This window comes from Kitasatospora phosalacinea, from assembly GCF_000717185.1.
Lineage (GTDB): Bacteria > Actinomycetota > Actinomycetes > Streptomycetales > Streptomycetaceae > Kitasatospora > Kitasatospora phosalacinea_A.
Map to the genome: position 1 here is coordinate 1 of NZ_JNYE01000046.1, position 53,422 is coordinate 53,422.

Genomic DNA, 53,422 nt, shown 5'->3' on the forward strand with positions numbered 1-53,422 from the left:
CCCCCCGCCCCGCGCCCCCTTCCACCTCTCCACCTGGGCCACCGCCCCCCGCCCCGAGGCCGCCCCCGGCATCTACCGGCAGCACCACACCCCGCACGACCCCAAGGCCGCCGAACAGGCCGGCACCCCGGCGGGGCCGCTGCTGCTGCGGGCGGCGCTGAACCTGGCGGTCGGACTCTTCGTCTACCTCGAAGGCGTCTCCCTGGTGCAGGGGCTGCTGACCACCTTCGGGCTCACCGTCCCCAACTCCTTCGTCATCTCCCTGCTGATCGCCGCCACCGTCAACGTCTCGCTGATCATCGTGGTGCTGATGGTCTTCGGCCGGATGGGCCGCTGGGGCGAGGTGTGGCGGCGCTGGATCGCCCCCGTCCTCTCGCACGCCGTCACCGAGGTCCCCCCCGCCCCCGAGGCGGCGCCCGTCGTCGACGTGTGGGCCGAGCTGCGGCCGGCCGGGGAGGCGGTGCGGCGGCTGGAGGGGGAGCCGGTCGGGGACGTGGACTACGTGCGGCTGCACCAGGCGTGGCGGACGGTGGGGAGCGACCCGGTGGCGTGGCGGGAGTTCGCCGCGCAGGTGGCGGCCCGGGGCGGGGCGGCGTGCGCGCACCCGTCCGAGCAGCGGGACCTGCCGGGCGGGCGGGCGGGGCGGCACGACCTGCTGGTGCGCCAGGTGCGGCTGGGGACGGCGCAGGACGTGCCGAAGAACCCGGTCACGCACCGGAACGCGGGCTTCGCGCTGGACCCGCGGGTGCTGGGCACCTCGCTGCTGGCGGTCGGCCCGGCGGGCACCGGCAAGACCGCCGCGCTGGCCCGCCCGGTCGCCGAGGCGCTGTGCCTGCAGGCGCTGGCGGGCGCGGCCTGCGCGGTGGTGGTCGGGGCGTCCGACGCGGACCTCGGGCCCGACGACTGGTACGACGTGGTGATCGCCCCGGGCGACCCGGAGGCCCCGTACGGCCTGGACCTGTACGGGGCGGCGCCGCACTCGGACGAGGCGGCGGCCCGGCTGGCGGACGCGCTGCTGCCGGACGAGCTGGCGCCGCGGGCGGAGAGCGCCCGGGCCGCGATGCAGCAGGTGGTCGGGCCGTACCGGGCGGCGTACGGGCGGTGCCCGGGGGTGCGGGCGCTGCGGGCGCTGCTGGTGGGGGACGCGGAGGGCTGGGCGGAGCTCGGCGAGCAGTTGCAGAAGTCGGGGCGGCGGTCGGAGTTCGAGGCCGACCTGCAGCAGCGCGAGCGGATGCACGGCCGGGCCGACGACCCGGGCGCGCTGCTCGCGGACCGGCTGGCGCTGCTGGACCGGCCCGCGCTGGCGGCCGGGTTCTCCGGCGGGCCGGACGCCAAGCCCGCGTTCGCGATGCGCGCGCTGGAGCACCCGCTGCGGGTGCGGGTGAAGCTGCCCGAGCGCAGCCACCCGGAGGCGGCCCGGATCCTGTCGCGGCTGCTGCTGGGCCAGTTCACCCAGGCCGCGGCCGACCGCCGGGACCGGGAGCTGTTCGCCGGGATGGTGCTGGACGACGCCACCGCCGCGGTCGACGCGCAGGCGGTCCGCGGCGTCCAGCGGCTGCGCGGCGCCAACGCGGGCGTGGTGCTGCTGCTGCGCACGCTGTCCGACCTGCCGGAGCCGCTGCGCGCGCCGCTGTTCGGCGCGGTCGGCAACCGGATGGCGTTCCCGGGCATCGCGCCCTGGGACGGCCGGCTGTTCTCCGAGGCGTGGGGCACCCACCTGGTGCGGGAGACCGCGGTGACGCACGTCCCGGACACCTCCGGGGGAGCGGTCCGCCGGGCCGGGCGGCTGGTGCGCAAGGCGCTGTCCGGCACCACCGCGCAGACCGAGTCGGTCACCACCCGGGACGTCGAGCGGCACCGCTGGTCGCCGTCCGACCTGGCGCACGCGCTGCCGTCCGGGCACGCGGTGGTCTCGCTGACCTCGGTGACGGGGGAGCAGGTGCCGCCGCTGCTGGTCGACCTGCGGCACTGAGCGGGAAGGGGGCGACGGGTCGCGGAGCGGTCATCGTTGGGTCACGGAAGCTACGGACCGGCGGATTTCGGCACTCCGGGTTGTCCGGAGCGTCCATAATGGGGAGGAGAACCCTCACTCGCCCGGCGGCAACGGCGCAGCCGGGTCGAACCACCGAAGGTGCCATGCCCCCCACTCTCGCCTCCGTCGTCCGCACCACCGCGCTCCACCTGACGGTCCTGGCCGGCGCGGACCACCTGGAGCGACCCGTCCGCTGGGTCCACACCAGCGAGCTGGACGACCCCGCCCCGTTCCTCGAGGGCGGCGAACTGCTCCTCACCACCGGCATCAAGCTGGGCAAGGGCGCCGCCGAACTGGAGGCGTACGTGCACCGGCTGGCCGACGCGGGCGTGGTCGGCCTCGGACTGGGGGTCGGGCTCTCGCACCGGGAGGTGCCGCAGGCCCTGGTGGAGGCCGCCGCCCAGCGCGGGCTGCCGCTGCTGCGGGTGCCGGAGGCGACGCCGTTCATCGCGATCTCCAAAACCGTCTCGGCCGCGCTGGCCGCCGAGCAGTACGAGGCCGTCACCACCAGCTTCGAGGCGCAGGAGGAGCTGACCCGGGCCGCGCTCGGCAAGGACGGCACCACCGCGGTGGTGCGCCGGCTGGCGGCCCGGCTGGGCGGCTGGGCGGCGCTGTACGACGGCTCGGGCGCGCTGTCCGCGGTCGCCCCCGACTGGGCGGCCCGCCGGGCCGGCCGGCTGGCCGCCGAGGTCGACCGGCTGCGCCGCCGCCCCGCCCCGTCCAGCGCCGCGCTGCAGGGCCGGGCCGGGACGATCGACACCGCCGACGAGGACTACGTGGTGGTCCAGTCGCTGGGCGCCGACCGGCGTCCGCGCGGCTTCCTGGCGGTCGGCACCGAGGACCGGATCACCCCGACCGAGCGGTACGTGCTGAACGCCGCGGTCGCGCTGCTCACCCTCACCCTGGAACGTTCGCGCGAGCTGCGGCAGGCCGAGGAGCGGATGGGCGCGGCGCTGCTGCGGATGGTGCTGGCCGGTGAGGTGGGCGCCGCCCGGCAGGTCGCCGCGGGGCTGTTCGGCGGCCTGCCCGAGGGCACCGTCCGGGTGCTGGTCGCGGCCGCCGGGCCGGGGGCGGAGGCCGCGGAGGCGCTCGGCGAGCTCGGCGACCGGGCGGAGAACGCGGGCGGCAAGGTCGGCGAGAAGCTGCTGGTGGCCCGGGAGGACGGCGCGCACGGGCCGCGCCTGATGGTGCTCGCGCTGGACAACGGCTCGGTGCACCGGGCCTGCCTGGGCGCCGTCGAGGAGCACGAGGGCCTGGCGCTGGGCGTCTCCGCGCCCGCCGCCCTGGAGGACGCCGGGACGGCCCACGCCCAGGCCGAGCGGGCCCTGGCGGTGGCCCAGCGCGGCGGTCGCCGCACCGTCGACCACGAGGAGGTCGGCGCGGGTTCGCTGCTGCCGCTGCTGGGCGAGGAGGCCGTCACGGCCTTCGCCGAGGGCCTGCTGCGCCCGCTGCGCGAGCACGACCGCACCGCCCGCGGCGACCTGGTCGCCTCGCTGCGGGCCTGGCTCTCCCGGCACGGCCAGTGGGACGCCGCGGCGGCCGACCTGGGCGTGCACCGGCACACGCTGCGCTACCGGATGCGGCGGGTGGAGGAGCTGCTCGGGCGCTCGCTGGACGACACGGACGCCCGGATGGAGCTGTGGCTGGCGCTCAGGTCCGGCGAGGAGTAGCCACGGCGTGTCCGAGGCGTACTAATCGGCCCCCCGTTTTCGTCCCGTCCGTCCAATCGGAAACCCCGGTGCCGCCCCCTACCGTGAGGACGACAAGTCTTCGAGGGAAGGGGCCGGTGCGACCGTGACCACCACTCATGAGTTCTGGCTGGCCGGGCGGCGGGCGAGCGGCGAGACGGCGTTCGAGGTGCGCCACCCGCACGACGGCAGCCTGGTGGCGACGGTCGGCGTGCCGACGGACGCGCAGGTGGAGGAGGCCGTGGCGGCCGCCGCCGCCGCGGTGCCGGTGTTCGGCGCGACCCCGGCGCACCAGCGGGCGGCCGCGCTGGACCACGTCGCCAAGCGGCTGGCGGAGCGCACCGAGGAGATCGCCCGGCTGATCACCGCGGAGAACGGCAAGCCGATCAAGTGGGCGCGCGGCGAGGTCGGCCGGGCCGTGTCGGTGTTCCGCTGGGCCGCCGAGGAGGCGCGCCGGACCAACGGCGAGACCATGCGGCTGGACACCGACCCGGGCGGCACCGGCCGGTACGCGATCGTGCGGCGCTTCCCGCGCGGCGCGGTGCTGGGCATCGCCCCGTTCAACTTCCCGCTGAACCTGGTGGCGCACAAGGTGGCCCCGGCGATCGCGGTGGGCGCGCCGATCATCCTGAAGCCCGCCCCGGCCACCCCGCTGTCCGCCCTGGTGCTGGGCGAGATCCTGGCCGAGACCGACCTGCCGGCCGGCTCCTGGAGCGTGCTGCCGGTGGAGAACGCCAAGATGCCCGCGCTGGTCCAGGACGGCCGCCTGCCGGTGGTCTCGTTCACCGGTTCGGACAAGGTCGGCTACCAGATCATGGACTCGGTGCCGCGCAAGCACGTCACCCTGGAGCTCGGCGGCAACGCCGCGGCGGTGGTGCTGGCCGACTGGAGCTCCGAGGCGGACCTGGACTGGGCGGCGAGCCGGATCGCGCTGTTCGCCAACTACCAGGGCGGCCAGTCCTGCATCTCGGTGCAGCGGGTGATCGCCGACGCGAGCGTCTACGACCGCCTGGTGGAGAAGGTCGTCGCCAAGGTGAAGGCGCAGGTCACCGGCGACCCGTACGACGAGGCCACCGACGTCGGCCCGCTGGTGGACGAGAACGCCGCCAAGCGCGTCGAGTCCTGGGTCGAGGACGCGGTCGCCAAGGGCGCCAAGGTGCTGACCGGCGGCAGCCGGGACGGCGCCGCGTACGCCCCGACCGTGCTGGCCGAGCTGCCCGCGGACGCGATCCTGGCCAAGGCCGAGGTGTTCGGCCCGGTGCTGTCGCTGCACCGGGTGGAGGGCACCGAGGAGGCGTTCGCCGCGGTCAACGACTCGGCGTTCGGCCTGCAGGCGGGCGTGTTCACGCACGACGTGCAGACCGCGTTCCGTGCCCACCGCGAGCTGGAGGTCGGCGGCGTGGTGATCGGCGACGCGCCGTCCTACCGGGCCGACCAGATGCCGTACGGCGGCGTGAAGGACTCCGGCGTGGGCCGCGAGGGCGTGCGCTACGCGATGGACGACTTCACCTTCGAGAAGGTGCTGGTCCTCACCGGTCTGGACCTCTGAGCGGCCCCGGCAGGACCCCGGACGCCCCGCCCGCCGCCGCCCCCGGCGGTCGGCGGGGCGTCCGCGCCGGGGGCCGGGGCGGGGACGGCGGCAGGACACAATGGTGGGCATGAACTCGCTCGCCCATCCGCAGTCGCGCTTCACTCCGGTCGTCCGGGACCCGCAGGGCCCCCGGGAGTTGGTCATCCTGGGCTCGACCGGCTCGATCGGCACCCAGGCCATCGACGTGGTGCTCCGAAACCCCGACCGGTTCCGGGTGGTCGCGCTGTCCGCGGCCGGCGGCCGGGTGGAGCTGCTCGCCGAGCAGGCCCTCGCGCTCGGCGTGCACACCGTCGCGGTGGCCGACCCGGCCGCCGAGCCGCCGCTGCGCGCGGCGCTCGCCGCGAAGGCCGCCGGCGCCCCGCTGCCGCAGGTCCTGGTCGGCCCGGACGCGGCGACCGAACTGGCCGCGCTGGAGTGCCACTCGGTGCTGAACGGCATCACCGGCTCGATCGGCCTGGCCCCGACGCTGGCCGCGCTGCGGGCGGGCCGGGTGCTGGTGCTGGCGAACAAGGAGTCGCTGATCGTCGGCGGCCCGCTGGTCAAGGCGGTCGCGGGGCCCGGCCAGATCGTGCCGGTGGACTCCGAGCACGCCGCGCTGTTCCAGGCGCTGTCCGGCGGCACCCGGGCCGAGGTCCGCAAGCTGGTGGTGACGGCCAGCGGCGGCCCGTTCCGCAACCGCACCCGCGAGCAGCTGGCGGGCGTGACCCCCGCCGAGGCGCTGGCCCACCCGACCTGGGCGATGGGCCCGGTGGTGACGATCAACTCGGCGACCCTGGTGAACAAGGGCCTGGAGGTGATCGAGGCCCACCTGCTGTACGACGTGCCCTTCGACCGGATCGAGGTGGTGGTCCATCCGCAGTCGGTCGTTCATTCGATGGTGGAGTTCACGGACGGCTCCACGCTGGCCCAGGCGAGCCCGCCGGACATGCGGATGCCGATCGCGCTGGGCCTCGGCTGGCCCGACCGGGTGCCCGACGCGGCGCCCGGCTGCGACTGGACCAAGGCCGCGACCTGGGAGTTCTTCCCGCTGGACGACGTGGCCTTCCCGGCCGTCGAGCTGGCCCGCGAGGTGGGTACGCTCGGCGGGACGGCCCCCGCGGTCTTCAACGCCGCGAACGAGGAATGTGTGGACGCTTTCCTGAAGGGCGCGCTGCCCTTCACCGGAATCGTGGACACTGTGGCGAAGGTGGTCGCCGAGCACGGCACCCCGGCGGCGGGAACTTCGCTCACGGTGGAGGACGTACTCCAGGCTGAGCACTGGGCCCGCGCCCGGGCCCGGGAGCTGGCGGCAGGTTAGGTACGACGGAGGCGGAGCGGTGGACAAGCTGATGTGGGTGCTGGGCGTCCTGATCTTCGTGGTCGGGCTGTTGTTCTCGATCGCCTGGCACGAGCTCGGCCACCTCTCCACCGCGAAGCTGTTCGGCATCCGCGTCCCGCAGTACATGGTCGGCTTCGGGAGGACCGTCTGGTCGACCAGGCGCGGCGAGACCGAGTACGGCCTCAAGGCGATCCCGTTCGGCGGCTACATCCGGATGATCGGCATGTTCCCGCCGGGCGCGGACGGCCGGATAACGAAGCGGTCCTCCTCGCCCTGGCGCAGCATGATCGAGGACGCCCGGGCGGCCTCGTACGAGGAACTGCAGCCCGGCGACGAGACCCGGCTGTTCTACACCCGCAAGCCGTGGAAGCGCGTCATCGTGATGTTCGCCGGGCCGGGCATGAACCTGGTCCTGGCGATCGGCCTGTTCCTCACCCTGTTCATGGGCATCGGCGTCACGCGGTCCACGCCGACCATCCAGTCGGTCAGCGAGTGCGTCGTCCCGGTCAGCGCCCAGACCGACACCTGCCAGCCCGGCGCCGAGAAGTCCCCCGCCAACGCGGCCGGGCTGCGGGCGGGCGACACCGTGCTGGCCTTCGACGGCGTGAAGATCCACGACTACGACCAGCTGCAGGCCCTGATCCGGGACTCCGCGGGCAAGCACGTGGACGTCGAGGTCCGGCACCGGGACGGCAGCACCCAGACGCTGGCCGCCGACATCAAGACCAACACCCTCGCCGCGCTGGACGGGGACGGCTACCCGATCAAGGGCCGGACCGTCACCGCGGGCTTCCTCGGCATCACCCCCGCCACCGGCGTCCACCACATGTCGGTCGGCGAGAGCGCCGACGAGATGGCGAAGATGGCGGAGCACGGCGTGGAGTCGCTGGCCCAGCTGCCCGGCAAGATCCCCGGCCTGTGGCACGCCGTCGTCGACGGCGCCCCGCGCGAGCAGGACTCCCCGGTCGGCATGGTCGGCGCGGCCCGGCTCGGCGGCGACGTGTTCGCGATGGACCTGCCCGCCACCCAGCAGCTGGCCTTCTTCGTCCAGATGCTCGCGTACATGAACTTCATGCTGTTCCTGTTCAACATGCTGCCGCTGCTGCCGCTGGACGGCGGCCACATCGCCGGGGCGCTGTGGGAGTCGGTGCGCCGCACCGCCGCCAAGGTGCTGCGCCGGCCCGACCCCGGGCCGTTCGACGTGGCCCGGCTGATGCCGCTGGCCTACGTGGTCGCCGGGATCTTCGTCTGCTTCACCGGCCTCGTGATGGCCGCCGACATCGTCAACCCGGTGCGCATCAACTAGCCGCGCGCCACCCGCGGCCGGGTGTGCCCCGCCACCCGGCCGTGGCGTACCGTTGGACGCCGGGCGCCCCCGCCACCGCGGGCGCGCCCCGACTCACCGAACCTCTCCAGAGGAAAAAACTGCGCACATGACCGCGATCTCGCTCGGTATCCCTTCCCTGCCGCTCAAGCCGCTGGCCCAGCGCCGCCACTCGCGTCAGATCATGGTCGGCAACGTGCCGGTCGGCGGTGACGCGCCGGTCTCGGTGCAGTCGATGACCACCACCCTCACCTCCGACGTCAACGCCACGCTGCAGCAGATCGCCCAGCTGACCGCCTCCGGCTGCCAGATCGTCCGGGTCGCCGTCCCCTCGCAGGACGACGCCGACGCGCTGCCGATCATCGCCCGGAAGTCGCAGATCCCGGTGATCGCCGACATCCACTTCCAGCCGAAGTACGTGTTCGCGGCGATCGACGCGGGCTGCGCCGCCGTCCGGGTCAACCCCGGCAACATCAAGGCCTTCGACGACAAGGTCGGCGAGATCGCCAAGGCCGCCAAGGACGCGGGCGTGCCGATCCGGATCGGCGTCAACGCCGGATCGCTCGACAAGCGGCTGCTGGAGAAGTACGGCCGCGCCACCCCCGAGGCGCTGGTCGAGTCCGCGCTGTGGGAGTGCTCGCTGTTCGAGGAGCACGACTTCCGCGACATCAAGATCTCGGTCAAGCACAACGACCCGGTCGTGATGATCAACGCCTACCGGCAGCTCGCCGCCGCCTGCGACTACCCGCTGCACCTCGGCGTCACCGAGGCCGGGCCCGCCTTCCAGGGCACCATCAAGTCCGCGGTGGCCTTCGGCGCGCTGCTCGCCGAGGGCATCGGCGACACCATCCGGGTCTCGCTCTCCGCCCCGCCGGCCGAGGAGATCAAGGTCGGCATCCAGATCCTGGAGTCGCTGAACCTGCGCCAGCGCGGCCTGGAGATCGTCTCCTGCCCGTCCTGCGGCCGCGCCCAGGTCGACGTCTACAAGCTCGCCGAGGAGGTCACCGCCGGCCTGGAGGGCATGGAGGTGCCGCTGCGGGTCGCCGTCATGGGCTGCGTCGTCAACGGCCCCGGCGAGGCCCGCGAGGCCGACCTCGGCGTCGCCTCCGGCAACGGCAAGGGCCAGATCTTCGTCAAGGGCGAGGTGATCAAGACCGTGCCCGAGTCGAAGATCGTCGAGACCCTGATCGAGGAGGCCATGAAGCTGGCCGAGCAGATGCAGGAGGAGGGCGTCGAATCCGGCGCCCCCGTGGTCGTGGCCGCCGAGTGACGGCCTGAACTCCCCCGGCGGGGCCGCCCAGCGGGCGGTCCCGCCCGTCCGAGAGGTGCCCCCGTGCTCGACCGAGGTGTGATGCTGCCCGGCCCCTTCCAGGCCGCCCGGGCGCTCGCCGCCACCCGCGTGCTGGAGGCCCCCGACCTCGACGACGCGCTGGAGATCCTGCGCCGCGACCCCGTCGCCAACGCCTTCGTCGCCACCCGGGTGGAGGCCGTCGGCCTCGACCCCTGGCGGCTCGGCGGCGAGATGTGGGGCTGGCACGACGCCGCCGGCCGGCTCGACGCGCTCTGCTACGCCGGGGCCAACCTCGTCCCGGTCGGCGCCGGGCCGGAGGCCGTCCGGGCCTTCTCCGAACGCGCCCGGCGGCAGGGCCGCCGCTGCTCCTCCATCGTCGGCCCCGCCGAGGCCACCGCGATGCTCTGGGCGCTGCTGGAGCGCTCCTGGGGCCCGGCCCGCGACGTCCGCGCCCACCAGCCGCTGATGGCCACCTCCACGCCCGTCACCGAGGTCGAGCCCGACCCGCTGGTGCGCCGGGTCGGCCGCGCCGAGATCGAGGCGCTGATGCCCGCCTGCGTGGCCATGTTCACCGAGGAGGTCGGCATCTCCCCGCTGGCCGGGGACGGCGGGCTGCTCTACCAGGCCCGGGTCGCCGAACTGGTCTCCACCGGACGCTCGTTCGCCCGCTTCGACGAGGACGGCAAGGTCGTCTTCAAGGCCGAGATCGGCGCCGTCACCGCCGGGGCCTGCCAGGTCCAGGGCGTCTGGGTCGCCCCCGAGCACCGCGGCAAGCGGCTCTCCGAGACCGGCATGGCCGCCGTGGTCAACACCGCCCTCGCCGAGGTCGCCCCCGTCGTCTCGCTGTACGTCAACGACTTCAACACCCGGGCCCGCGCCGCCTACCGCCGGGTCGGCTTCCGCGAGGTCGGCGCGTTCATGAGCGTGCTGTTCTGACCCGCCGTCAGGCCCGGGACGGGTCGCGCAGCGGCAGGTGGGCGCCCATCACCGCGTACGGGCGGGTCGTGTTCGGGAAGCGCACCGCCGGGGCCAGGTCCCGGTAGCCGAGCGAGCGGTACAGCCGCCGGGCCGGGGTCTCCGCGTCGATCGCCGACAGGATCGACCGGTCCAGGCCGGAGCGCCCGCACAGCGAACGGATCAGCCGGGTGCCCACGCCCAGGCCCTGGAACTCCGGCAGCACGTGCAGCTCCGTCACCGCGAACACGCCGTCCAGCCAGCCCTCGTGGCCGCGCGCCGCCAGGTACGGCTCGATCACCGTCGACCACCAGTGCTCCCGCTGGTTCGGCATCCCGTACCCGAACCCGACCAGCCGCCCCCGCGCCATCGCCCCCAGCGCCACCACCCCCGGCTGCAGCGCGTGCCGCCCCACGATCGGCAGCCGCACCGCGACCTCGTGCGGACCCAGCCCGAACGCGACCGCCTGGACCTCCAGCACGGCGGGCGCCCACGCCGCCAGGTCGATGGCCTCGATCGTCACCCCGGTGAGCTGCTCCATGAAGCGGGACGTTACTACCTGCCGCCGCGGGCGGCCGACCGCCCCGGCCTCACAGCCAGGACGCGAACTCCAGGCGGAGCTCGGCCGCCGCCGGGTCGCCCGCCGCGAACGCCCCCAGCGCGGCGTCCACCGCCCGCAGCAGCGTCCACGCCCGGACCCGGTCGGCGGGCAGCTCCACCGCCTCCGCGAGCTGCGCCAGCCGCCGCCGCGCCGCACCGCGCGGGCCCGGCGAGGCGGCCAGCGTGTCGATCCGGTCCAGCACCAGCCGGGCCAGGTCGTACGCCCGGTCGCCGACCAGCGGGCGCGGTGCCACCGCCAGCCACGGGGAGCGGTCCGCGGCCAGCACCCTGCCGTGCTGGAAGTCACCGTGCAGCAGCCAGTCGCCGCCGCTGCCGTCCGCGGCCAGCGCCAGCGCCTCCAGCGCCTCGTCCACCAGCGGCCCGGCGTCGTCCGCCGCGGGCAGCGCGCGCCGCTCGGCGATCCGGGCGGCGGCCCGGGCGGCGCGGTCGGCCAGCAGCTCGAACGGGTGCCCCGGCAGGACCGGCACCCACAGCCGGCGCAGCAGGCTGGTCGCCTCCAGCATCGCCTTCGCCTCGGCCAGCGAACGCAGCGGGATCTCGCCGTGCAGGCGCTCCAGCAGCAGCGCCCCGTCCGCCTCGTCCAGCAGCAGCACCGCGCCCCGCCCCGCCCACACCCGCAGCGCCGCCGCCTCGGCGGACGGCCGGGCGACCTTCAGCGCGACGGGCGCCAGGTCGTCCGCGCGGTGCGCGTACACCACCACGCTGCTCCGGCCGCCCGGCTCGACGGTCCGCTCCGGCACCAGCCGCCACTGCGCGAGCCGCTGCGCGAGCGCCTCCGGCAGCCCCGCCAGCCAGGCTGCGGCGTCGGGGGAGCCCTCCGACCGGACCGATGCGACGAGGCGTTCGGGGACGCTGAACTGCGCGGGTTGTGCCATGGCAGCGATTATCCGGTCCCGGGGGCGCGGCAGCGGGCGATCAGCGGCTCGGGAGGGGCGCGTACTCAGGGGCCCGGGGAACGGCGAGTCCGGGCTGCCGGCGGCCGGAGCCCGTCGGAGGTCCGTGCTGCTCCGGGCCGTGGGAACAGCACCCGAAGCAACGGCCCGCACCCGCAGCAGTCCCGTGCCCGCCGTTCCCCGGGCCCCTGACGGGGCGTCACTGCTCCGCGGAGAGGCCCGGGAGGGCGGGGAGGGCGGCGCCCCAGTGGGCGGCGCGCAGGGCGCACTCGCGCAGGGCGGCGGCGGCCTGGTCGCGGTAGGCGGGGGCGGCGGCGAGGTCGGCGTAGGCGGCGGTCAGCTGGGTCTCCAGGTGGGCGGCCAGCCGGGTGGCGGTCGCGGCGTCCTTGACCGGGAAGGGCAGCCGGTAGCCGGCGGCCGCGGCGGCGGGGGAGGAGCCCCCGGCGGCCAGCAGGCGCTGCCAGGCGTCGCGCCGGGCCTGGTGCGCGGCGTACGTGGTGCGGGCGTCCTCGCGCTGGGGCCCGGCGGGCAGGAAGGCGCCGACGACGCCGTAGCCGTAGACGGCGGCGTGCTCGGCGGCGAGGGCCGCCTGCAGGGCCTCGGTGTCGGCGGCGGGCACCGCGGGCGCGGAGGCGGAGGCGGAGGCGGACGGCGAGGGGGACGGGGCGGGGGCCGCGGGGGCGGTGGTGTCGCCGAGGGCCGCCGCGTGGGCCGCGCCGGAGGCGGCGACCGAGGCGAGGGTGCGGGCCAGTCCGGGGGAGGCCGCGGCGAGGTCGGCCAGCCGCAGGGCGGCGGTGCGCTGCTCGGCGGCGGCCAGGTCGGCGGCCGTCGGCGCGGCGGTCGCGGCGGTCGCGGAGGCAGCGGCGGAGGCGGACCGGGAGGCGGGGGCGGACGGGGAGGCGGAGGGCGCGGGCAGCGTCCGGGCGAACTCCTCGCGGTGCCGGACGACGTCCGCGCGCAGGTCGCCGAGCGGGCCGGGGTCGGTGCCCGCCGCGGCGAGGGCGGCGTCGTACCGGGCCAGCAGGGCGTCGGTGGCGGCGAGTTGGCGCAGTCGCAGCGGGCGGTCCGGGTCCTCGGCCTGCGGCTGCGGGGGCTTCGCCGGGTGGTCGTCGGTGCAGCCGGAGAGCAGGTGGAGGCCGGTGAGCGCCCCGAGGGCCAGGAAGGTCCGCCGTGTGGGCGCGGGCATCGGTGCTCCAGCGGGGTCGGTGAGGGCCGGGTGCCCCTCGTCGGGAGAATCTTTACCGGAGCCGCACACGCTCCGTACGGAGCATGGACGGTATCCGACCGTTGTGAGGTTCCTCGCAGGGGGTGCGGGCGGCCCGGGTCGGAATCGGCGGTTCGGGGGTTGACCCGATAGGCTGCGCGGTGAGTTAGCACCTTCGACAACAGCAGACGCGGCCGAGGAGTCACCCGGATGAGCACCACCCCCACTGACCGGCTGCGCGCCCTGTTGGAGCCACTGGCGGCCGAGGCCGGGCTCGACCTGGAAGAGGTCAAGGTGACCCAGGCCGGCAGCCGCCGCCAGGTGCAGGTCGACGTGGACGCCGACGGCGGTGTCGACCTCGACGCGATCGCCGAGTTCTCCCGCCTGGTCGGCCAGGCGCTGGACGACTCCGACCTGATGGGCGAGGCCCCGTACCTGCTGGAGGTCGGCTCCCCGGGCGCCGAGCGCCCGCTGAACGAGCCGCGGCACTGGCGCCGGGCGACCGGCCGGCTGGCGGCGGTCAAGCTGGTGGACGGCGCGGAGCTGACCGCGCGGGTGCTGGAGAGCGACGAGGACGGCGCGCTGGTCGAGGTGCAGCCGGTCAAGGGGCGCGGCCGCCCCAAGGAGCGCCGTCTGGAGTTCGCGGAGATCGCGCGGGCCCGGGTGCAGGTCGAGTTCAACCGCAAGGACGAGGAACTGCTCGACGCCGCCGCCGACATCGCGGACGTGGACGAAGAGGAAGAGGAGGCGTAGTCGTGGACATCGACATGAGTGCCCTGCGCGGGCTGGTCACCGAGAAGGGCGTGCCGTTCGACCTGCTGGTCGAGTCGATCGAGTCGGCCCTCCTCATCGCGTACCACCGCACCGAGGGCTCGCGCCGCCGGGCGCGGGTGGAGCTGAACCGCAAGACCGGCCACGTGACGGTCTGGGCGCTGGAGGACGCGTCCGAGCTGGACGAGGGCGTCGAGCCGAAGGAGTTCGACGACACCCCGTCGGGCTTCGGCCGGATCGCCGCGTCCACCGCCAAGCAGGTCATCCTGCAGCGGCTGCGGGACGCCGCGGACGACCAGACCTTCGGCGAGTACGCGGGCAAGGAGGGCGACATCGTCACCGGTGTCGTCCAGCAGGGCAACGACCCGAAGAGCGTGCTGGTCGACATCGGCAAGCTGGAGGCCATCCTGCCGCCGCAGGAGCAGGTCCCGGGCGAGGACTACCGGCACGGCACCCGGCTGAAGTGCTACGTGGTGGGCGTGCGGCGCGGTGTGCGCGGCCCGTCGGTGACGCTCTCGCGGACCCACCCGAACCTGGTGAAGCGGCTGTTCGCGCTGGAGGTCCCGGAGATCGCGGACGGCTCGGTGGAGATCGCCGCGATCGCCCGCGAGGCCGGCCACCGCACCAAGATCGCGGTCTGGTCGCGCCGCCAGGGCCTGAACGCCAAGGGCGCCTGCATCGGCCCGAACGGCATGCGGGTGCGCGGCGTGATGGCCGAGCTGCACGGCGAGAAGATCGACATCGTCGACTGGTCGGAGGACCCGGCCGAGATGGTCGCCGCCGCGCTGTCGCCCGCCCGGGTGACGAAGGTGGAGATCGTCGACCTGGCCCAGCGCTCCGCCCGGGTGATCGTGCCGGACTACCAGCTGTCGCTGGCGATCGGCAAGGAGGGGCAGAACGCCCGCCTGGCCGCCCGGCTGACCGGCTGGCGGATCGACATCCGTCCGGACACCGAGGCCCCCGCCGAGGAATCTTCGGCCCGGTAGCAACGTTGTCATGTGCCCCCGGGAATCTACTCGGCGGCGGTGAGTCCCTTCGGAGGGGTAGACTTGAACGTGTCTGGCCGGACGCATGTCCGGGCATGCCCTGAACGCACCTGCGTGGGCTGCCGCAAGCGCGCGGCCAAGCACGAGCTGCTGCGTGTCGTGGCGGGCGAGGGCGGATGCGTCCCCGATCCCCGCGGCACTCTGCCGGGCCGGGGCGCGTATCTTCACCCCGACCCGAGCTGCCTCGACCTCGCGGTCCGCCGCCGGGCGTTCCCCCGGGCCCTCAAGGCCCAGGGCGCGCTCGACCCCGGCGCCCTGCGGGAGCACCTCGGGGCGGGAGCAGGTCCGGCCGACCGGCAGTCGGCCCACTGACGGGCCCAGCGCCCGGCAACACGCACCAGCGCACGGCACGTGGTACGCCGCCGTGCGCCCCAGTCAGGTACCTCGCGAGATGGAAGTAGGTCGAGATTGCGATGAGCACTCGATGAGTACGCGATGAGTACGCCCATGAAGTAACGGCAGTCCGGCGGACGAATACCCCGGACGCATAGACAGGAGCGAAGTGGCTAAGGTCCGGGTTTACGAACTCGCCAAGGAGCTTGGTTTGGAGAGCAAGGCCGTCATGGCCAAGCTCACCGAGCTGGGCGAGTTCGTGCGTTCGGCGTCCTCGACGATCGAGGCGCCGGTCGTACGCAAGTTGACTGACGCTTTGGGAGCGACCCCGCCGTCCGGCGGCGCGTCCTCCGCGAAGCCGGGCCCGCGGAAGCCCGCGGCGCCCCAGCCGTCCGGCGGTGCCGGTTCGGCCGCACCCAAGCCGGGTGCCCCCACCCCCGGCCCGCGTCCCACCGGGACGCCGGGCCCCCGTCCGACTCCGGCTCCGGCCGCCCCCGCGCCCGCCGCGGGCCAGGCCGCCCCGAAGCCCGCCGGCGCCCCGACCCCGGGTCCGCGTCCGGCGGCGCCCGCCCCGGCCGCTCCGGCGCCCGCGGCGGAGTTCTCCTCCCCGGCCCCGGCCGGCGAGGCCCCGACGCGTCCGGCCGCCCCGCGGCCGGCCCCGGCCAACCCCGCGGCCCGTCCGGGCCCGCGTCCGGCCGGTCCGCGTCCGGGCAACAACCCCTTCACCTCGGGCGGCGCGTCGGGCATGGCCCGTCCGTCCGCCCCGCGTCCGGGCGGTGCGCCGTCCGGTGAGCGCGGCCCCCGTCCCGGTGGCGAGCGCGGTCCCCGTCCGGCCGGTGCGCCGGGTGGCGAGCGTGGTCCCCGTCCCGGTGGCGAGCGCGGTCCCCGTCCCGCCGGTGCGCCGGGTGGCGGTGCGCCGCGTCCGGGCGGTGCGCCGTCCGGCGAGCGCGGTCCCCGTCCCGGTGGCGCCCCGCGTCCCGGTGGCCCGGGTGCCGGTGCCCCCCGTCCCGACGGCATGCCGCGTCCGGCCGCTCCGCGTCCGGGCGGTGCGCCGAGCCCGTCCGGGATGCCCCGTCCGAACCCCGGCATGATGCCGCAGCGTCCGGGCCCGCGCCCGGGTCCGGGTGCCGGTGCGCGTCCGGGTGGCCCCGGTGCGCGTCCGGGTGCTCCGGGCGGTGCCCGTCCCGGCTTCCAGGGCCGTCCGGCCGGTCCGGGCTCGCGTCCGGCCGGTGGCGGCTTCGGCGGCCCCCGTCCGGGTGGCGGCGCCGGTGGCGGTGGCGGCTTCGGTGGCGGCGGTGCCCGTCCCGGCGGCTTCAGCGGTCGTCCCGGCGGCCCGGGTGCCCGTGGCGGCACGCAGGGCGCGTTCGGTCGCGGCCCCGGTGGCCGTCCGGCCCGCGGCCGGAAGTCGAAGCGCGCGAAGCGCCAGGAGTACGAGGCCATGCAGGCCCCGTCCGTCGGCGGTGTGATGCTGCCGCGCGGCAACGGCTCGACCGTTCGCCTGTCGCGCGGTGCGTCGCTGACGGACTTCGCGGAGAAGATCAACGCCAACCCGGCGGCGCTCGTCTCGGTGATGTTCAACCTCGGTGAGATGGTCACCGCCACCCAGTCGGTCTCCGACGCCACGCTGCAGCTGCTGGCCGACGAGATGGGCTTCGTGCTGGAGATCGTCAGCCGGGACGACGAGGACCGCGAGCTGCTGGAGTCGTTCGACATCGACTTCGGTGTCGACGAGGGCGACGAGGAGCAGCTGGCCCCGCGTCCGCCGGTGGTCACCGTCATGGGTCACGTCGACCACGGCAAGACCCGCCTGCTCGACGCGATCCGCAAGACCAACGTGGTCGCGGGCGAGGCCGGCGGCATCACCCAGCACATCGGTGCGTACCAGGTGGTCACCGAGGTGAACGGCGAGCAGCGCCCGATCACCTTCCTCGACACCCCGGGTCACGAGGCGTTCTCCGCCATGCGTGCCCGTGGTGCCAAGTCCACCGACATCGCGATCCTGGTGGTCGCGGCCAACGACGGCGTCATGCCGCAGACGGTCGAGGCGCTGAACCACGCCAAGGCCGCCGGCGTGCCGATCGTGGTCGCGGTCAACAAGATCGACGTCGAGGGCGCGGACCCGACCAAGGTCCGCGGCCAGCTCACCGAGTTCGGCCTGGTGGCCGAGGAGTACGGCGGCGACACCATGTTCGTCGACATCTCCGCCCGCCAGGGCCTCAACATCGAGGAGCTGCTGGAGGCCGTGGTCCTGACCGCGGACGCCTCCCTCGACCTGCGCGCCAACCCGGAGCAGGACGCCCAGGGCATCGCGATCGAGGCCCACCTGGACAAGGGCCGCGGCGCCATGGCGACGCTGCTCGTCCAGCGCGGCACCCTGCGGGTCGGCGACTCGATCGTGGTCGGCGACTCCTACGGCCGCGTCCGCGCGATGCTGGACGAGAACGGCAACAGCCTCTCCGAGGCCGGCCCGTCCCGTCCGGTGCTGCTGCTCGGTCTGACCTCGGTGCCCCGCGCCGGCGACAGCTTCATCGTCGTCGACGAGGACCGCACCGCCCGCCAGATCGCCGAGAAGCGCGCCGCCCGCGACCGCAACGCCTCGATGGCCCAGCGCCGCGTCCGCGTCTCGCTGGAGGGCTTCGAGGCCGCGCTGGCCGCCGGCAACATCGAGAAGCTCAACCTCATCATCAAGGGTGACGTCTCCGGTTCCGTCGAAGCCCTCGAGGACGCCCTCGTCAAGCTGGACGTGGGCGAGGAGGTCGAGCTGCGGGTCCTGCACCGCGGTGTGGGTGCCATCACCGAGTCCGACGTGGACCTGGCGATGGGCTCGGACGCCATCATCATCGGCTTCAACGTGCGCGCCGAGGGGCGTGCCCGTACCGCGGCCGAGCGCGAGGGCGTCGACATCCGGTACTACTCGGTCATCTACCAGGCGATCGAGGAGATCGAGGCCGCGCTCAAGGGCCTGCTCAAGCCCGAGTACGAGGAGGTGCGCCTCGGCTCCGCGGAGATCCGCGAGGTGTTCCGCTCCTCCAAGTTCGGCAACATCGCCGGTGTGCTCGTCCGCGAGGGCATCATCCGCCGCAACACCAAGGCGCGCCTGCTGCGCGACGGCAAGGTCGTGGCGGAGAACCTCAACATCGAGGGCCTGCGCCGCTTCAAGGACGACGCCACCGAGGTCCGCGAGGGCTTCGAGGCCGGTGTCACCCTGGGCTCGTTCAACGACATCAAGATCGAGGATGTCATCGAGACCTACGAGATGCGGGAGAAGCCGCGCTCGTAGCAGGTGCTGAACCGGGGCCGGCCGGCGGGACGCTTTATCCCGTCGACCGGCCCCGGCCGCGCTTGTTAGGGTCTGGGCCAGTCGGAAATCCTTCGAGGCCCCCCAGACCGGCTCAGGTCTGTCCCACATGTTCGTAGGAACACTCACCTTCGACCTGCTCCTCGGCGACGTGCACTCGCTCAAGGAGAAGCGGTCGATCGTGCGGCCCATCGTGGCCGAACTGCAGCGCAAGTACAGCGTGTGCGCCGCAGAGGTAGGCAACCAGGATCTGCACCGCAGGGCCGAGATCGGCTGCGCGGTGGTCTCCGGCGACGCCGGGTACGTCAGCGAGATCCTGGACAGCTGTGAGCGGCTCGTCGCCGGCCGCCCCGAGGTGATGCTGCTCTCCGCCCGGAGGCGGTACCACCACGACGACGACGAATGACCTGCGGGAGTCACCACCGTCACACCCGCACAGGACCGAGAGCGCCCACAAGGCTGGGCGCGGGCGGGTACGTTGGGAGAGGGCCCCACCGGGTGAGGTCATGACCCGGGTACGCGCCTACTGCACGAGGAGGCAACGTGACCGACACCGCTAGGGCGCGCAAGCTCGCCGACCGCATCCAGGTGGTCGTGGCGGAGACCCTGCAGCGCCGGATCAAGGACCCGCGCCTGGGGTACGTCACCATCACCGACGCCCGGGTCACCGGGGACCTGCGCGAGGCCACGGTCTTCTACACCGTCTACGGTGACGAGACCGAGCGCGAGTCCAGCGCGGCCGCGCTGGAGAGCGCCAAGGGCATCCTGCGCTCCGAGGTCGGCAAGCAGACCGGGGTCCGGTTCACGCCGACCCTGACCTTCGTCGCCGACGCCCTGCCGGACAACGCCCGGAACATCGACGACCTGCTGGACAAGGCCCGGGTCTCCGACGCCGCCGTCCGCACGGCCGCCGCCGGGGCCGCGTTCGCCGGCGACGCCGACCCGTACAAGTCGTCCCGCGACGACGACGAGGACGAGTGACCATGGCCGGGGAGCCGGCCGAGTCCGGTGCCGCGGGGGCGGTCTCCACCTTCGAGGTGGAGACCGCCCTCGCGGTGCTTCCGGGCCCTCGCAGCGGGTCGTCGGCCGGCTCCGGGGCGGAGTCGGAGTCGGGGGCGGCGGGCGGCGCGGGCCGGTTCGAGGAGGAGTGGCGGCGCGCCCTCGAACTGGTCGCGGGCAGCGACGAGATCGACCTGATCTGCCACATCTGCCCGGACGGCGACGCGCTGGGCTCGGCGCTGGCCGCCGGGCTGGCGCTGCGCGGCCTGGGCAAGCGGGTGCGGGTGTCGTTCGGCGACGACCCGCAGGTCATCCCGGAGTCGCTGTCCTTCCTGCCCGGGCAGGAGCTGATCGTCCCGGCCGCGGCGGTGCCCGCGGCGCCCGCGCTGGTGCTGGCCTTCGACGCCGCCTCCGAGGAGCGGCTCGGCCTGCTGCGGGACAAGGCCTCCGCGGCGGACGCGCTGGTGGTGTTCGACCACCACGCCTCCAACCCCGGCTTCGGCACCGTCCGGCTGATCGACCCGTCCGCGCCCGCCACCGCCGTCCTGGTGGACGAGCTGCTGCGGCGGCTGCGGGTGCCGCTCGACCAGTCCATCGCGACCTGCCTGTACACCGGCATCGCCACCGACACCGGCTCGTTCAAGTACCGGGCCACCACGCCCGCCACCCACGAGATGGCCGGGCGGATGCTGGCCACCGGCATCCGGCAGGACCTGATCTCCCGCCAGCTGTGGGACACCACCTCCTTCGGGTACCTCAAGGTGCTCGCCGGGGCGCTGGAGCGGGCCGCGTTCGAGCCCGAGGAGGCCGGCGGGCACGGGCTGGTGTGGACCTGGGTGCCGTACCAGGACATGGCGCTGTTCGGCGTCACCGTCGAGGAGATCGAGGGCCTGATCGACGTGCTGCGCAAGCCCGCCGAGGCGGACGTCGCGCTGGTGCTCAAGCAGGACCCGGACGGCACGCTGCGCGGCTCCTGCCGCTCCCGCGGCGCGGTCGACGTCGCGGCGGTGTGCGCCCGGCTCGGCGGCGGCGGGCACGTGTACGCGGCCGGGTTCAGCACCCGGGAGGCCGTGGCGGACGCCGTGCAGCGGTTCCGGACGGCGCTGGCCGAGGTCGCCGCGGCGGCGGACCCGGACTCCGGGGGGCCGGGCGCGCGCTAGGCTCGTGCGGTTCGGTGGTCGGGCCGCGGGAGCGGCCGCGCAGGGATGCGCGCGGAATTTCGAAATGATGATGAAGCGATGAAGCGTAAAGGCACGGGCCCCGACGGGCTGGTCGTCGTCGACAAGCCGGAGGGCATCACCTCGCACGGCGTGGTCGCCAAGCTCCGCTGGCTGGCCGGGACGCGGAAGGTCGGGCACGCGGGCACCCTCGACCCGATGGCCACCGGCGTGCTGGTGATCGGCGTCGAACGGGCCACCCGGCTGCTCGGCCACCTGATGCTCACCGCCAAGACCTACGAGGCGACGATCCGGCTCGGGCAGACCACGGTCACCGACGACCGGGAGGGCGAGGTCACCGCCTCCGCCCCGGCCGACGGCGTGGCGCGCGCGGCGATCGACGCCGGGATCGCCGCACTGACCGGCGAGATCATGCAGGTGCCGTCCAAGGTCAGCGCGATCAAGATCGACGGGAAGCGCTCGTACGCGCGGGTGCGCGAGGGCGAGGACTTCGAACTCGCGGCCCGGCCCACCACGGTGCACTCCTTCACCCTGCACGGGGTGCGGCCCGCCGTCGCCGAGGACGGCACGCCGGTGCTCGACCTGGACGTCACCGTCGAGTGCTCCTCCGGCACGTACATCCGGGCGCTGGCCCGCGACCTGGGCGCCGGGCTCGGCGTCGGCGGGCACCTGACCGCGCTGCGGCGCACCAGGGTCGGGCCGTACGGGGTCGAATCGGCGCACACCCTGGAGCAGTTGGAGGAGAAGCTGGAGGTGCTGCCGATCGCCGAGGCCGCGGCCGCCGCCTTCCCGCGCTGGGACGTCGACGCCGAACAGGCCCGGCTGCTCTCCAACGGCATGCGGCTGGACGCGCCCGGGCTGGGCGCGGACGGGCCGGTCGCGGTCTTCGACCCGGACGGGCGGTTCCTGGCGCTGGTCGAGGAGAGCGGCGGCAAGGCGAAGCCGGTGGCGGTGTTCGTCGGCTGAGGGCGCGCGCCCGCTGCGGCGGCCCGGGTGCGGCTGTTTCAGCGCAGCGCCAGGTGCCAGTCGTTGCTGTGCAGGAAGCGGCCGGAGCGCTGCGGGTACTCGAAGGCGCACGGCCCGCTGCTGGTGAAGCCCAGCCGGGCGCAGAGCGCGTTGGACGGGGCGTTGTCGACGGCCGGGAAGGCGTGCAGCACGCCGGGCGCGGAGGCGTCCGCGGCCACCAGGGCGCGCAGCGCGGTGAGCACCGCCCGGCCCGCCGCCAGCGCGACGCCGCGGCCCTGGAACTCCGGCAGCACGTTCCAGCCGGTCTCGTGGACCTCGGCGCCCCGCCACTCGCGCCGGTGGTGGGCGATCGACCCGGCCTCCGCGCCGTCGACCAGCACCGCGTACACCGTGCCGCCCAGGGCCGGGAGCCCGAGGTAGCGGCGGTGGCGCAGGAGCAGCTGCTCAGGGGTCTCCGGGCCGCCGACGTGGCGGCGCATCAGCGGGGTGTTGATGCGCTCCAGCAGGCCGAGGCGGGAGTCGGACCAGGGTTCCAGGCGGACGTCCATGACCGGCAGGGTGGACCGGGGAGCGGGTGCGGGGCCAGCGGTTTTCCGGCGGGCGGTGGCCGGTCGCCCGGCCAAGTGCGGCAGTGCGGAAGGCAGTTGGGGCGGGTGGGGGCGGGGCGGGTGGTTCGCGGACGGGTGCGCGCCGGACGGGGTGGCAGGGGGCGCGCGGAGTGAAGCGGTGTGGTGAGAGGGGCGTGCGGGGTGCCGTGGGGCTGGTGGGGGGCAGGCTGACCGGCGGCGTGTACGGCGGCCGTACCCCGTCCCGTACGGGGCCGGGCGCGGCCCGGCGGGAGGACTGGCGGGATGGGCGAGGGTGCGGGCGCCGGCTTCGCGGGGGATCCGGCACAGGCGCTGCTGCGGATCAGGGACCAGCAGGGCCGGCTGTGCGGCCTCGGCTTCGTCGCCGACCGCGTCGGCACCGTCGTCACCGCGCACGAGGCGGTGGCCGGACTGCCCCGGCTGGTGCTGCACACCCCCGGCGGGCAGTCCCGGGTGCTCGGCCCCGAGAGCGTCGACCTGCTGCCCGACCGCGGCCTGGCCCTGCTGCGCACCGCCGCGGTCGGCGGCGTCCCCGGACCGCCGCTGCCGATCGGGCGCGGCCGGGTCACCGGCCCCGTCGCCGCCCTGCACCAGCGCTGGGAGGACGGCGCGCCCGCCCTGACCCGGGGCGGCCCGCTCGGCCGGGAGAGCGGGCGCTGCGGCGACGGCGCGCAGGTGCGCACCGTCCCCGGCGTCCTGCTGCTCGACCTCCCGGTGGCCCCGCTCGCCGGGGCGCCCGTCCTCGACCCCGGGACGGGCGCGGTGCTCGCCGTGGTCTCCCCCCGGGTGCGCGCCGTCCCCGGCCCCGGCGTCGCCGCCGTCCCGCTCGCCGCCGACACCGCACCGCCCGCGGACACCCCGCTCGACCGGCTGCTGGCCCGCAACGCCGCCGACGCCCCCGCGTACGGCCGGGCGCTCAACCTGGGCGGGGCGCTGCGCCTGACCGAGGCCCAGCTGGAGGGCGCCGCCGCCGGGCCCGGCCGGATCGCCGAACTCGCCGCCGACCGGGTCGACCGCCCCGACGGCCTCAGCGGCGAGGAACCGCAGGACGTCCTCACCGTGCTGCTCGGCGGCAGCGGCAGCGGCCGCACCACCGAACTCGCGGCCCTCGCCGTCCGCCGGGCGGGCGCCGCGCAGCCGCTGCCGACCCTGTGGCTGCGCGGCGCCGACCTCGCCCCCGGCGACCGCACCCTCGGCGACCCGCTGCGCCGCCGACTCGCCGCCGCGGCACGGCAGTTGGGCGTCCCGGAAGTCGAGCCGGGCGAGCTCGCCGCGCTGTGCGCCGCCGCCGGACGGCCGTTGCTGGTGATCCTCGACGGGCCCGAGGAAGCACCGCTCGCCCTCTCCGCCCGCTGGCTGGCCGCCGGACTCGACTGGCTGCGCACCCACCGCGCCCGCGCCCTGGCCGCCTGCCGCCCCGACGGCTGGGAGCAGCTAGGCCCCTGGCGGGCCGCCGCCCGGGCGCTGTGGCTCGGCCCGCTCACCGCCGACGCCGCTGCCCGCGCCGGGCGGCGCTACGGCCTGCCCGCGGGGTTCCTCGGCCCGGCCGACCGCGGCCACCCGCTGGCCCTGCGGCTGGCCGGCGAACTGCGCGGCGCGGGCGTGCACGGCCCCGTCGGCAGCCGGGCCGAACTCTTCGACGGCTGGCTCGACCTGGCCTGCCTCACCGTCGCCCGCCGGGTCGCCCTCACCCCCGGCGGCCCGCGCCGCCACCGCCGCGGCGCACCGCCCGCACCCGGCGAGGACGCCCGGCAGGTGCGGCGGCTCGCGGCCGTCGCGGCCGGGCGGCTGCACGAGGCGGCCCGGCTGATGCTCGGCGCGGGCGACGGGGCGCTGCCCGCCGGGGAGTTCGCGCGGCTCTTCCCCGACCAGGGCGGGTGGGCCCGGGCCGTCCGGGAGGAGCGGCTGCTGGTGCCCGCGGGGGCGGGCCACCGGGCGGGGCACGAGGAGTGGGGGGAGTGGCTGCAGAGCCTGCACCTGGACCTGGACGCGGCGCTGCGGCTGGTGCTGGAGGAGGACGGTGCGGAACGGGCGGCGGAGGCGGCGGGGGGAGAGGGGGACGCGGGAGGCCCGGGCGGCGGGCAGGGTGCGGGAGGTGACGGCCGGGGCGCGGGGGAGACGGGGTGCGACGGGACGCCAGGTGCCCCGGCGGACGGCAGCGGCCCCGGGCCCGCCGTTCCCCGGGCCCCTGACGGGGCCCGCGGCGAGGCTCTCGACGGGCTCCTCGGTGGGGCCGGTGCCGGGGCCGGGTCGGGCGTCGGGCGGTGCCGGGCCGGGGTGGTGGCGGGGGCGCTGCGGCGGGCGGGCGAGGGGCGGGGGGTGGCGGTGCTGGACGGGTGGCTGCGGCGGGCCCTGGCGGCGCTGGAGCGCTCCGAGCGGGGCGGGGAGGCGGACTGGTGGGCGGGGCGGCTGCTGGCGGAGGGGATCGCGGGCAGCCCGGAGCCGTCCGCGCACCGGGAGCTGCTGGAGCGGCTGGCCGACCGGGCCGGGCGGGACGAGCGGTTCGGGGCGGCGTTCTGGGCCGGCCTGCCGCTGCCGGTGGCCGAACGGGCCGCGCTGCTGGGCCGGTTGGCCGACGGTCCGGGCCGGGCGGAGGTGGTGCGGGCGGCGGCGGCCGAGCTGCTGGCCGCGGACCCGCGCGGGGTGCTGCCGCTGCTGTGCGCCTGGTACGAGGAGGGCCCGGCGGCGGCCGACCTGGCCGACGAACTGCTGTACGAGCACCGGGCGCTGGCGCTGGACGAGCTGACGGAGGCGCTGGTCGCCGCCGCCCACCCGCGGGCGGACGCGCTGCTGGGCCGGCTGGCCGAGCGGGAGCCGTCCGCGCTGTGCCGGGCCGTCGACCGGTGGAGCCACGACCCGCGCCCCGAGCGGCACGTCGCGGCGGCCGTGCACGCGCTGCGCACCGCCCCGCACGCGGGCGGCTCGGGCGCGCAGCTGCTGCGCCTGGCGGCCCGCACGCTGCTCGCCCGGGAGGACGAACCGGCCCTGCACGGCGCGGCGCTGGCGCTGCTGGTGCGCGATCCGCAGGGCCGGGCCGAGCACCTGGCGGCGGCGCTGGCCGCGTACCGGGCGGGGGACCCGTTCCTGACCGCCCACGTGCTGGCCGACCTGGTCGCGGAGCACCCCGCCCAGGTGCTGGCGGCGGTGCGCGAGCGGCTGCGGCTGCCGGGCGCCCGGTCGGCGGAGGACCTGCGGGTGCTGGACGGGGCCGCGGACCCGGCGGTGGCCCGCTCCGGGGTGCTGCTCGCCGCCGAACTGCTGCGGGGCGGCCCGGAGCCCGCCGCGGAGGTCGCCCGGCACCTGGACCGGCTGCTGGACGCCGGGCGCGACGGCCGCCCGCTGCTGGACGCGGTGCTGGCCGCCGGGCCGCCGGTGCGGGCCGTCTTCGTGCCGGTGCTGGCGGCGCCCGGCGGCGGCCGGGAGGAACTGCTGGACGCGCTGCTGGCCGCCGAGCGGGACGAGCGGGTGCTGGCGGCGGTGGTGGAGGCGCTGGCGGCCCGGCACGCCGGGCACCCGGAGCGGCGGGTGCGCGAGCTGCTGCGGCTGGTCGCCGAGCGGTGGCCGGGCGCGGACGCCGTCCTGGTGCGCTGTGCGGGCCGCTGGGCGGGTTTCGCCCGCCTGCTGGCGTCCTGGCCCGAGGACGGCCCGCCACCGCCGCAGGGGCCCCGGCTGGCCCGGATGCGGGCCCTCACCGCGTCCGGCCGCGACCCGCAGTACGCCGCGGCCGAGGCGGAGCGGCAGGTCGACCGTCCCGGCGGCCGTCTGACGGGTCACACCGAGGGCCTTCCGGTACCTGGGCAGGGTCGGTCGCATGGCACGCTATAGGGGTTCGGTTTCGGTCTTTCGAGTGCACGGGTTGTGCACACCGTAGGAACAAGGAGCGGTCAGGTGCAGCGCTGGCACGGCCTGGAGGAGATCCCCGGGGACTGGGGGCGCAGCGTCGTCACCATCGGATCGTTCGACGGGGTCCACCGCGGACACCAGTTGATCATCAACCGGGTGGTGGAGCTGGCCGGCGAACTGGGGGCGAAGTCGGTGGTGGTGACCTTCGACCCGCACCCCAGCGAGGTGGTCCGGCCCGGCACCCACCCGCCGCTGCTGGCCCCGCAGCCGCGCCGGGCCGAGCTGGTCGAGCAGTTGGGCGTGGACGCCGTCCTGGTGCTGCCGTTCACCGCCGAGTTCTCCCAGGAGTCCCCGGAGTACTTCGTCCGGTCGGTGCTGGTCGACGCGCTGCACGCGAAGGCGGTCGTCGAGGGCCCCAACTTCCGCTTCGGGCACCGCGCGGCGGGGAACGTCGAGCTGCTGGCCGAGCTCGGCCGGGCCGACGACTTCACCGTCGAGGTGGTCGACCTGCAGGTGCGCGGCACCGCGGGCGACGGGGAGCCGTTCTCCTCCAGCCTGTGCCGCCGCCTGGTCGCGACCGGCGACATGACCGGCGTCGCCGAGATCCTCGGCCGCCCGCACCGGGTCGAGGGCGAGGTCGTCCGCGGCGCCCAGCGCGGCCGCGAACTCGGCTACCCCACCGCCAACGTGGACACCGTCGCGCACTCGGCGGTCCCCGCCGACGGCGTGTACGCGGGCTGGCTGACCGCCGACGGCGAGACCATGCCCGCCGCGATCTCGGTCGGCACCAACCCGACCTTCGACGGCACCGCCCGCACCGTCGAGGCGTACGCCATCGACCGGGTCGGCCTCGACCTGTACGGGCAGCACGTCGCCGTCGACTTCCTGGCCTGGCTGCGCGGCATGGAGAAGTTCGACTCGATCGACGCCCTGCTGGAGCGGATGGCCGAGGACGTCAAGCGCGCCCGGGACCTCACCGAGCGCCCCTGAAGCAGCACGCCGGAGCCCCCGCGGAACGCGCGTTCCGCGGGGGCTCCCGTCGTTGCGTCAGCCCTGGTGGGGCGGCGGGTAGCCGTACCCCGGGGGCGGCGCCTCGTGCGGCGGCGGGTAGCCGTAGCCGGGCTGCGGCGCCTGCGGCGGGTACGGCTGCCCCTGCTGCGGGTAGCCGGGCTGCTGCGGCGGCTGCTGCCACGGCTGGCCCTGCTGCGGGTAGCCGCCCTGCTGGGGGTAGCCGCCCTGCTGCGGCGGCTGCGGGTACTGCTGCTGGTACGGCTGGCCCTGCTGCGGGTACTGCTGCTGGGCCTGCCAGCCCGCCTGCTGCTGCGACCGGGCGATGTCCTCGCCGACCAGCGTCGCCAGCTCGAAGTAGGCGTCGCGGACCTTCGGCCGCATCATCTGCAGGTTCACCTCGGCACCGGCCGCCAGGCTCTCGTCGAACGGCACCACCACGACGCCGCGGCAGCGGGTCTGGAAGTGCGCCACGATGTCCTCGACCTTGATCATCTTGCTGGTCTCGCGCACCCCGGAGACCACCGTGATCGACCGCTGCACCAGGTCCGCGTAGCCGTGCGCGGACAGCCAGTCCAGGGTGGTCGACGCACTGGACGCGCCGTCCACGCTGGGCGTGGCCACCACGATCAGCTGGTCCGCCAGGTCCAGCACGCCGCGCATCGCCGAGTACAGCAGACCGGTGCCGGAGTCGGTCAGGATGATCGGGTAGTGCTGCCCGAGCACCTGGATGACCTGGCGGTAGTCCGAGTCGTCGAAGGTGGTGGAGACCGCCGGGTCCACGTCGTTGGCGACGATCTCCAGGCCCGAGTTCGGGTCCTGCGAGGTGTACTGGCGGATGTCCATGTAGTTGCGGATGTTCGGGATCGCCGTCACCAGGTCGCGGATGGTCGCCCCGGTCTGCCGCTTGATGCGGCGGCCCAGGGTGCCCGCGTCCGGGTTGGCGTCGATCGCGATGACCTTGTCCTGCCGCTCGCTGGCCAGCATCGCGCCCAGCGAGGTGGTGGTCGTGGTCTTGCCGACGCCGCCCTTGAGGCTGATCACCGCGATCCGGTAGCAGGTCATCACCGGGTGCCGGATCAGCTCCAGCTTCTGCTGCTTGCCGGCCTGCGCCGACTTGCCGCCGAACTGGAACCGGGACTGCTTCTGCACCTTCGGCTGGCCGCGCAGCAGCCGGTCCGAGGACAGCTCCACCGCCGCCGTGTAACCGAGCGCCGCCCCGTGCGCGGAGGGCTGCCCCGCCTGCTGCTGCTGGAACTGCGCCGGAGCCTGCGGGGCACCGCCCACGCCGTGCTGCTGCGCCGGGCCGGGCGGCGCGTACGGCTGCCCGCCCGTGCTCTGCCCCGCCTGCGGCCAACCGCCCGCCCGCGGATCGGCCGGCGGCTGCTGCTGCGGGTTCGGCCACGGCTGCTGCTGCTGTTGCTGGTGCTGCTGGGCGTCGGGCTGCGGCGGGTACGGCTGCTGCTGGCCCTGCTGCGGGAACGGCGGCGGGCCGGGCTGCTGCTGGGCCTGCGGCGGGTACGGCTGGTTCGGCCACGGCTGCTGCTGGTGCTGTTGCTGGTGCTGCTGGGCGTCGGGCTGCGGCGGGTACGGCTGCTGCTGGCCCTGCTGCTGCACCGGCGGCACGGGCTGCTGCTCGACCGGGGGCTGCGGGGCCTGCTGCTGGACGGGCGGTTGCGGCTGCGGCGGGGCCTGCTGCTGCACCGGAGGCACGGGCTGCTGCTCCACCGGCGGCTGCGGAGCCTGCTGCTCGACCGGCGGCTGCGGCTGCGGGGCCTGCTGGACGGGCGGCTGCTGCTCCACCGGCGGCTGCGGCACCTGCTGCTGCACCGGGGGCTGCGGGGCCTGCTGCTGGACGGGCGGTTGCGGCTGCGGCGGGGCCTGCTGCTGCACCGGAGGCGGCTGCTGGACCTGCTGCTGGACGGGCGGCTGCGGCTGCGGCTGTGGCTGCGGCGCCGCTACCGGGGCACCGGGCGCGGCGCTCTGGGTGTACCAGGACGGGGCGCTGTAGTCCGGGGCGTCGGACCAGTCATCGTCGTCCTCGGCCGCGTTGTCGCCGACGTAGACGCCGTCCCGATCGCTGCTCACTGGGGCTCCCTCGTTCTCGCCGAAGCTGCTTCGGCGGTTGCCGTCGGGCAACAAGACTAGGCCGTGCAGGTGCCCGCACTGAAGGCGGTGCCCGACCTGACGGCAGATCCGGCCGACCCTGGTGACCCCCGGCCGGACCGGCCCGCCCGGGTCGCGAGGACCCCCCGTGGAGCGGGCCGGCCGGCCGGGGACCGGTCAGTCCATGCGGCGCGGGCCGCCCAGCACCTGGGTCTCGGCCTCGCCCTGGTTCGTCATCACGTACTGCCGCCGCATCCGGGTCGCCCACAGCGTCACGTTGTCCGGCAGCGTCGGCAGCGCGCTGACGTCGCCGGGAGCCAGCGACAGCAGCCGGCCCAGCAGGTCGGACTCCTGCGGCGAGACCCGCTGCAGGCCGACCAGGTCGGCCGAGTTGATCACCCGGGAGGCGTTCGGACCCAGGTACGGCAGCACCGTCAGCGTGGTCTGCCACGGCGCCGCCGACAGGCGGCTGCGGTTGGGCCGGGCGCCCAGGTCGCGGACCACCAGCACGGGCGAGGCCACCGACGCGCCCTGCGCGCCCAGCCGCCCCACCTGGTGGATCGTCACGCACGGCTGCCCGCCGCCCGCGGCCTGCGCCATCGGCGCCCACGCCTGCGGACGGCCGGTCTCCACCGCGATCCGGGCCCCGGTCGCGGCCGCGCGCAGCGCGATCAGCTGCGCCGTCCACATGCCGCCGACCAGCACCACCTCGAACGCGGACGGGCGGAACAGGCCGATCACGGCGGGCTGCTGCTGGTGGTCCAGGCCGATCACCACGCCGTCGTCGCCGACCGGGAAGGCCAGCGCCGACAGGTCCTCGACCGTCAGCACGTGCTTCTCCCGGCGCGGACCGCGCAGGCCGAACCCGGGACGCACCCGCACCGGGCGCTGCTCGACCGGCTGCGGGGCCTGGCCGGGGTAGGTCTGGTAGGCCATCAGGACGTCCCTCCCAGGGGCAGCGTGGCGAGCAGGCCGGGGGCGTGCTCCAGGTCGAGGCGGGTCAGCGAGGCGCCGCTGTGCTGCGCCCGGGACTCCGCCTGGCGGCCCATCTGGTCGAGCCGGGACTCGTTGTGCTCGGTCAGCCGCAGGTGGCCGCTGAGCGCCACCGAGCCGCCCAGCGCGCGGGACGCGGTGACCGAGAAGGTCGAGGCGAACGCGGGCGTGCCGGTCAGCTGGTTGACCAGGTCGGGGGCGGCGACCCGGCCGCCGCCCATGCCCGGGCGGGACAGCACCGGCCACTTGGAGATCCAGTACGTGGCGTGCCAGCGGTCGTCGATCCGGCAGTACTTCGCCGACTCCTGGGCCCGGCGCACGCCGACCCCGCCGCCGCCGGAGCCCTGCCGGCCCGCGACCGCCACCGGGTTGGCGCACACCGAGATGGCCAGGGCGGCGATCAGCTCGCGCTCGTCCAGGACGGTGGCGGTGAACCCGGCGCTGTTGAGCCGCCCGGCCAGCTGGTCGGTGACGCGCTGCAGGGTCTTGCGGGCCCCCTCCTCGCCGCCGCCGCGGGCCAGCACGGCGGTGGACGCGCGCTCCGGGTCGAGCTTGAGCGCGACCCAGGTCAGCCGCAGCGCCGGGGTGCTCACGCCGCCCGGGGTCTGCTGGTAGGCGCGGGAGGCCAGCGAGTGCTCGGGCAGGTGCGGGGCCGGGGCGGGCTGGGTGTGCTGGACCAGCTGCACCGACTCCAGGGCGATGTCGTCGACCTGGAGGACCGAGCAGATCAGGTCCAGCGGCACCGAGGAGGCGGCCCGGCCCGGACGCAGCGGCTGGTCCTTGGACTGCACCAGCAGCACCGAGGTGAAGAAGGTGCCGTCGCCGACCATGCCGGTCTCGCGGCGCAGCGGACGGCCGTCGCCGAGGTCGGTCTCGATCGCGTGGGTGCAGGTCTTGAGCGCCGGGTCGAGCTCCATCACCGGCGCGATCGCCGGGTCGGTGCCGGGCGGCGGCACGTTGTACTTCGCGTCCCGGCGGCGGGACTTGTACGTCGAGCGGACGCCCAGCGCCTCGCCGGTGGTGCGGCCCCCGAGCCGCAGCAGCGCGACCACGACCAGGACCAGGGCGGGCACCGCGAAGACGCCCGCCATCATCGTGTTGATCGACCAGCCGACCGCCACCAGGGCGGCGGCCACCTCGAGCTGGACGATCTGCTTGAGCTCCAGGCGGCGGCCCAGCAGCCCGGGCCTGGGCAGCAGCCGCAGGCCCACCGGGCCGACCGCGGCCGGCGCGGGCGGAGCGGTGCGGGCCCGGCGTCCGCCCGGGGCGTCCGGCCTCCGGCCGTGCGAGGTGGAGCGTCGTCGTGCTGGAGCGGACTGGCTTGGCATCCCCCGAATTGCCCTCTCTGCTTCAGATGTCCCGTCAGATCCCCCTGCGAGCCCGGAAGTGCGGGCGGGGGCCGGGTCGGCGGCCCGGATGGCGGACCGTCGGAGCCTACCCGTTACCGTACTCACCGTCTGCTGCGGCATCGTAGAGGGGTGGCCGAGGGGTTCGCCCGCCGGGTGGCAGACTCACGCACGGCACAAGCGCGTTGACAGGCCCGCAGGGCGGGCCGCACAGGGGAACAACAGGGGAGACGGGGACGAGCATGGCATCACGCCGGGACGAGCTGAACGCCTACACCTTCGCCCGGAAGCGGATGGTGGGGGCCTTCCTGCAGCCGGGCGGCGGCGGCAACGACGAGGACGCGCCGCGTCCGCTCCGCGCGGTGCTGCCGAGTTTCGTGGTCGCCGCGGTGGTCGTCGCGGGCTTCGGGATGTGGGGTGTGCTGAAGCCCTCCGCACCGCCGAACTGGGACAGCGGGAAGTTCATCATCCAGGGCAAGTCCTCGACCACCCGCTACGTGATCCTGATGGACGGGCCCAACAAGGAGCCCACCCTGCACCAGGTGCTGAACATGTCCTCGGCCCGGCTGGTGCTCTCCGAGAGCGCCACCGTGCAGACCGTCGCCGACAACGTGCTGGACAAGTACCCGCGGCGCGGCGCCACCATCGGCATCCCGTACGCGCCGGACAAGCTGCCCTCGTCCGGCGACGCCCGCGACCCGAAGACCTGGTCGGTCTGCGACAAGCAGGGCAAGGACAACCTGCAGTCCACGGTCGGCCAGTCGGTGTTCATCGCCGCCGGGGAGGACAAGAAGAAGCTGGCCGCGCCGGACAAGCTGCTCAACGAGAACGAGATGCTGCTGGTCCAGGAGCCGCCGCTGGACGGCGGCCACGCCGACGGCTCGGTGTACATGGTGGACTCCAAGGGGGTCAAGCACGCCCTCGGCAAGCGCGACATGACCGACAAGGACCGCCGTAACCTGCTGTCCGCCCTCAGCGGCCCGGACGCCAGGCCGCAGCAGGTCACCAAGGAGTGGCTGGCCACGCTGGCCAGCGGCGAGCCGGTGAGCTTCCCGCGGATCGACAGCTTCAGGACCACCGGGAAGTCCGGGAACTCCCAGCTGGCCCTCTCCAAGCCGGAGCAGAAGCGGGTCGGCCGGCTGCTGACGTTCAAGGACGCCTACTACGTGGTCGGGGCCCAGCAGCTCTACCAGGTCACCCAGTTCCAGGCCGAGCTGATGCGCGCCGACCCGCTGCTGCAGGACGCTTACCCCGACGGCAGCGCGCCGAGCATCGACGAGGTCGGCGCGGGCGACATCAGCAAGCTCGACGCGGAGATCACCAAGCAGCTGATGGACGAGGCCGGGAACCTCCCGACCCGCAAGCAGCAGGCCGTCAACGTCGGCGACAAGGGCAACCGCACGGTGGTCTGCTCCACCTTCGACGGCGCCGACGAGAAGGGCAACATCAAGCGCTCGGTCTGGGCCCACACCGAGTACCCGGCGCAGGTCACCTCCGGCTCGGTCAGCGCGCACGTGACGCCCGGCCACGGGCTGCTCTACCGCGCGGTGGAGGGCGAGACGCTCGGCGCCGACGGCCAGTCCGCCTCCGGCAGCGACTTCCTGATCACCGACTCCGGCCTGCGCTACTCGCTGCCCGCCAACGGCGACGGCGGCTCCTCCGGCTCGGCCAGCCCCGCGCCCGAGGGCGGCAAGGCGAACAGCACCAACGAGGCGCAGGCCCGGCTCGGCTTCAAGGACATCCTCCCGCCCAAGGTGCCGCTGGCCTGGTCGAAGCTGGTCCCGGCCGGCCCGGTGCTCAACACCAACTCCGCACTCCAGGCCCAGAACGCCTGACGAACAGTCAGCGGCGGTGCGGGAGTTCAGTGTCATGGTCTGGTAACTACCCGCTACCCGGTGTTGGGTGCGCAGCAGTTGGCCGTTACAGTGCTTCAGAGCACCACACCGGTGGTGCCCGTACGGACGTTCGCCACAGGGACGTCCGGACGTAGTCTGTCTCATGGGGGACGGTGGATCATGGCAGGTCAGTTCACGACGACCGCGGAGGAAATGACCGCCTTCGCGAACCGCATCGGCGAGGTCAACCAGCAGGTCCAGGGTGAGATCGGTCGTCTCAACAACCTGGTCTCCGAGATCGCCTCGGGCTGGAAGGGCGCGGCTGCGTCCGCCTACCAGCAGATGCAGCAGCAGTTCAACGAGGACGCCAACGCGCTCAACAAGATCCTGGACGAGATCCGTCAGGCCATCGAGGCGACCACGAAGGCCTACTCGATGACCGAAGAGGAGCAGCGCGCTGCGGTCGGTGGCATCGGCTGACGCCGGTAGCTCGTACCACCCACCACACTGCGCTCTTCTCGGGCGCGCCGTGAATCCATCGAAGGGGAGAGATCAATGTCCGGCATTCTCGTCAATTTCCAGACCATCCAGAACGCCAGCTCCGAGGTCCGCCAGACCGCTTCGCGCATCCAGAACCAGCTGGACGACCTGAAGGCGGGCGTGCAGCGCATCGCCTCCAGCTGGGAGGGTGCGGCTCAGCAGGGCTACCAGGCCCGCCAGGCCCAGTGGGACGCCAAGGCGGCGGACCTGCAGGAGGTCCTCGGCCGGATCGCCAGCGCGCTGGACAACGCCGCGCAGAGCTACCAGCAGACCGAGAACTCGAACGCGGCCGTCTGGGGCTGATCGCCGGCGGGCCGGAAACGGCACGGGGGAACCGGCACGGCAGTGCTTGACACGGGCGGGCGTCCCTCAGGGGCGCCCGCCCTCTGCGCGCCGCAGGGGGCGGCGCGTGCACGGACACACGGGTGGAACAGCAGTGAGGGGTGGAGCAGAGGTGTCGTCAGGATCGTTGCGCCGGACCGGTGCGGTGCTGCTGGTGCTCGGGGTGATCGGTTCGGCCGCCGCCAGCCCGGCCTGGGCCGAAGCGGCCGCGGGCGGCGACCCCCTCCGGGGCGGGCCGGTCCTCGCCGCGGCGGGTGACTGCAACTTCCCGATCGAGCAGGACGTGGTGTCCAAGCCGTGGGCGCTGCAGCGGGTCTTCCTCAGCGAACTGTGGGGCGAGGACCGGCCGGCCCCCGCCCCGTCCCCGGGCGGCGGCAAGGCGCAGGACCCGCCGAACCAGACCGGCAAGGACGTGCTGGTCGCCGTCATCGACACCGGCGTGGACGCCAGCAACCCGCAGCTGGCGGGCAAGGTGCAGGCCGGCCGCGACTTCCTGGGCGAGAACCCCGGGGAGGGCCAGCAGCGCCCCGAGGGCAACAGCCTGACCGACAAGGTCGGCCACGGCACCAAGGTGGCGGGCATCATCGCGGCCGCCGAGAAGCCCGGCATCGGCTTCGTCGGCCTGGCCAAGGACGCGCAGATCCTGTCGATCCGGCAGAACGACGCCGAGGGCCACGGCAGCGTCAAGACCCTGGCCGACGCGATCACCGAGGCCGTCGGCAAGGGCGCCAAGGTCATCAACATCTCGCAGGACGTCCGGGTCGAGACCAACCCGAGCGCCGCCCCGGCCGCGGACCCGCAGCACCCGAACTTCCAGGACGCGAAGCACCTGGAGGACGCGCTGGAACTGGCGGAGAGCAAGGACGTCGTGGTGGTCGCCTCGTCGGGCAACGACGGCGGCGAGGGCCCCACCTACCCGGCCGCCTACGACTCGGTGCTCGCCGTCGGCGCCTCCGACCGCAACAACGAGCGGGCCGCGTTCTCCCAGTACGGCGACTTCGTCGACGTGGCGGCGCCCGGTGTCGACATGCTCTCCACCGTCCCCGGCCACGGCCAGTGCACCGACAACGGCACCAGCTTCTCCGCCCCGTACGTGGCGGGCCTGGCGGCGATCCTCAAGGGCATGCACCCGACCTGGAAGGCCCAGCAGATCCGCACGGTGATCGAGCAGACCGCGCAGCGCACCGAACACGGCTCGAACAAGTACATCGGCTGGGGCGTGGTCGACCCGGTGAAGGCCGTCGAGTACACCACGGTGCCCGGCCCGTCCGATTCGCCGCAGCCGGACGCGTCGACCAAGCTGGACGCCTACCCGCTGGTCGCGCAGCCGCTCGGGCTGGAGGAGACCCAGGCCGACCGGGACCGCCGCACCGGCACCTTCGTGCTGGGCATCGGCGGCCTGGTGGTGGCGGGCCTGGCCGGCGGCGCGATCGTCGCCCGCGACATGAACCGGCGCCGCCACTGACCGCGGCCGCAGCGCTCCGGCCGAGGGGCTGGTCCCGGGAACGGGGCCGGCCCCTCGTGCCGTTCCGCGTGCCGTTCCCCGGCCTGCTGCCGGGGCCGCCGCCGGGCCGGGAAGGGGGCCGGGAAAGGGGTCGGCCCCCGCGCGGTCTCGGGGACCGGGCGGGGGCCGACGGGGAGCGGTCCGCGGGGGTCAGACGCGCTCGTCCTCGGGGAGGGTGATGACCCAGCGGCTCTCCGGGCGGGGCCGCAGGTAGAGGGCCCAGTAGAGGCTGGCCGCGGCGGTGATGCCGAGCGTCCACCACAGCGCGGTGGTGTCGAGCTTGACCAGGGTGTAGGCCAGGGTGACGATCACCAGGACCGGCAGCGCGGGCCACAGCGGCTGGCGCCAGGCCGGGGCGTCCTTGTGGTGGCCGCGGCGGGAGAACAGCGCGCCGACGGCGACCAGCAGGTAGAGCGCGGCGACCGCGACACCGGTGATGTTGATCAGCGTGCTCTGCGGCACGAAGCAGAGCACCGCGCCGGGGATGCCGACCGCCAGGGTGGAGATCCACGGGGCGCTGAACCGGTTGAGGGTGCCGAAGGCCTTGTTGACCGGCTCCGGCCAGGCCTTGTCGCGGCCGGAGGCGAACAGCACCCGGGAGTTCTGGATGACCATCACGATGCCGGCGTTGATGATCGCCAGCGCGATGCACAGGCTGATGAAGGTGCCGACGCCGCTGTTGCTCCAGCCGATCACCAGCTGCGAGATGTTGCCCTCGGTCAGCGCGGACAGGTCGGGGGCGCCCATGGTGATCGCGGTGACCGGGACGATGATGATCGCGGCCGACAGGCCCAGCGTCCACAGCACGGTGCGGGCGACGTTCTTGCGCGGGTTCTCCAGCTCCTCGGAGAGGTAGATCGCGGTGGAGAAGCCCTGGGTGACGAAGAGCGCGGTGCCCATCGCGGTCAGGATCGCCGCGAAGCCCACCCCGCTGGTGCCGCCGGCGGCGTTGGCGACGGTGCCGTGCAGCATGCTGCTGACGCCGCGCTCGGAGTGGCCGAAGCCGAGGAAGGCGACCACGGCGCAGGCGATGACCTCCAGCACCAGGAAGACGCCGGTGATCCAGGCGTTGGCCCGCAGGTCCAGCAGACCGGCCACGGTGGCCGCCAGCATCACCGCGGCGCCGGCCCACTCCGGGTCCAGGTGGATGATCGGTTCCAGGTACTCGGCGGTGCCCATCGCGATGATCGAGGGCACGATCATCACCACGATCAGCGACTGGATGAACACCAGCCAGCCGGTGAACTTGCCCGCCAGGGTGCCGACCATGGCGTACTCGCCGCCCGCGGAGGGCACCAGGGTGCCGAGCTCGGAGTAGCAGAACGCCACCGCGATGCAGATGACCGTGCCGATCAGGATCGCCATCAGGGTGAAGGTGCCGAGGTCCGCGAAGAGGTCCGGGACGATCACGAAGAGCGAGGAGGCCGGGGTCACGCAGGAGAGCGTGAGCAGGGTGCCGCCCACGACGCCGAGCGATCGGGCGAGCTTCTTGGGGCTGCCCGCGGTCTCTCCCGCGGCGGGGGAGGCTACCTGCGGGGGGAGCGTGTCGGTCATGGTGCATCCGATCCACTGAACGGTGGTGTGGGGGGCGGGAGCGCTATCGCCTCCGAAGCACGGTCTCGCGGTCTGGGTCTGCTTCGCTCCCGGGTGGCCAGGTTGCCTGGGCGGATAGGCCCAGTCAACGCGCGGTGGGCTGCGGATTCCGTTGTCATAAGGCGGTTCTGCCTGCGGAACGCAGCTCCAGGGCGCTCGGGACGCACGTTTCCGTTGTGTCAACTCGGGTTAACTGCGCTTGAATCGAAGGTGAAGTGAGCTGGCTAACGTTTGATTCCAAGGCGCTCCGCCGCACCACGGCGCTGGCCCGAAAAGCGTGGTCAGCGGCCCCGTAGACCTACGGGAACCGAAGGAGAACCCGGGAAAACGGAAGATAACGTTATGGCACCGTTCCGCTTCCGGAGTGCCGAGAGGGCCGGACCCCTTCCGGAGTCCGGCCCTCTCGACCACCCTGCGGTCACCGTGCGTGCACGGCGGCGCGCTGGACCTGCCACTACACCTGCGTCGGCAGCCAGCCCGTCTGCACCGTCTGGCCCGCCTGGATCCGGCGGGAGACGAACACGCCGCGGCCCGGCGGCTGCGGCTGCGGCTTGACCGTGCCGAGCAGCGCGCCCTCGCCCTTGTCACCGGAGAGGATCACGCCCTGGCCGCCCAGCTCGCGCATGCGCTGCATCACCGGCTCGAACAGCGAGCGGCCGGCGCCGCCCGCGTTGCGGGCGATGATCAGGCGCAGGCCGATGTCGCGCGCGAACGGCAGGAACTCCGCCAGCGGCGCCATCGGGTTGCCCGACTGGGTGGCGACCAGCTCGTAGTCGTCCACGATCACGAACATGTCCTTGCCGCTGTACCAGCTGCGGTTGCGCAGCTGCTCCGGCGTGACGTCCGGGCCGGGCAGGCGGCGCCCGCAGGCCCCGCGCAGCATCTCCACGATCGCCGACATGGCGGGCGCGGCGGCCGCGTACTCCACCAGGTACTCCGGCGGCACCACGCCGAGCAGCGAGCGGCGGAAGTCGCCGACCACGATGCCCGCCTGGTCCGGGGTGTACCGCTCGGTGATCTGCTTGATCATCATCCGCAGCATCGCCGACTTGCCCGACTCGCTCTCGCCGAAGACGACGAACAGCGGGTCGCTCTCGAAGTTGACGAACACCGGCGCCAGCTCGACCTCGTCGACGCCGAACGCGACACCCAGCTCCGGGTGCTCGAAGCCCTTGGGCAGCGAGTGGCCGTCCAGCACCGGCGGCAGCATGCGCACCTGCGGGGCCCGCGGGCCGCCCCAGGCCGCGTTGACCTGGGCGACCAGGTCGGCGACGCCGTCCACCAGGTCCTCGGTCTGGCTGGAGCCGTCGATCCGGGGCAGGCCGGACAGGAAGTGCAGTTGGTCGGCGGTCAGGCCGCGGCCCGGGATCGGCGGGACGTTCGCGGCGACCTTGCGGCCGATCTCGGACTCCATCGAGTCACCGAGCTTGAGCTCGACCCGGTTCTGCAGCTGGTCCTTCAGCGCCGGGCGGACCTCGGCGTAGCGGGCCGCGGTGATCACCACGTGCACGCCGTAGCCGAGACCGCGCTGGACGATGTCGGCGATGACCGGCTCCAGGACCTCGAACTCCTGCTTGAAGGTCAGCCAGCCGTCGACGAACAGGAACACGTCGCCGAACTGCTCGTCGGGCAGCTGCCCGGCGGCCCGGCGGGCCCGGTAGGTGGCGATGGTGTCGATGCCGGTCGCCCGGAATAGCTCCTCACGGCGGTTGAGCACGCCGTGCACCTCGCTGATCATGCGGCGGACCTTCTCGACGTCCAGTCGGCCCGCGACGCCGCCGACGTGCGGCAGGTCGGCCAGCGAGCCGAAGCCGCCGCCGCCGAAGTCGAGCAGGTAGAACTGCGTCTCCACCGGCGTGTGGGTGACCGAGAAGCCGGCCACGATGGTGCGCACCATGGTGGACTTGCCGGAGCGCGGACCGCCCACGATCATGCCGTGGCCGGCGGCGCCCGAGTAGTCCAGGTACATCACGTCGCGGCGCTGGTCGCGCGGCTTGTCGACGATGCCGACCGGCACGACCAGGTTGCCCTGGCGGACGGCCGCCGGGGTCAGGCCGCGGTCCGGGCTGACCTGCAGCGGCTCCAGCAGGCTGTCCACGGACGGCGAGTCGTCCAGCGGGGGCAGCCACACCTGGTGGGCGGGCGGGCCCTGGCCGATCATCCGCTGCACGAACACGTCGAGCATGGTGTCCAGCAGCGCCTCGTCCTTCTCCTCCTCCTCGGGCAGCGAGGGGAGGATCTCCACCTCGGGCTCGACGACCTCGACCTCGGCGGCGGTGAACAGCACCGGCTGCGCGGTGACCACCTGGCCGCCGACCGCGCGCTGGGTGCCCGGCGCCCGGTACTTGCCGGAGACGTAGGCGGCGCGGAAGCGCTCCATCACGTCGGAGCCGAACTTGAGGTAGCCGACGCCGGGGATCGGCGGCAGGTGGTAGGCGTCCGGCACGCCGATCGCGGCCCGCGACTCGGCGGCCGAGAAGGTGCGCAGACCCAGGCGGTAGGAGAGGAAGGTGTCCAGACCGCGGAGCTTGCCCTCCTCCAGTCGCTGCGAGGCCAGCAGCATGTGCATGCCCAGCGAACGGCCGATGCGGCCGATCTGGATGAACAGCTCGATGAAGTCCGGCTTCGCGGTGAGGAGCTCGGAGAACTCGTCGATGATCATCAGCAGCGAGGGCAGCGGGTCGAGCGGCGCGCCGGCCGCGCGGGCCCGCTCGTACTCGTTGATGTTCGCGTAGTTGCCCGCCGCGCGCAGCAGCTCCTGGCGGCGGTTCATCTCGCCCTCGATCGCGTCGCGCATGCGGTCGATCAGGGTCGCTTCGCCCTCGAGGTTGGTGATCACGGCCGCGGTGTGCGGCATCTCCGACATGCCGGCGAAGGTCGCACCGCCCTTGAAGTCCGCGAGGACCAGGTTCAGCACCTCGGAGGAGTGGGTGACCGCCAGCGCCAGCACGATGGTGCGCAGCACCTCGGACTTGCCGGAACCGGTCGCGCCGACGCACATGCCGTGCGGGCCCATGCCCTCCAGCGAGGCTTCCTTGATGTCCAGCCAGACGTACTCGCCGTTGCTGCCCACGCCCAGCGGGACGCGCAGCTTCTCGCGGATCGGCTTGGGACGCCAGTGCCGGGCCGGGTCGAAGGAGCCCGGGTCGCCGGTGTGCATCATCTCGGTGAAGTCCATCGACACCAGCGACGGGTCGCTGTCGTCGCCGCCCGCGGACGCCCGGAACGGCGCCAACTGCCGCGCCAGCGCCTCGGACTGCCAGCTGGAGAGCCCGTCCGGCTTGCCCGGGTAGCTCGCCCCGGAGGCGGCCTCCAGCAGCAGCTCGTCCTTGCCGACGGTGATCACCAGGTGGCCGTTCGGCTCGTCCAGGTCACCCGGGACGACCTCGATCACGGTGACGCCCTGGACGCCCTCCGGACCGGCGATCACCGAGTCGACCGGCACCGAGGCGCCGTCCATGATGACCACCAGGTGCGGCTGGTCCGAGGACGGCGTGCTGTCCCGGGAGAAGCCCTTGCGGCCGGCCAGCTCGTTGGCCAGCAGCTCCTCCAACTCGCCCAGCCCGGAGGCGATCAGGCGCCGCGAACCGGCCCCGTCGCTCTCCTTGCGGTGCTGGGTGTGCGGCAGCCACTTCGCCCACTCCCACTCCTCCACCGCGCCGGGCGCGGCGGCCACCCCGATCATCAGGTCCTCGGGGGAGTGCAGGGTCGCCAGCTGGGCCACCATCGCCCGCACGTTGCCGTACACCGCGTCCGGGTCGCCGCACACCGTGATGTGGTAGAACGCCCGCAGCGAGACCGCCAGCGGCAGGTCCTGCAGGGTGCCGTGGGTCTTGATGAAGGTGCCCATCGCCTCCGCGGCGAGCGGCTCCAGCTCGTCCATCGGCGCGGTCTGCGGCGCCACCAGCGGCGTCGACAGCTGCAGCGGGCCGAGGCCGACCCGGATCTGCGCGAAGTCCGCGTCCGTCGGCCGGCGCTCCCACAGGCGGCGGCCCTCGGCCACCACCGACCACAGCTGGTCCGGCTCCGGGTGGGTGAACAGCAGCGCGCCGCGCTGCCGCTCGGCCGTGCGGCGCACCTCGCGCCGCTTCTGCTGCAGGTACTTCAGGTAGTCGCGGCGCTCGTCCGAGGTGGCCGCGCTACCGCCCTTGCGGGCCCGGACGATCTGCGCCACCGCCATCGCGGCGGTGGACGCGATCATCAGCACGCCCATCATCTTCATCGGACCCTGGCCGCCCTGGAACAGGAAGGCCGCGCTGCCGCCCATGCCGAGCATCGGCATCAGCGTCATCAGCCAGTCCTCGCCGCCGCCGCGCGGCAGCTCGGGCGGCGGAACCAGCTCGACCGGATCCTCCGACACCGCGGGCGGGAACGCCCGCGGCGGGCGCTTCACCGTCACCGTACTCATGCGCCCACCTCGCTAGCGCTCGGCAGGCGCTCCGCGCACACGCACCTCTCGATGATGAACTCGCTCCGCTCGTTCATGCAGTCACCCCGTCCCGGGCGGCAGCCGCAGAGCACGGCTCCCCGTTCTCAACGACGTGCCCTCCCCGGGCACTTGACAGGGGGCGCCCCCATCGCTCGCTCACAATCCGCCCTCACGCATCTGGATACGTACGGTGAGGGCGCCCCGTGTGATGACGCCGCCCCCGCTCCGCCGAACCGCAGGCGCGCGGGGCTGCCGCGTCTTCGACCGCCGCCCCCGTACGCCGTGCGCAGGGGCCGATCCTACTGCGCACGCCAAGCAGTTCGTCCACGGGGTCGGATCGGGCCCCCGGCGGGCGCTGACGCCCCGTCAAGGAGGCGCGCCGGGCCGCGCGGGCCGCGGACGCCCCCGACCCCGCGCACGCCGCCCTTCCCGCGGGGGGTAAGGTGTCGCCGCGCCAACTCTCGTTCGGACCGTGACAGTTCCGGAGCCGCTGCGACGAGTGGTCAGCAGACTTGCCGACACAGCCAACGAGGGGGAGAGGGCCGGTGAGCAACAACGCAACGACCGGTTTTTGCCGGGTCACCGTGGTGGCACCGGACAGCCGGATCGACGTCGCCCTGCCGGAGGACGTCCCGCTCGCGGACATCTACCCGGAGGTGCTGAGGCTCTCCGGGCAGACGCAGGTGGACGGGACGCCCACCGGCTTCCACCTGGTCCGACGGGACGGCACCGTGCTGGACAGCGGGCTGCCGCTGGTCGCCCAGCAGGTCCGCGACGGCGACCTGCTGAGCCTGCGGCCGTTCGCCGAATCACTGCCGCCCGCCGTCTACGACGACGTCGCGGACGCCATCGCCTCCGCCGTCGAGGCCGACCGCCGGTTCTGGAACCCGGAGCTGATGCGGGCCTTCGGCCTGGTCGCGGGCACCGTCCTGCTCACGCTGCTGGCCTTCGCGCTCTGGTTCTCCGACCTGCAGCACAACATGTTCGGCCTGCCCGGCATCCTGGCCGGCGTCACCACGGTCGTCCTGGTCACCTTCGCCGGTGTCCGCGGCCGGGTCTACGCCGACCACACCGCCGCCCTGGCCCTCGGCCTCGGCGCGCTGCCGCACGCCATGCTGGCGGGCTCCGGCATCATCGACGTCGCCAACGAGGGCGAGGGCCCCGGTCGGCTCCAGTTCCTGGTCGGCTGCGTCGCCGTGCTGGTGGTCTCCGTCCTGCTGGTCGGCCTGCTGCCGGAGAAGGACTCGGCGTTCGTCGCCGCCTCCTTCCTCGCCACGGCCGGCACCCTGGCCACCTTCGCCGCCGTCCTGATGTCCGGCACCGCGATCACCGACATCGCCGCGGTCACCGGCGTGGCCGGCGTCGCCGCGGTCGGCTTCCTGCCCGCGCTCTCCGCCCGCTTCGCCCGCCTGCCCGTCGGCTTCAGCGCCCCCGGCCAGACCCGCACCCGCGGCAGCGCCTACGGCGAGGAGGCCAACACCGCCGAGACCGTCCAGTACGAGCGGATCGCCGCCCAGGCCCGCCGCGGCCACGAGATGCTGGTCGGCCTGGTCGGCGGCGCCTCCGCCACCATCGTCGGCGCCTGCGCCGTGCTCGGCTTCAGCGACCGCACCTGGGCCGAACTGCTGGCCCTGGCCGTCGGCGTCTCGACCATGCTGCGGGCCCGGCTGTTCCGCTACACCGCGCAGGTCTTCGCGCTCACCATCGCCGGCCTGACCGCGCTGTCCCTGCTGATCCTCGGCCTGGCCCTGCACACCCCGCTGCACCTGATGATGGCCAAGATCACCAACGAGGGCGGCGGCGACCTGCGCACCGTGTGGCTGGCCGCGTCCATCGCGGCGGGCGCCGCGGTGATGACGGCGATCGCGCTGATCGTCCCCCGCTCCGGGGTCTCCCCGTTCTGGGGCCGCATCCTGGACATGGTCGACAGCCTCATGCTGCTCGCGCTCGTCCCGCTCGCGCTGGCCGTGCTCAACATCTACAACGTGGTGCGCGGCGCGACCGGCTGAGCCGCGCTGGTATCGTTGACCCGTCCGAGTCCCGTCAGGTCCTGTGCCTCCTACCAGGACCGCTCGGCCAACCAACCGAAGGAGATGCCCGTGGCCCTCGCCGCTGACGTCAAGAAGCAGATCATCGCCGAGTTCGGCCAGAAGGAGGGCGACACCGGCTCCCCCGAGGTCCAGGTCGCCATGCTCTCCCGCCGGATCTCGGACCTGACCGAGCACCTGAAGCTCCACAAGCACGACCACCACTCGCGCCGTGGCCTGCTGATCCTGGTCGGCCAGCGCCGCCGCCTGCTGCAGTACCTGGCCAAGAAGGACATCGAGCGCTTCCGCACCCTGGTGGACCGCCTCGGCATCCGCCGCGGTGCCGCCGGCGGCGCCCGCTGACACCGCTCGCAGGGGCGGCTCCCCTCACCGGGGGAGCCGCCCCTCGGCGCATTCCGCGCCACCCCGCGACCACGCCCCGCGACGAACCGTCCGAGTAAAGACGCGCTCGGTAGGGTGTGAATTTGTAAGGTAAAGGGCATGCCCGCCCTTGCGGGCCGGAACACAGGCTTCAAACGGAAGCCGCCCGCACCCCGCAGGAGCGTCCACACGCCACCGCCGCCGCGCGCCGAAAGGCGCCGGTCCTCGGTAGTGGCCGCCGGGAACCCCCACGAGAGGGACCGACCCGGTGGCTTCGATCGAAGACCGGCCCAGCTGCCCGGGCCACGGCAGGCAAGCGCAGGGGCGCTCCTGGGGAGACGTACGAAAGAGGAGATCTTCCAGGTGGAAGAGAACGTTTTCTACGCCGAGGCCGTCATCGACAACGGCAGCTTCGGTACCCGCACCATCCGCTTCGAGACCGGCCGCCTGGCCCGTCAGGCCGCCGGCTCCGCCGTGGCCTACCTGGACGACGACACCATGGTGCTGTCGGCCACCAGCGCCTCGAAGCAGCCCAAGGAGCACTTCGACTTCTTCCCCCTCACGGTGGACGTCGAGGAGCGGATGTACGCCGCCGGCCGCATCCCCGGCTCGTTCTTCCGTCGCGAGGGCCGCCCCTCCGAGGACGCGATCCTGACCTGCCGCCTGATCGACCGCCCGCTGCGCCCGTCCTTCGTCAAGGGCCTGCGCAACGAGATCCAGGTCGTCGTGACCGTCATGGCGCTCAACCCCGACCACCTGTACGACGTGGTGGCCATCAACGCGGCCTCCGCCTCCACCCAGCTGGCCGGCCTGCCGTTCTCCGGCCCGATCGGCGGCGTCCGCGTCGCGCTGATCAACGGCCAGTGGGTGGCCTTCCCGACCCACTCCGAGCTGGAGTCGGCCGTCTTCGACATGGTCGTCGCCGGTCGCGTCCTGCCGGACGGCGACGTCGCGATCATGATGGTCGAGGCCGAGGCCACCGACAAGACCATCAAGCTGGTCGAGGGCGGCGCCGAGGCGCCCACCGAGGAGGTCGTCGCCGCCGGTCTGGAGGCCGCGAAGCCCTTCATCAAGGTGCTGTGCGCCGCGCAGTCCCAGCTCGCCAAGCAGGCCGCCAAGCCGACCGGCGAGTTCCCGCGCTTCCTGGAGTACCAGGACGACGTGCTGGCCGCGCTGACCTCCGCCGTCAAGGACGAGCTCGCCAAGGCGCTCACCATCGCCGGCAAGCAGGAGCGCCAGAACGAGCTGGACCGCATCAAGGGCGTCGCCGCCGACAAGCTGCTCCCGGAGTTCGAGGGCCGCGAGAAGGAGATCAGCGCCGCCTACAACGCGCTGACCAAGAAGATCGTCCGCGAGCGCGTCATCAAGGACAAGGTCCGCATCGACGGCCGCGGCGTCACCGACATCCGCACCCTGGCCGCCGAGGTCGAGGCCATCCCGCGGGTGCACGGCTCGGCCCTGTTCGAGCGCGGCGAGACCCAGATCCTGGGCGTCACCACGCTGAACATGCTGCGCATGGAGCAGCAGCTCGACACGCTCTCCCCGGAGACCCGTCGCCGCTACATGCACAACTACAACTTCCCGCCGTACTCGGTCGGCGAGACCGGCCGCGTGGGCTCGCCCAAGCGCCGCGAGATCGGCCACGGCGCCCTCGCCGAGCGGGCGATCCTCCCGGTCCTGCCGACCCGCGAGGAGTTCCCCTACGCGATCCGCCAGGTCTCCGAGGCGCTCGGCTCCAACGGCTCGACCTCGATGGGCTCGGTCTGCGCGTCCACCATGTCGCTGCTGAACGCCGGCGTGCCGCTGAAGGCCCCGGTCGCGGGCATCGCGATGGGCCTGATCTCCCAGGAGATCAACGGCGAGACCCACTACGTGACCCTCACCGACATCCTCGGTGCCGAGGACGCGTACGGCGACATGGACTTCAAGGTCGCCGGCACCCGCAACTTCATCACCGCCCTGCAGCTCGACACCAAGCTCGACGGCATCCCGGCCTCCGTGCTGGCCGCCGCGCTGAAGCAGGCCAAGGACGCCCGCCTGCACATCCTCGACGTCATGAACGAGGCCATCGACGCGCCGGACGAGATGTCCCCGAACGCGCCGCGGATCATCACCATCAAGATCCCGGTGGACAAGATCGGCGAGGTCATCGGCCCCAAGGGCAAGATGATCAACCAGATCCAGGAGGACACCGGCGCCGAGATCACCATCGAGGACGACGGCACCATCTACATCGGCGCCTCCGTGGGCTCGGCCGCCGAGGCCGCCCGCTCGACGATCAACCAGATCGCCAACCCGACCATGCCGGAGGTCGGCGAGCGCTACCTGGGCACCGTGGTGAAGACCACCACCTTCGGCGCCTTCGTCTCGCTCATGCCGGGCAAGGACGGTCTGCTGCACATCTCGCAGATCCGCAAGCTGGCCGGTGGCAAGCGCGTCGAGAACGTCGAGGACGTGCTCGCCGTCGGCGCCAAGGTGCAGGTCGAGATCGCCGAGATCGACCCGCGCGGCAAGCTGTCGCTGATCCCGGTCGTCGAGGGCGAGGAGGGCGGCGAGGCCGCCGCCTCCGAGTGACCTCCCGGTAGCACCCCGCGGCCCGCACGCCCCACCGGCGCGTGCGGGCCGCACCCCGTTCGCAGAAGCCCCGTTCATGAAGCAGCAGTTGGAAGGAACACCCGTGGCCCAGGCCTCGGCGGCGAAGCAGCGCCCCGGAACCACCCGGACCCTGCTCAAGGGCACCGACGGCGCGGGCACCGTCCGCCGTACGGTGCTCCCCGGCGGCCTGCGGGTCGTCACCGAGACCCTCCCGACGGTGCGCAGCGCCACCTTCGGCATCTGGGTCGGCGTCGGCTCCCGCGACGAGACGCCCGTCCTCAACGGCGCCACCCACTACCTGGAGCACCTGCTCTTCAAGGGCACCGCCCGGCGCGACGCCCTGGAGATCTCCGCCGCGCTGGACGCGGTCGGCGGCGAGATGAACGCCTTCACCGCCAAGGAGAACACCTGCTACTACGCGCGGGTCCTGGACACCGACCTGCCGCTCGCCATCGACGTGGTCTGCGACATGCTGACCGGCTCGCTGGTCCGCCCCGAGGACGTGGAGTCCGAACGCGGCGTCATCCTCGAGGAGATGGCGATGGCCGAGGACGACCCGGGCGACGTGGTGCACGACCTGTTCGCCAAGGTGATCTTCGGTGATTCCCCGCTCGGCCGCCCCATCCTGGGCACCCAGGAGACCGTCACCGCGCTCACCCGCGACCAGATCGCGGGCTTCTACCGGCGCCGCTACAAGCCGGAGAACCTGGTGGTCGCCGCCGCCGGGAACCTCGACCACGCCAAGGTGGTCAAGCTGGTCGAGCAGGCCTTCGCGCCCGTCCTGGCCAAGTCCGAGGGCCACCCCGCCGAGGTCCGCCGCGGCGTCAGGGCGGTCCGCACCGCGGGCCGCGCCGCCGTCCTCAACCGCCCCACCGAGCAGGCCCACCTGGTCCTCGGCGTCCCCGGCGTGCCGCGCCACGACGAGCGCCGCTGGGCGATCGGCGTGCTCAACGCGGCCCTCGGCGGCGGCATGAGCTCCCGGCTGTTCCAGGAGGTCCGGGAGAAGCGCGGCCTGGCGTACTCCGTCTACTCCTACTCCTCCTCGTACGCCGACACCGGCCTGTTCGGCATCTACGCGGGCTGCCAGCCCAAGCGGGTCGAGGAGGTGCTGAAGATCTGCCGGGCCGAGCTCGCCCGGGTCGTCGCGGAGGGCATCACCGAGGAGGAGCTGCGCCGCGCCATCGGCCAGATCTCCGGCTCCACCGTGCTCGGCATGGAGGACACCGGCTCGCTGATGAACCGGATCGGCAAGGCCGAACTCTCCTACGGCCACCACCTGTCGGTGGACGAGATGCTCGGGAGGATCGCCGCGGTGACCCTGGACGACGTGCACGCCGTCGCCCGTGATGTGCTGGGGGCGCACCGCCCCTCGCTCGCCCTGATCGGCCCGATCAACGACCGGCGGGCCGCCAAGCTCGCCGACCTGCTGGTCTGACCGACCGGCCTGAGAGGAAGACTGACATGACGCTGCGCGTCGCCGTGATCGGCGCCAGGGGCCGGATCGGCTCGGAGGCCGTCAAGGCCGTCGGGGCCGCCGAGGACATGGAACTGGTGGCCGCCCTGGGCCGCGGCTCCGACCTGGCCGAACTCACCGAGGCCCGGGTCGACGTCGCCGTCGAACTCACCCACCCCGACTCGGTGATGGCCAACCTCGACTACTGCCTCACCCACGGCATCCACGTGGTCACCGGCACCACCGGCTGGACCGAGGAGCGCCTGGAGACCGTCCGCGGCCTGCTCGCGAAGGCACCCGGACTGGGCCTGCTGATCGCCCCGAACTTCTCCATCGGCGCGATCCTCGGGATGAAGTTCTCCCAGCTCGCCGCCCGGTACTTCGAGTCCGTCGAGGTGATCGAACTCCACCACGACAACAAGGCCGACGCCCCCTCCGGCACCGCCACCCGCACCGCCCAGCTGATCGCCGCCGCCCGCACCGAGGCCGGCCTGCCCCCGCAGCACGACCCGACCACCCACGGCCTGCCCGGCGCCCGCGGCGCCGACGTGGACGGCGTCCCGGTGCACGCGGTGCGGCTGCGCGGCCTGCTGGCCCACCAGCAGGTGATGTTCGGCGACACCGGCGAGACCCTCACGATCCGGCACGACTCCATGCACCACAGCAGCTTCATGCCCGGCATCCTGCTCGGCGCGCGGAAGATCGCCGACCACCCCGGCCTCACCTTCGGCCTGGAACACTTCCTGGACCTGTGACATGACCTCCCGCACCGGCTTCTTCGCCCTCTCCGCCGTCCTGCTGCTGGTCGGCCTGGTCTGCATCGGCGAGGGCGTCCAACTGGTCGCCACCGGAAAGCCGCTGGGCATCGGCATCGGCCTGTGCGCCTTCGTCATCCCGGTCATCGGCGTCTGGTTCCTCGTCCAGACCGTCCGCTTCGGCCGGGCCGGCGAGCGGCTCGCCCGCGAACTGGAGGCCGAGGGCGGCCTGCCCGTCGACGAGCTGAAGCGCACCGCCGGCGGCCGGATCGACCGCGCCTCGGCCGACGCGGTGTTCACCCGCCGCAAGGCCGAGGCCGAGGCCGACCCCACCGACTGGCGGAACTTCTTCCGCCTGGCGGTGGCGTACGCGGACGCGGGCGACGTGCCGCGGGCCCGCAAGGCCATGCAGCACGCCATCAAGCTGCACGACCGGGGGGCTTCGCCCGCCGCCGTAGACTGACCCGGAATCCTCCCGAACCCCCCAGGACGTTCTCCCATGCGCGCAGTAGAGCCCCAGGTCCACCTCATCGCCCGCCCCGAACTCGACTACGACGAGGTCTCCGCCTACCTCCGGGACGTCGGCGGCGAGAGCTGGCTGGAGCGGGTCGACCGCGGCGACCTGGACGACGCCCAGAACCTGGCCGAGTTCGCCGGCCGGATCTGCTACCGCTCCTGGAAGCCGGGCCTCAACCCGAACGTCACCAAGGTCCGCACCGACCAGGACGCCTACCTCAAGAACATCCTGGCCAGCGCGCACGGTTCGGTGCTGGAGCACGTCTCCTTCACCTTCGTCCTGCACAACGTCAGCCGGGTGGTCACCCACGAGCTGGTCCGGCACCGGGCCGGCGTCGCGGTCTCCCAGGAGTCGCTGCGCTTCGTCCGCCTCGACGACATCCCGTTCTGGTTCCCCGAGTGGGCCCAGCAGGACGAGGAGCTGATGGGCCGGGCCACCGGCCTGATGCAGCAGATCGAGGAGTTCCAGCACTGGATGGCCGGCCACTTCGGGCTGGACGAGGAGGGCGTGCCCTTCCACGAGAAGAAGGAGAAGACCTCCTTCATGCGCCGCTTCGCCCCCGAGGGCCTGGCCACCGGCCTGGTCTGGACGGCCAACGTCCGCACCCTGCGGCACGTCATCGAGAACCGCACCGCACCGGGCGCCGAGGAGGAGATCCGGCTGCTGTTCGGCAAGATCGGCGAGCTGATGGCCAAGGAGGCCCCGTCGCTGTTCGGCGACTACACCGTGGAGGACGGCGCCTGGGTGCCGGGCTGGCGCAAGGTCTGACGGCCTGACGGGGCGTCGGGGGCCGGGCCGGTGGCGCTCACCCGTGCGGCCTTCCGCCCCGGGCCGCCGCCCGCCCGCTGACCTGCACCGACGGGCAGATGGCCGGACTGTCCGGCATGTCTGGATTGCGGCTTTCTCGGCCGCTCCATACGCTCAGGACACGGATTCCGGTGCTGCGTGAACCCCCGAGCGCGCAGCACCGGAATCCCATGTCCGGCCCGGAATCCGGCGCCTTCCCCACGGCTCCGGACTGTCCAAACCCTGGACCTGCGTGGCTACCGACCACCGCCCTACGAGTAGCTTTGGACCCATGGCTCCGACCTCCACACCGCAGACGCCCTTCGGCCGGGTCCTGACCGCGATGGTCACCCCGTTCACCCCCGAAGGCGACCTCGACCTCGACGGCGCCCAGCGCCTCGCCGCCCACCTGGTGGACTCCGGCAACGACGGCCTGGTGCTCAACGGCACCACCGGCGAATCGCCCACCACCACCGACGCGGAGAAGGCCCAGCTGGCCCGGGCCGTGGTCGAGGCGGTCGGAGACCGCGCCCACGTGATCAGCGGAGTCGGCACCAACGACACCCGGCACAGCATCGAGCTCGCCCGCCAGGCCGCGGCCGCCGGTGCGCACGGCCTGCTCGCCGTCACCCCGTACTACAGCAAGCCCCCGCAGGAGGGGCTGTACCAGCACACCGTCGCCGTGGCCGACGCCACCGAGCTGCCGGTCATGCTGTACGACATCCCCGGCCGGAGCGGCGTCGCCCTCGGACTCGACACCCTGGTCCGCCTCGGCGAGCACCCCCGGATCGTCGCCAACAAGGACGCCAGGGGCGACGTCGCCGCGGCCGCCCACGCCGTCGCCCGCACCGACCTCGCCTGGTACTCCGGCGACGACGTCCTGACCCTGCCGCTGCTCTCGGTCGGAGCCGTCGGCGTGGTCAGCGTGGTCGGCCACGTCGTCGCCCGCGAGATCCGTACCATGATCGAGGCCTTCACGGCCGGCGACACCGCCAAGGCGCTCGCCGTCCACCAGACCCTGCTGCCGGTCTACACCGGAATCTTCCGCACCCAGGGAGTGATCCTCTCGAAGGCGGCGTTGAACCTGCAGGGACACCCGGCCGGACCGCTCCGGCTGCCCCTGGTCCCCGCCACGGACGCGGAGACCGCCCGGTTGAAGGAGGATCTCGCCGCCGGCGGGGTACACCTGTAACCAACAACAGACGTGCGCGCCCCCGGCTCGCCGGACCCACCCGGGTCCGCCGCTGGACCGGGACCGAAGGCGCGCGGCACATCGGCAGTCAGGTAACCACGATGGACGCACGCCATATGCAGCCGGGAGAGGAACCCCCCGGGCATATGGCGTGCGTCGTGAGGAGAGTCTTTTGAGCCACCCCCACCCCGAACTCGGCGCGCCCCCCGCACTCAAGGAAGGCGCCCTCCGCATCACCCCGCTCGGCGGACTCGGTGAGATCGGCCGCAACATGACGGTCCTCGAGTACGGCGGCCGGATCCTGATCGTCGACTGCGGCGTGCTCTTCCCCGAGGACGAGCAGCCCGGCGTCGACCTGATCCTCCCCGACTTCAGCTACATCCGGGACCGCCTCGACAAGATCGACGGCATCATCCTGACCCATGGCCACGAGGACCACATCGGTGCCGTGCCCTACCTGCTCCGGGAGAACCCGGACATCCCGCTGATCGGTTCGAAGCTCACCCTCGCCCTGATCGAGGCCAAGCTCGCCGAGCACCGCATCCACCCCTACGTCCTGGAGGTCGTGGAGGGCGACCGCGAGCGGATCGGCCCCTTCGACTGCCAGTTCATCGCGGTCAACCACTCCATCCCGGACGCCCTCGCGGTCGCCGTCCGCACCCCCGCGGGCATGGTCGTCGCCACCGGTGACTTCAAGATGGACCAGCTCCCGCTGGACGGCCGGCTCACCGACCTCCCCGCCTTCGCCAAGCTGGCCGAGGAAGGCATCGACCTCCTCCTGGTGGACTCCACCAACGCAGAGGTCCCCGGCTTCATCCCGCACGAGCGCGACATCTCCGCGGCCCTGCGCAACGTCTTCGCCAACGCGGACAAGCGCATCATCGTCGCCTCCTTCGCCAGCCACGTGCACCGCATCCAGCAGGTCCTGGACGCCGCGCACGAGTACAAGCGCAAGGTCGCCTTCGTCGGCCGCTCGATGGTCCGCAACATGGGCATCGCCCGCGACCTCGGCTACCTCAAGGTCCCCGGCAACCTGCTCGTCGACGTCAAGACCCTCGACGACCTCCCCGACAAGGAGGTGGTGCTCATCTGCACCGGCTCCCAGGGCGAGCCGATGGCCGCACTCTCCCGGATGGCCAACCGCGACCACCAGATCCGCATCGTCGAGGGCGACACCGTCGTCCTCGCCTCCTCGCTGATCCCTGGCAACGAGAACGCCGTCTACCGCGTCATCAACGGCCTCACCCGCTGGGGCGCCAAGGTCGTCCACAAGGGCAACGCCAAGGTGCACGTCTCCGGCCACGCCTCGGCCGGCGAACTCCTGTACTTCTTCAACATCTGCAAGCCCAAGAACCTGATGCCGGTCCACGGCGAATGGCGCCACCTGCGCGCCGCCGCCGACCTCGGCATCGCCACCGGCGTCCCGCGCAACCGCGTCGTCCTCGCCGAGGACGGCGTCTGCGTGGACCTGGAGAAGGGCGTCGCCCGGGTCGTCGGCAAGGTCCAGGCGGGCTACGTCTACGTCGACGGCTCCTCCGTCGGCGACATCACCGAGGCCTCGCTCAAGGACCGCCGGATCCTCGGCGAGGAGGGCTTCATCTCGGTCTTCGTGGTGGTCGACTCCACCAACGGCAAGATGGTCAGCGGCCCCACCATCCAGGCCCGCGGCTCCGGCATCGATGACGGTGCGTTCAACGCGATCGCCGGCAAGCTGGAGGAGGCCCTGACCCGCTCCGCGAACGAGGGCGTCCTGGAGGTCCGCCAGGTCCAGCAGCTGGTCCGCCGGATCATCGGCAAGTGGGTCGCGGACAACTACCGCCGCCGCCCGATGATCGTCCCGGTCGTCGTCGAGGTCTGAGGCACGACCTGATTTGACCTGGGGCAGCCCGGTGCGTAATGTTCTCCGGGTTGCCCCACGGTCGTGCGGCTTCGCTCCGGATTCGAATTCGTTCGAGTCGAATGGGGCGGGGAAAACAGGCCGAGAAACTCTGGTAGAGTTCGGGAGCGCCGAAAGGCGAAAGCGAATCGGAATGAATGAAACTCCGGAAAACGGAGCGGAAAACCTCTGATAAGCTGGGAACAC

The 53,422-nt window shown here is 73.7% G+C and carries 39 protein-coding genes; 30 read left to right on the forward strand and 9 right to left on the reverse strand.

Annotation, left to right across the window (positions count from 1 at the left end; genetic code table 11):
- The 7 genes from OO57_RS20090 to OO57_RS20120 all read left to right on the forward strand — a co-directional run.
- Positions 1 to 1,972: hypothetical protein (locus tag OO57_RS20090; protein ID WP_051777992.1), on the forward strand; the 1,972-nt coding region annotated here is incomplete at its 5' end.
- 164 nt (positions 1,973 to 2,136) lie between these two features.
- Positions 2,137 to 3,702 carry a PucR family transcriptional regulator gene (locus OO57_RS20095; protein ID WP_033253944.1) on the forward strand — a complete coding sequence of 522 codons (1,566 nt, stop codon included), beginning with the start codon at positions 2,137 to 2,139 and terminating at the stop codon, positions 3,700 to 3,702.
- Positions 3,703 to 3,826: 124 nt separating this feature from the next.
- Positions 3,827 to 5,269 carry an aldehyde dehydrogenase family protein gene (locus tag OO57_RS20100; protein WP_033253945.1) on the forward strand — a complete coding sequence of 481 codons (1,443 nt, stop codon included), beginning with the start codon at positions 3,827 to 3,829 and terminating at the stop codon, positions 5,267 to 5,269.
- 109 nt (positions 5,270 to 5,378) lie between these two features.
- Positions 5,379 to 6,608: a 1-deoxy-D-xylulose-5-phosphate reductoisomerase gene (gene dxr / locus OO57_RS20105; protein WP_033253946.1), complete on the forward strand. Its 1,230-nt coding sequence runs from the start codon at positions 5,379 to 5,381 to the stop codon at positions 6,606 to 6,608.
- A 19-nt stretch (positions 6,609 to 6,627) separates the two neighbouring features.
- A complete protein-coding gene (locus OO57_RS20110; RefSeq protein ID WP_106974049.1) occupies positions 6,628 to 7,935 on the forward strand; it encodes a M50 family metallopeptidase in 1,308 nt (435 codons plus the stop codon).
- 127 nt (positions 7,936 to 8,062) lie between these two features.
- A complete protein-coding gene (gene ispG, locus OO57_RS20115; RefSeq protein WP_033253947.1) occupies positions 8,063 to 9,223 on the forward strand; it encodes a flavodoxin-dependent (E)-4-hydroxy-3-methylbut-2-enyl-diphosphate synthase in 1,161 nt (386 codons plus the stop codon).
- A gap of 81 nt (positions 9,224 to 9,304) precedes the next feature.
- Positions 9,305 to 10,180, forward strand: coding sequence for a GNAT family N-acetyltransferase (locus tag OO57_RS20120; RefSeq protein ID WP_051777993.1), 876 nt, complete (start codon positions 9,305 to 9,307; stop codon positions 10,178 to 10,180).
- Positions 10,181 to 10,187: 7 nt separating this feature from the next.
- On the opposite strand, the gene OO57_RS20125 is transcribed toward OO57_RS20120, so the two are convergent.
- The 3 genes from OO57_RS20125 to OO57_RS45770 form a co-directional block, all read right to left on the reverse strand.
- Positions 10,188 to 10,739, reverse strand: a complete 552-nt coding sequence (locus OO57_RS20125; protein ID WP_033253948.1) for a GNAT family N-acetyltransferase — start codon at positions 10,737 to 10,739, stop codon at positions 10,188 to 10,190.
- A gap of 49 nt (positions 10,740 to 10,788) precedes the next feature.
- Positions 10,789 to 11,694: an aminoglycoside phosphotransferase family protein gene (locus OO57_RS20130; RefSeq protein ID WP_033253949.1), complete on the reverse strand. Its 906-nt coding sequence runs from the start codon at positions 11,692 to 11,694 to the stop codon at positions 10,789 to 10,791.
- 217 nt (positions 11,695 to 11,911) lie between these two features.
- On the reverse strand, positions 11,912 to 12,898 hold the full coding sequence (locus OO57_RS45770; protein ID WP_081973822.1) for a ferritin-like domain-containing protein: 987 nt from the start codon (positions 12,896 to 12,898) through the stop codon (positions 11,912 to 11,914).
- 228 nt (positions 12,899 to 13,126) lie between these two features.
- On the opposite strand from OO57_RS45770, the gene rimP reads away from it, so the two are divergent.
- From rimP to truB, 8 genes are all read left to right on the forward strand, one after another.
- Positions 13,127 to 13,669, forward strand: coding sequence for a ribosome maturation factor RimP (gene rimP, locus OO57_RS20145; RefSeq protein WP_033253952.1), 543 nt, complete (start codon positions 13,127 to 13,129; stop codon positions 13,667 to 13,669).
- 2 nt (positions 13,670 to 13,671) lie between these two features.
- Positions 13,672 to 14,673, forward strand: a complete 1,002-nt coding sequence (gene nusA, locus OO57_RS20150) for a transcription termination factor NusA (protein ID WP_033253953.1) — start codon at positions 13,672 to 13,674, stop codon at positions 14,671 to 14,673.
- Between the two features lie 69 nt (positions 14,674 to 14,742).
- Positions 14,743 to 15,045 carry a YlxR family protein gene (locus tag OO57_RS20155; RefSeq protein ID WP_081973827.1) on the forward strand — a complete coding sequence of 101 codons (303 nt, stop codon included), beginning with the start codon at positions 14,743 to 14,745 and terminating at the stop codon, positions 15,043 to 15,045.
- A gap of 190 nt (positions 15,046 to 15,235) precedes the next feature.
- Positions 15,236 to 18,346: a translation initiation factor IF-2 gene (infB, locus tag OO57_RS41270; protein ID WP_081973823.1), complete on the forward strand. Its 3,111-nt coding sequence runs from the start codon at positions 15,236 to 15,238 to the stop codon at positions 18,344 to 18,346.
- Between the two features lie 127 nt (positions 18,347 to 18,473).
- Positions 18,474 to 18,770 carry a DUF503 domain-containing protein gene (locus tag OO57_RS20165; protein WP_033253955.1) on the forward strand — a complete coding sequence of 99 codons (297 nt, stop codon included), beginning with the start codon at positions 18,474 to 18,476 and terminating at the stop codon, positions 18,768 to 18,770.
- A gap of 137 nt (positions 18,771 to 18,907) precedes the next feature.
- Positions 18,908 to 19,345, forward strand: a complete 438-nt coding sequence (rbfA, locus tag OO57_RS20170) for a 30S ribosome-binding factor RbfA (protein WP_033253956.1) — start codon at positions 18,908 to 18,910, stop codon at positions 19,343 to 19,345.
- A 2-nt stretch (positions 19,346 to 19,347) separates the two neighbouring features.
- The gene (locus OO57_RS20175) at positions 19,348 to 20,523 is read left to right on the forward strand and encodes a DHH family phosphoesterase (protein ID WP_234337422.1); all 1,176 of its coding nucleotides are present in this window, start codon (positions 19,348 to 19,350) and stop codon (positions 20,521 to 20,523) included.
- A gap of 78 nt (positions 20,524 to 20,601) precedes the next feature.
- Positions 20,602 to 21,507 (forward strand): tRNA pseudouridine(55) synthase TruB, encoded by a 906-nt coding sequence (gene truB, locus OO57_RS20180; RefSeq protein WP_033253958.1) that lies wholly within the window; start codon positions 20,602 to 20,604, stop codon positions 21,505 to 21,507.
- A 38-nt stretch (positions 21,508 to 21,545) separates the two neighbouring features.
- Here truB and OO57_RS20185 read toward each other — a convergent pair whose 3' ends face one another.
- A complete protein-coding gene (locus OO57_RS20185) occupies positions 21,546 to 22,055 on the reverse strand; it encodes a GNAT family N-acetyltransferase (protein WP_033253959.1) in 510 nt (169 codons plus the stop codon).
- A gap of 303 nt (positions 22,056 to 22,358) precedes the next feature.
- Between OO57_RS20185 and OO57_RS20190 the strand changes: the two genes are divergently transcribed.
- Positions 22,359 to 25,919 (forward strand): serine protease, encoded by a 3,561-nt coding sequence (locus OO57_RS20190; protein ID WP_051777995.1) that lies wholly within the window; start codon positions 22,359 to 22,361, stop codon positions 25,917 to 25,919.
- Between the two features lie 63 nt (positions 25,920 to 25,982).
- A complete protein-coding gene (locus OO57_RS20195; protein WP_033253960.1) occupies positions 25,983 to 26,927 on the forward strand; it encodes a bifunctional riboflavin kinase/FAD synthetase in 945 nt (314 codons plus the stop codon).
- Between the two features lie 57 nt (positions 26,928 to 26,984).
- On the opposite strand, the gene OO57_RS40425 is transcribed toward OO57_RS20195, so the two are convergent.
- From OO57_RS40425 to eccE, 3 genes are all read right to left on the reverse strand, one after another.
- Entirely contained in the window at positions 26,985 to 29,033 is a 2,049-nt protein-coding gene (locus OO57_RS40425; RefSeq protein WP_063737600.1) for a MinD/ParA family ATP-binding protein, read from the reverse strand.
- 195 nt (positions 29,034 to 29,228) lie between these two features.
- Positions 29,229 to 29,987, reverse strand: a complete 759-nt coding sequence (locus tag OO57_RS20210; protein ID WP_033253963.1) for a hypothetical protein — start codon at positions 29,985 to 29,987, stop codon at positions 29,229 to 29,231.
- Positions 29,987 to 31,372 (reverse strand): type VII secretion protein EccE, encoded by a 1,386-nt coding sequence (gene eccE / locus OO57_RS20215; RefSeq protein ID WP_081973826.1) that lies wholly within the window; start codon positions 31,370 to 31,372, stop codon positions 29,987 to 29,989. The genes OO57_RS20210 and eccE overlap by 1 nt, the downstream gene beginning before the upstream one ends.
- A gap of 260 nt (positions 31,373 to 31,632) precedes the next feature.
- On the opposite strand from eccE, the gene eccB reads away from it, so the two are divergent.
- The 4 genes from eccB to mycP all read left to right on the forward strand — a co-directional run bounded on the left by eccB (position 31,633) and on the right by mycP (position 35,572).
- Positions 31,633 to 33,225 (forward strand): type VII secretion protein EccB, encoded by a 1,593-nt coding sequence (eccB, locus tag OO57_RS20220; protein ID WP_033253964.1) that lies wholly within the window; start codon positions 31,633 to 31,635, stop codon positions 33,223 to 33,225.
- A 180-nt stretch (positions 33,226 to 33,405) separates the two neighbouring features.
- The gene (locus tag OO57_RS20225; protein ID WP_033253965.1) at positions 33,406 to 33,705 is read left to right on the forward strand and encodes a WXG100 family type VII secretion target; all 300 of its coding nucleotides are present in this window, start codon (positions 33,406 to 33,408) and stop codon (positions 33,703 to 33,705) included.
- Positions 33,706 to 33,780: 75 nt separating this feature from the next.
- Positions 33,781 to 34,068, forward strand: a complete 288-nt coding sequence (locus OO57_RS20230) for a WXG100 family type VII secretion target (RefSeq protein WP_033253966.1) — start codon at positions 33,781 to 33,783, stop codon at positions 34,066 to 34,068.
- Between the two features lie 166 nt (positions 34,069 to 34,234).
- Entirely contained in the window at positions 34,235 to 35,572 is a 1,338-nt protein-coding gene (gene mycP, locus OO57_RS20235; protein WP_234337423.1) for a type VII secretion-associated serine protease mycosin, read from the forward strand.
- Between the two features lie 189 nt (positions 35,573 to 35,761).
- Here mycP and OO57_RS20240 read toward each other — a convergent pair whose 3' ends face one another.
- Together OO57_RS20240 and OO57_RS20245 are read right to left on the reverse strand one after the other, a co-directional pair.
- Positions 35,762 to 37,165 carry an APC family permease gene (locus tag OO57_RS20240; RefSeq protein ID WP_033253968.1) on the reverse strand — a complete coding sequence of 468 codons (1,404 nt, stop codon included), beginning with the start codon at positions 37,163 to 37,165 and terminating at the stop codon, positions 35,762 to 35,764.
- 493 nt (positions 37,166 to 37,658) lie between these two features.
- On the reverse strand, positions 37,659 to 41,612 hold the full coding sequence (locus OO57_RS20245) for a type VII secretion protein EccC (RefSeq protein ID WP_033253969.1): 3,954 nt from the start codon (positions 41,610 to 41,612) through the stop codon (positions 37,659 to 37,661).
- A gap of 566 nt (positions 41,613 to 42,178) precedes the next feature.
- Here OO57_RS20245 and eccD point away from each other — a divergent pair.
- The 9 genes from eccD (at position 42,179) to OO57_RS20290 (ending at position 53,197) form a co-directional block, all read left to right on the forward strand.
- Complete coding sequence (gene eccD, locus OO57_RS20250; protein ID WP_033253970.1) at positions 42,179 to 43,642, forward strand: type VII secretion integral membrane protein EccD; 1,464 nt, start codon at positions 42,179 to 42,181, stop codon at positions 43,640 to 43,642.
- A 90-nt stretch (positions 43,643 to 43,732) separates the two neighbouring features.
- The gene (rpsO, locus tag OO57_RS20255; protein WP_033253971.1) at positions 43,733 to 44,023 is read left to right on the forward strand and encodes a 30S ribosomal protein S15; all 291 of its coding nucleotides are present in this window, start codon (positions 43,733 to 43,735) and stop codon (positions 44,021 to 44,023) included.
- Between the two features lie 381 nt (positions 44,024 to 44,404).
- Positions 44,405 to 46,615, forward strand: coding sequence for a polyribonucleotide nucleotidyltransferase (locus tag OO57_RS20260; protein ID WP_033253972.1), 2,211 nt, complete (start codon positions 44,405 to 44,407; stop codon positions 46,613 to 46,615).
- A gap of 76 nt (positions 46,616 to 46,691) precedes the next feature.
- Entirely contained in the window at positions 46,692 to 48,071 is a 1,380-nt protein-coding gene (locus OO57_RS20265) for a M16 family metallopeptidase (protein ID WP_033253973.1), read from the forward strand.
- Positions 48,072 to 48,097: 26 nt separating this feature from the next.
- A complete protein-coding gene (gene dapB, locus OO57_RS20270; protein ID WP_033253974.1) occupies positions 48,098 to 48,844 on the forward strand; it encodes a 4-hydroxy-tetrahydrodipicolinate reductase in 747 nt (248 codons plus the stop codon).
- A 1-nt stretch (position 48,845) separates the two neighbouring features.
- Positions 48,846 to 49,307: a membrane protein gene (locus tag OO57_RS20275; RefSeq protein WP_033253975.1), complete on the forward strand. Its 462-nt coding sequence runs from the start codon at positions 48,846 to 48,848 to the stop codon at positions 49,305 to 49,307.
- Between the two features lie 36 nt (positions 49,308 to 49,343).
- Positions 49,344 to 50,129: an FAD-dependent thymidylate synthase gene (thyX, locus tag OO57_RS20280; protein WP_033253976.1), complete on the forward strand. Its 786-nt coding sequence runs from the start codon at positions 49,344 to 49,346 to the stop codon at positions 50,127 to 50,129.
- Between the two features lie 310 nt (positions 50,130 to 50,439).
- Positions 50,440 to 51,339, forward strand: a complete 900-nt coding sequence (dapA, locus tag OO57_RS20285; protein WP_033253977.1) for a 4-hydroxy-tetrahydrodipicolinate synthase — start codon at positions 50,440 to 50,442, stop codon at positions 51,337 to 51,339.
- A gap of 172 nt (positions 51,340 to 51,511) precedes the next feature.
- A complete protein-coding gene (locus tag OO57_RS20290) occupies positions 51,512 to 53,197 on the forward strand; it encodes a ribonuclease J (protein WP_033253978.1) in 1,686 nt (561 codons plus the stop codon).
- Positions 53,198 to 53,422: the final 225 nt, after the last annotated feature.

Excerpts from the sequence above, each read along its gene's own strand:
- OO57_RS20095 (WP_033253944.1), top strand. The coding sequence starts at position 2,137 with ATGCCCCCCACTCTCGCCTCCGTCGTCCGCACCACCGCGCTCCACCTG.
- rimP (WP_033253952.1), top strand. The coding sequence starts at position 13,127 with ATGAGCACCACCCCCACTGACCGGCTGCGCGCCCTGTTGGAGCCACTG.
- OO57_RS45770 (WP_081973822.1), bottom strand. The coding sequence starts at position 12,898 with ATGCCCGCGCCCACACGGCGGACCTTCCTGGCCCTCGGGGCGCTCACC.
- OO57_RS20175 (WP_234337422.1), top strand. The coding sequence starts at position 19,348 with ATGGCCGGGGAGCCGGCCGAGTCCGGTGCCGCGGGGGCGGTCTCCACC.
- OO57_RS20120 (WP_051777993.1), top strand. The coding sequence starts at position 9,305 with ATGCTGCCCGGCCCCTTCCAGGCCGCCCGGGCGCTCGCCGCCACCCGC.
- OO57_RS20185 (WP_033253959.1), bottom strand. The coding sequence starts at position 22,055 with ATGGACGTCCGCCTGGAACCCTGGTCCGACTCCCGCCTCGGCCTGCTG.
- OO57_RS20165 (WP_033253955.1), top strand. The coding sequence starts at position 18,474 with ATGTTCGTAGGAACACTCACCTTCGACCTGCTCCTCGGCGACGTGCAC.
- eccE (WP_081973826.1), bottom strand. The coding sequence starts at position 31,372 with ATGCCAAGCCAGTCCGCTCCAGCACGACGACGCTCCACCTCGCACGGC.
- OO57_RS20245 (WP_033253969.1), bottom strand. The coding sequence starts at position 41,612 with ATGAGTACGGTGACGGTGAAGCGCCCGCCGCGGGCGTTCCCGCCCGCG.
- dapA (WP_033253977.1), top strand. The coding sequence starts at position 50,440 with ATGGCTCCGACCTCCACACCGCAGACGCCCTTCGGCCGGGTCCTGACC.
- OO57_RS20275 (WP_033253975.1), top strand. The coding sequence starts at position 48,846 with ATGACCTCCCGCACCGGCTTCTTCGCCCTCTCCGCCGTCCTGCTGCTG.
- ispG (WP_033253947.1), top strand. The coding sequence starts at position 8,063 with ATGACCGCGATCTCGCTCGGTATCCCTTCCCTGCCGCTCAAGCCGCTG.
- OO57_RS20230 (WP_033253966.1), top strand. The coding sequence starts at position 33,781 with ATGTCCGGCATTCTCGTCAATTTCCAGACCATCCAGAACGCCAGCTCC.
- OO57_RS20225 (WP_033253965.1), top strand. The coding sequence starts at position 33,406 with ATGGCAGGTCAGTTCACGACGACCGCGGAGGAAATGACCGCCTTCGCG.
- dapB (WP_033253974.1), top strand. The coding sequence starts at position 48,098 with ATGACGCTGCGCGTCGCCGTGATCGGCGCCAGGGGCCGGATCGGCTCG.
- OO57_RS20210 (WP_033253963.1), bottom strand. The coding sequence starts at position 29,987 with ATGGCCTACCAGACCTACCCCGGCCAGGCCCCGCAGCCGGTCGAGCAG.
- eccB (WP_033253964.1), top strand. The coding sequence starts at position 31,633 with ATGGCATCACGCCGGGACGAGCTGAACGCCTACACCTTCGCCCGGAAG.
- OO57_RS20125 (WP_033253948.1), bottom strand. The coding sequence starts at position 10,739 with ATGGAGCAGCTCACCGGGGTGACGATCGAGGCCATCGACCTGGCGGCG.
- thyX (WP_033253976.1), top strand. The coding sequence starts at position 49,344 with ATGCGCGCAGTAGAGCCCCAGGTCCACCTCATCGCCCGCCCCGAACTC.
- OO57_RS20130 (WP_033253949.1), bottom strand. The coding sequence starts at position 11,694 with ATGGCACAACCCGCGCAGTTCAGCGTCCCCGAACGCCTCGTCGCATCG.
- OO57_RS20265 (WP_033253973.1), top strand. The coding sequence starts at position 46,692 with ATGAAGCAGCAGTTGGAAGGAACACCCGTGGCCCAGGCCTCGGCGGCG.
- OO57_RS20240 (WP_033253968.1), bottom strand. The coding sequence starts at position 37,165 with ATGACCGACACGCTCCCCCCGCAGGTAGCCTCCCCCGCCGCGGGAGAG.
- OO57_RS20190 (WP_051777995.1), top strand. The coding sequence starts at position 22,359 with ATGGGCGAGGGTGCGGGCGCCGGCTTCGCGGGGGATCCGGCACAGGCG.
- dxr (WP_033253946.1), top strand. The coding sequence starts at position 5,379 with ATGAACTCGCTCGCCCATCCGCAGTCGCGCTTCACTCCGGTCGTCCGG.
- truB (WP_033253958.1), top strand. The coding sequence starts at position 20,602 with ATGAAGCGTAAAGGCACGGGCCCCGACGGGCTGGTCGTCGTCGACAAG.